This window comes from Bradyrhizobium sp. th-b2 (genome assembly GCF_000426785.1).
Classification (GTDB): Bacteria; Pseudomonadota; Alphaproteobacteria; order Rhizobiales; family Xanthobacteraceae; genus Bradyrhizobium; species Bradyrhizobium septentrionale.
In genome coordinates this window covers 57,378-103,683 of the sequence record NZ_KE384571.1, presented here as the reverse complement: position 1 = coordinate 103,683, position 46,306 = coordinate 57,378, and the positions used below count along the sequence as shown (strand labels likewise).

Genomic DNA, 46,306 nt, shown 5'->3' with positions numbered 1-46,306 from the left:
CAGCCGGGAGGATTCCTCCCCTGCCTTGGTCGCGAGCGCGGTCTTGCTCTCGATATCGCGTCGCGCCGCCGCCAAATCCTGCTCCAGCCGAGCAGACCGCTCTTGCTCCTTTTGGAGGTCCGTGGCGGCGCCCTTCCCTGCCGCTTGCAGCCGGGACGCTTCCTCCCCTGCCTTGGTCACCAGCACGGTCTTGCTCTCGATATCGCGTCGCGCCGTCGCCAGATCCTGCTCCAGCCGCGCGGACCGCTCACGCTCCTTTTGCAGGTCCGCAGCGGCGCTCTTCCCCGCCGCTTGCAGGCGTGAGGTTTCTTCTCCTGCTTGCGTGACCAGCGCAGTCTTGGTCTCGACGTCGCGTCGCGCCGCCGCCAGGTCCTGTTCCAGCCGCGCTAATCGTCCAGAGTCGTCGGGGGTGGATTTGCGGGGCGAAGCCGTGGCCTTTTCAGCCGCCTGCCTGAGGTCCGTCGCTTCTTCCGTAGCTTTGCGGGCCTGCGCCTCATAGGCGAAGATCGAACTGCGCGCCCGGGAGAGGTCCTGTGCGAGCATGTCCGCTTTCTCGCGCGATTGCTTCAGCTCCGCGGCCCCGGCTTCTACCACCCGCTTCTGGCGCAGGACATCCTCGCCCGCCTTTGCCGCCGCCGCCGTCTGGGCCTCGACATCACGCCGCGCCGCCGCGAGACCCTGTTCCAGCCGCGCGGACCGCTCACGTTCCTTTTGCAGGTCCGGCGCGCCACGCTCGCCTGTTTGCTTCAGCCGGGAAACCTCCTCGCCTGCCTGTGTCGCGCGCGCAGTCTGGGTCTCGACATCACGCCGCGCTGTCGCAAGATCCTGTTCCAGCTTTCCTGCCCGCTCGCGCGCCTGTTGCAGGGCGTCCTGCAACTCCGCGCCGCCCTGCGCGGTCTGCTTGGTCGGGGCAGCGCCTTCGGCCGCTTTCGCCGCCAGCGCAGCCTGGATTTCGCGTCGAGCCGCGGCGAGGTCCCGCTCCAGCCCTTCCGCCCGCCCGTGCTCGTACTCGATACGCTGCATCAGGCTGATATCAAGCCTTGCACTGGAGAGTTCGCAGGACAGCTTCTCCGCCGACTGGGGCTTCTGTTCCGGAGGCTGCGCAGTCTCAGCGGTCGCTCCCTGCGCAACCTGCACCGGTTTGCCGGTGTCCCCCGCGCCCTGCGGCACGACTTCGGATGCCGAGGGGCGCGCCGGATCGGGCGACGCCCGTGTCTCCGGCGCCCACGCCATCGCCAGCACGACCGCGGTCGTCCACAACAGCGCGGGTCGTCCGAGCTTGAGCGCGTGTCGACGCTGCGAGCCCGCGATGTTGCAGAGAGTACCTACTTCATCGTTGAGAAGAACCGTGCGACCCATCCGCAATCACCCGTCGCAAGGCGACACGATCTGTTGAGGTGCGGCATTATGCGCCCCAACTCCGCGCGAAGCCATCCACCCCTTTCGGGTTAGGCGGCGGTCACGGCTTCACGTAGGACCAGCCCTTCTCCTGCAGTTCCATCACGCGCACGACGCCCGACTTCACCACCTCCGCCTGACGAATGATCGGGATGTCCTTTTTCTCCGCATTGTGCATTTTTTCCTGCGTGTTGCCGCAGGCCTTGAACGTGATCTCGGGTGTGCTCAGCGCTAACTCCTCGATACGGGACTTCACCGGCGACGTGTCATCGCGCAGCATGTGCAGGCCGGGCCCGAACGTGACCACCTCGATTTTTACCTTCTCGCCGAGATCCTTGTAGTATTGCGCGACGTTGGTCGCATTGTTGAGCGCGAGATTCATCGCGGCGGGATCATTGGTGTTCACCTGCAGGATCAATCGGTGCGGCTTGCTGTCGGGCTGCAGCCGGGCGTTGGCGGAAAGCGGCGACCGCTCCCTCTTCTGTTTGGCCGCCCTGTGCTTGAGCGTTTTGCTTTCTGCAATCTGCTTGCTGTCGACAGCGGGATTTGTCGTGCCCGGTGTCCAGTACCGTCCGCCACTTTGCTGCGCCGCTGCAAACGACGTGGCGAGCAAGACCGTTACGGCTCCGATGATGGCTACTCTCGCAGTATGTTGAAACACGCGCATAATGCCTCTCCTGTCGAACACACGTTGCTACTTGTTACCCATTGGGCTTGGCGACTGGCTGCGGCCACTTGCACGCGGCGGCGATCTTCACGCGCACCGCGTCCAACCCGCCGAGCGGGAACACTGCATCCAGGGCTGGCCCTTTCCGGGATGTGAGATGAATATTGAGGCCTCCGTTGCCCGGAAGGGACTGCAGCAGGCGAACGACATCGCCGCCGAACGCAACGCCGGTCCCCGACGCCGGCACGGCTGCCGCGACCTGCAGCGTCTGGTCGTCGTTGACGCGATAGGAGATTGCATAATCGTCGCCGCGACCGGACACACCAGGCCCGGCGACGATCAGTTCGTTCCGTCCGCCGTGGCAGCGAATCGAAAGCGTCATCCCGGACCCGCCGGCGCCATCGCGCGACGATGTCGTGGCGGTGGCGACCGGTGAATAGTCGACCGGCGACGTCGTCAGGCTGACGATCCAGTTGCCCGTCGAGTTCGCCGGGCGAGGCGCTGATGTGCGCGGCGACTTCTCGGGGCACTCCATCCCTTCGGGACATGCGCGAAGCTGCGCGATCCGACGATCGTCTGCCGCCTGCGCCCAGGACATCCCGCCCAGAAGCATGATTCCAGCCACCACGCGGGTCGCCGCGCCTCTCATTGCGATCGATTTGCCGCGGCGCGCGGCTCGCGATCGAGCCACGCCTGCGCCGCGGGGAAGCGCGCCAGGCCGGGAACGGTCGCCGCGAGATTGATCGCCTTCCACTTCGGGTCGAAGCCCGGCTGTTGCAGCTTGTCGATGCGCGAGAACAGATACTCTACAAAGCGCGCAATGCGCTCATAGCGGTTCGACTTGGCCGGGAAGTTGAAGGCCACCAGAGCGGTCGGCACCGCAATTGTCGTGACGCGCTCACCCGGCTTGATGAGGTTGGGATACTCCGATGCCTCGAGCGAGGCGGGAAGATAGAAGTCCTCGAACTTCTTGTCATAAGGCACGGGCAGGAACTTGAACCCCGGCTCCCAGCGGCCGCGCACGAAGGCATCAATCGGCTTCGAGGTGATGAAGACGACCGCGGCCATCTCGCCCTTGCGCATCTGCTCAAGCGCGACCTGATGCGGAATGAAGGTTTTTTCCACATCGAGGCCGAGGCGGCTGAAGATCAGGGGCCCCGAATAGGCCGCGGCGGTCCCCAGATTGTTGAAGTTGACCTTCTTGCCGGTGAGATCGCTCAGGCTCTGAATCTCGGGACGAACGAAGATATGCAGTTCGGACGGAAACAGGTTCAGCACGTAAGCCAGCCGTTGCTGGATATCCGGCACCTGGCTCTTGTACTCCTCGAGCGCGTCGGAGTTGATGATGGCGGCATCGATGCCACGCAAATAGAGCAGTGAATTCACATTCTCCGTCGGCCCGCGCGTCACGACCGGCAAAACGTGCAGCTTGTCGCCATCGTCCACGACGCGGGCGATTTCGGACGCGAAGCGAATGGGCGCGCCCTCGAGCAGGCCTCCGGCGAGGCCGACCGTCCAGGCATTCATCGTCACCTGCGGCTTTTCCGGCGGTGGATCGCGCCGCACTTGACGAGGTGCAGCACGTTGCGCCTGCGCATCCGTGCTGGACGGCGGAATGGTCGTGAGCAGCGGAACCAGCGCCGCCAGCACGAGCAACTGGAGCACTTTCCGCTTTGCGGTCAGCGCCCCACCTGAAATCACCTGTCTCATGGGGGGCTCCACCCTCGCCGATCCGATATTTTGCTGTAGTCTCATGCAGTTCGGCTGCGCGCGCCACTTCCCGCATGGAGAGCCCACCTACTCCTTCCGGATTATGCGCGTGCCTCCCCCAACGCCGCAGCAGCGAGGGATCGATCGGTATCGGTCGAGGCCCCGGTTGCGCGGGCGGCGCGCGATCCGGCCCGGCATCTCGGGACGCCAGCGCCGATCACCGACTGCTCGGAGAACGAACTTTCTTTATCCGCGCGGCCGACAAAACGACCGTTCTGCAAGATCGCCTCAGTCCGATCCATCGATTGCAAACTTGCGACACTGGTTGGCGTCTGCGCTCAGGCGGAGCAAGGACGTGCTATCGTGCAGTCAAACGACACTTAGGTGGAGGTTCTATGCATCCGGCGTCTTCTTGGCTCCACGCGCTTGGTCGTGTGGCCCGGCGGGTGCGGCGGTGGCGCAGGAGGCTTGCGCGCGCCGCAAATCCCGACGGACAGCGCGACTCCCGTGAGATCTTCCTGTTCGGGCCGCACGGCTAGTCGAGCCCGTGCGCACAAGATGCCTACATCTTTGGCTGACCCGCGACACCTACGGCTGACATTCCAGGCTTCGGCCTACACCCAGCGGCTATGGCGCGAATTCCTTGCTGCCCTGCTCTCCCGTGCCGAAGAGACAGGGCAGCTCCCGCTCCGCCGTGAACCGACAAGCACTAGCTGCTGAAGCCGGCGGGAATGAACGCCGGCAGCTTGTCCTCTATGAATTTCTTCACCTCAGGCGAGTTGAAGACCTGGATAAAGGCCTTGAGGCGCGGATCGTCCTTCTTGTCCGGCCGCGCCGTGAAGCGCAACACCAATCCGTCGTCCACGGTACGATCGATCAGCAGCGCCGATTTCGGATCGCCGCCCGCGGGGATCAGATAGGTGATGTTGACGAGCGCGAGCGTGACGTCGTCGAGCGAACGATAGGTCTGGGCCGGATCGAGCTCGACGATCTTCAGGTTCTTGGCGTTCTCGATGATGTCGAACCGGCTCACCGAGAAGCCCTTGCCCGGCGCCAGCTTGATCAGGCCGGCCCGTTCGAGCAGGATCAATCCCCGCGCACCGTTAAGCGGCTCGTTCGGAATAGCGACGCTGTCACCGGGCTTGATCTCGTCGAGCGACTTGATCTTCTTCGAGAACAGCCCGACCGGGGCGATCACGCCGACCTTGTCCACCTGGACCAGATTTAAGCCGCGCTGCTTGTTCTGGATCGCGAGATAGGTGGCGTGCTGGAACAGGTTCGCGTCGACGTCGCCGCTGTTGACCACCTCGTTCAAGGCGACCCAATCGGACAGCTCGACGATCTTGACGTCCTGTCCCTTGTCCTTGGCGAGCTTGGCGGCGAACGCCGCCAGCTGGCCGACCGGACCGGCGCTCGTCGCGATCTTGAGGGGCTCGTCGGCGACGGCGTTGGCCGTCAAGGCAAGGAGGACGCCTGCCGCTTGCGCCAGGCGCAACAATGTCTTCATCATCTCAATCCTGTTCCAATGCTGTCGAGTGCGATCACGCTGCCTTGCGGGCGCTGCCACCGGCCTCGGCCTGCGCCAGGGCCTGAACGAGGTCTGCGATGATGTCGTCGGGGTGCTCGATCCCGACCGAGAGCCGCACGTAGCCAGGCGTGACGCCGGCCGCGAGCTGCTCCTCACCGGTGAGCTGCTGGTGGGTGGTCGAGGCCGGATGGATCGCCAGCGACCGCGCATCGCCGATATTGGCGACGTGATAGAACAGCCTCAGCGCGTCGATGAAGCGGCGGCCGGCCTCGACGCCGCCTTGCAGCTCGAAGCCGACGAGCGCGCCATAGCCCCCCTTCAGATAGGTGTCGGCGCGGCGCCGGTTCTCCCCCTGCTGCAATCCCGGGAAGATCACATGCGAGACGGCGGGGTGCCTGGCCAGGAAATCCGCCACCTTGATCGCATTCTCGCTGTGCTGGCGCAGCCGCAACGGCAGCGTCTCGAGCCCCTGGATGAACTGGAAGGCGTTCTGTGGCGCGATCGCGGCGCCGAGATCGCGCAACAACTTCACGCGCGCGCGCAGGATGTAAGCGATCGGCCCGAGCGGCTTGGCCGCCTCCGTCCAGATCGCGCCGTGATAGGCGGCGTCCGGCTGGGTCAGCAACGGAAAGCGCTCGGCATGCGCCGCCCAGTCGAAATTGCCGCCATCGACGATCGCGCCGCCGATCGACGTGCCGTGACCGCCGATATATTTCGTCGTCGAATAGACCACGATCGCAGCGCCATGATCGAACGGGCGCGCGACCAGCGGCACCGCCGTGTTGTCGAGAATGAGCGGCACACCGAGCGAGCGCCCGATGTCAGCGACTTCCCTGATCGGGAACACGTTGAGCTTGGGATTGGGCAGGGTCTCGGCAAAGTAGGCGCGGGTCTTCGCGTCGGTTGCGCGACGGAAATTCTCGGGGGCGGCCGGATCGACGAACCGCACCTCGATGCCGAACTGCTTCAGGGTTTGCGACAGCAGCGTCCAGGTGCCGCCATAGAGATCGGTGGAGGAGACGATGTTGTCGCCGGCCTGGGCAATGTTGAAGATCGCAAAGGCCGATGCGGTCTGGCCCGACGCCACCGCGAGCGCGCCGACGCCGCCTTCCAGCGCAGCGAGCCGCTCCTCGAAGGCATCGGCCGTCGGGTTCTTGATCCTCGTGTAGATCTGCCCGATCGATTCCAGCGCGAACAGCCGCGACGCATGGTCGGTGCTCTCGAACTGGAACGAGGTCGTCTGATAGATCGGAACTGCTACTGCGCCGGTCGCAGGATCCGACCGGTAGGACCCGCCATGCAGGGCGAGCGTCTCGAGATTCTTCGTTTCGACCGGCATTTCGAAATCTCCTGGGATCGGTGAACCAAGCGTTGCAAGTCGCGAAATGATGCGCAGCGACTTTGCGGCTGTCGAGATGTCCAGGAAAATAGCGATGGACGTACTGGCGTCTCACGGAACGGCATCGTGAATTTTTCAGATGGCACATCCGTCGCGACGCATTTGTTTCGTGCGCGACCGCCATTGCCGGCGCGCGATATCGCGCGTCACACAGCGCGGATCGAGCAGTTGATCGCCCGCGCTCGCGGATTCCCGCAGACTTCCGACCGGACCGGAGGCGCCAATGAGCGTGACCCTGCTACCCGGGATTTCCGATATAGCAGGATTTTCACGCTTCCTCGCCGAATACAAAACAAAGTCGCGCAGGCAAGCTGTTACGTTGTTCCGACGCGATCCCTATCGGAACAGGTCGATGGCCAAATCAAAAGAGCTTCGCTTCAACGCGTTCAACATGATGGCGCCAAGCCACAACTGGGCCGGCCTGTGGTCGCATCCGCGCGACACCTCGCTCAACTACAACTCGCTCGACTATTGGGTCGAATATGCCAGGACAGCCGAGCGCGGACTGCTCGACGGCATCTTCCTGGCCGACGTGTTCGGCATTTATGACGTCTACGGCAACACCCCGGACGCGGCGCTCAGTCAGGCCGTTCAATTGCCGAACGCCGAACCGACCCTGCTGGTCTCGGCCATGGCGCTGGTCACCAGGCATCTCGGCTTCGGCATCACGTCCAACCTCACCTACGAACATCCCTACCAGTTTGCCCGTCGCTTCTCGACGCTCGATCATCTGACCAACGGGCGGATCGGCTGGAACATCGTCACCGGCTATCTCGACAGCGGCGCCCGCGGCATGGGGCTCGAGGCGAACCGCGCGCATGATGAGCGCTACGAGGCGGCCGAGGAATTCCTCGCCGCGAGCTACAAATTATGGGAGGGCAGTTGGGAGGACGGCGCAGTGCGCCGGGACCGTGCGGCGCGCATCTTCACCGATCCGGCGAAAATCCATCCCGTCCGTCATCAAGGGCAGCACTACAAGGTCGACGGCATCCACCTCGCGGAGCCGTCGCCGCAGCGCACGCCGCTATTGTATCAGGCGGGCACTTCGAAACGCGGCCGGGCCTTTGCGGCGCGGCACGCGGAGGCGATCTTTCTCAACGGCCAGACCCGGCCAATTCTCGCCCGCGCCGTCCGCGACATCAGGAGCGCGGCAAAGGAGTTTGGCCGCGATCCCTACGATATCCACCTGTTTGCCGGTGCGACCGTGATCGTCGCGCCGACCCGTGCAGAGGCCGAGGATCTGCTCGCGGACTATGCCGCGCATGTCGACCAGACCGGTCAGCTGGCTCTGCTCTCGGGCTGGACTGGAATCGATTTCTCGACTTATCGCCCCGACCAGGCGGTGCAATATGTCGAGAGCAACGCGATCCAGTCGATGGTCGAGAACTTCACCTTGCGCAGCGACCGCCCGGTCAAGGTCGGCGATCTCGCGACGCTGAGCCGCGTCGGCGCGCGCTCGCCCTTCGTGGTCGGCTCGCCGCAGGATGTCGCGGACGAATTGATCGCCTGGGCGGATGAAACCGATGTCGACGGCTTCAACCTCTTCCGCCTGGTCGCACCGGAATCGCTTGATGCCTTCGTCGACCTCGTGGTGCCGGAGTTGCAGTCACGCGGGGTCTACAAGACGGCCTATCGCGAGGGCACGCTGCGGGAAAAGCTGTTCCCCGGGCGCGGGCCGCGGCTTCACGCCACGCATCCCGGCGCAAGCTACCGGCTCGCGCCTTCGAATGCAGTCCGTCCCGACGCTGCCGAATAGGATGGCGTACCGGCAACGGATACCCATCACCAGGTTGCGGCTACCAGCTCGGCAGCACGGCGCCCTTGAACTTGGTCAGGACAAACTCCTTGACCTCGGGCGTGTGATAGCTGTCCACGAGGACCTTAACCCACGGCTTGTCCTTATCCGCGGCGCGAACCGCGATCAGGTTGACGTAGGGCCCCTTCGGATCCTCGCGCAGGATCGGATCCTTGACCGGATCGAGGCCGGCCTGGGTCGCATAGTTGGTGTTGATGACGGCCGCGTCGACATCGTCGAGCGCACGGGGCGCCTGCGCCGCATCGACCTCGACGAATTTGAACTTCTTGGGATTGTCCGCGACATCGAGGACCGTTGGCTTGAAGCCAACGCCGTCCTTCAGCTTGATCGCACCCTTGTCGCGCAAGAGCAGCAACGCCCGGCCGCCATTGGTGGGATCGTTCGGGATCGAGATCTTGCCGCCGTCCGGAATGTCGGCCCAGCTCTTGTGCTTCTTGGAATAGACGCCGATCGGAAAGTTGACCGTCAGGCCGACCGGCTCGATCTTGTAGCCGCGATCGGTCTTCTGATTGTCGAGATAGGGCTGGTTCTGAAACGAATTGGCCTGGATGTCGCCGGCATCAAGCGCCGCATTCGGCACCACATAATCGGAGAACTCGACAAGCTGGATATCGAGCCCGTTCTTGGCCGCGATCGGCTTCACCGCCTCGAGGATTTGCGCATGCGGCCCGGGCGTCACGCCGATCTTGATCGTTTCCGCCGAGGCGGCGGCCGACCAGATCGCCAGCACGCCGGCAAGCACAATAATGGGACGAAAGGACATTTTGGTCTCCGTAGGAACTTAGCAATGACAAACAGCCCCGAAGGGATCGTGACGGATTCCCGTCTCAGCGGTGGCGCAAGCGGCGGTTGACGCGGCGGGCGAGATAGTCGCCGGCGGTCTGCACCGTCTGCACCAGCGCGATCAGGACGACGACCACCGCCAGCATCATTTCCGGCATGAAGCGCTGGTAGCCGTAGCGGATGCCGAGGTCTCCGAGCCCGCCGCCGCCGACCGCTCCCACCATCGCCGAATAGCCGAGCAGGCTGACCACCGCGAGCGTCAGCGCGAGCACCAGGCCGGGCAGCGCCTCGGGGATGAGCACCTTCAGCACGATCTGCAGCGGACTGGCGCCGAACGACGATGCGGTCTCGATCAGTCCGGCATCGACCTCGCGGATCGCGGCCTCGACCAGTCGCGCGATGAACGGCGTTGCCGCGATGGTCAGCGGGACGATCGCTGCGCCCGAGCCGATCGAGGTGCCCGCGATCAGCCGCGTGAACGGGATGATGGCTACCACCAGGATGATGAACGGTGTCGAGCGCGTCGCGTTCACGATGATGCCGAGCACGCTGTTGACCGCCGGCGCCGCGAACAACTCCCCTTTGCGGCTGGTGGCCAGGAAGACGCCGATCGGAAGCCCGAACGCGGTGGCGATCAATGCAGCGATCGACACCATGAACAGGCTCTCGCCGGTGGCCTGAACGATCAGGTTGATGAGTTCACGCGACATAGCCGAGGCGCTCCACCGAAAGGTTGTGCTGGGAGAGATAGGACGCTGCCTTGTCGGCCACGGGCTCGCCGCCGGGAATGCCCAACGTCAGTGAGCCGACATGCTGGCCTCCGATCTCGTCGATCCGGGCCGACAGGAGCGCCACGTCGATCGACAGCTCGCGCGCCAGCCGGGCGACGATGGTGTCGCCGGCATCGGCACCACGAACCTGCACGCGAATGACGGCCCGGCCGCCCGCGACCGGTTGCCGCTGCAAGCGGCTTGCCAGCGACACCGGAACGCTGTCGCCGACCACCTCCGACAGAAAGGCCTGCGTGACCGGATGGCCGGGATGCGTGAAGATATCCGCGACATGGCCGCGTTCGACGATGTGGCCGCCGTCGATCACCACGACTTCCTTGGCGAGCTGACGGACCACCGACATTTCGTGGGTGATCAGGATGATAGTGACGCCAAGCTCCCGGTTGATGTTGGCCAACAGATCGAGGATCGAGCGGGTGGTTTGCGGATCGAGCGCCGAGGTCGCCTCGTCCGACAGCAGCACGTTCGGCCGCGTCGCCAGCGCGCGGGCGATGCCGATGCGCTGCTTCTGGCCGCCCGACAGCTCGGACGGGTAGCGATCGTATTTGTCGGCGATGCCGACGAGCTCGAGCAGCTCCGCGACGCGAACCGCGATATCAGCTCGCGACCAACCCGCGATCTCGAGCGGCAGGGCGATATTGTCGGCGGCGGTGCGCGACGACAGCAGGTTGAAATGCTGGAAGATCATGCCGATCGAGCGCTGCGCCAGCCGCAGCTCGCGGCCCGCAAGCCCGGAGATGTCGCGCCCATCGACAATGACGCGGCCGCTCGATGGCTTCTCCAGCCCGTTGATCAGCCGCACCAGGCTGGATTTGCCGGCGCCGGAACGGCCGATCACGCCGGTGATCGAGCCGCGCGGAATTGCGAAATCGATATCCTGCAGCGCCTGCACGCTCGGCTTGTCGCGGTAGGCCGGATAGGCCTTCGAGACCTGCTCGAACCGGACCATCGCGTCCGCCACGCTCGGCGGATGCGCGGCGGGCAGCAGAGGCTCGACGGGCCGAACCGCCGTCAGGGATTGATGCACGTTCATTCAGTCAGTCCATTCGGTCGCTTTGGTCGCCGCCATCGCGGCCGGGCTTCAATGACCAAAGAGCAGATAGCTGCGGTCGATGCCGCGGCGATCGCTGGTGTCGTCGGTCCAGCCCACCGCCCGGCGGTAGCTGCCCATCCTGTCCGTTTGCCTGAGCGCAACGAGGTCGATCGGTTGCGCCTGATCCGCAAAGGGCGAGACATAGAGCGCATCCTCGGGACAATAGAGCTCGCAGAGGAAACAGGTCTGGCAATCGCTTTGCCGGGCGATTACCGGAATTCCATCGGTCTTGTCAAATACGTTGGTCGGGCAAACGTTGACACAGATGTCACAGGACGTGCAGCGCTCGGCATCGATAATTTCGATCACTCCGCAGCCTCCGCATAGCTGGCCTCGGCATGGGGCCGGGCCGCAGTCCAGATCTCGTCGAGACCGCCGGTCGTCACATAATGCCGCTGCCGATCGTCCTGGTTGGGGAAGTCGTCGCGGCGATGCATGCCGCGGCTTTCCTGACGGGCGAGCGCGCTGCGGTACATCCATCGTGCGGTCGCCAGCATCGCCGCGGCCTCGCGCGCCCGCAATATCTCGGACTTGCCGGCGGCGTCGGCGTCCGACACATCTCGCCACGCCTCGTCGAGACGTTCGAGCGCTCCCTGCAGTCGCGACGCTTCCCGGAAATAGTTCAGCTCATAAGGGAAGACCTCGTCCTGAACCGTCTTCGCCAGCGCGGCCGGCTCGAACGCACGGCGCTGCCGGCTCCGAAAGCCGACGGCTCCGGCGGACGATAATCTGCGCCTGGCGGTCGGCCCAACCTGCCTGGCGTAGTCGGCTGCGCCCTGCCCCGCCCAGGATCCCGACGACATTGCCCAGGCGGCGTTGTGGCTGCCGCCGCCGGTGAAGCCACCGCAGATCAATTCACGCGTCGCCGCGTCGCCCGCCGCATAGAGGCCGGGCACGCTGGTGGCGCAGCTGTCGTCGACGATACGAAGGCCGCCGGTGCCGCGAACCGTGCCCTCCAGCCGCAATGTCACCGGAAAGCGGTCCTTGAACGGATCGATCCCGGTGCGATCGAACGGCAGGAAGAAATTCGGCTGCGATGCGCGCATGTGACGCTGCACGTCGTCATCGGCCTTATCGAGCCGGGCAAAGACCGGCCCCTGGAGCAGTGCGCGCGCGATCGCCGATCGTCCGCCCTTCGACGCCGCGCCGGGCACCACGCTGCCGTCGTCATAGCTGAAGGTGGCCCAGCCATAGAACAGTGTCTTGGTCACCGAGCCGAATGCCGGCGAGATCGCATAGGGGTTGGAGAACTCCATGCTGCTGAATTCGGCGCCGACCTCCGCGGCCATCAGATAGCCGTCGCCGGTCAGCACGTTCGATCCGAGCGTCTTGCTGAGGAAGGCGCAGCCCCCGGTCGCGATCACGACCGCCTTTGCACGCACCGTCCAACGGTCGTGCTTTTGCCGGCGTACGCCGCTGGCGCCGGCGACGGCCCCGTCGTCGTCAACGAGCAGTTCGAGCGCCGGACTGTGATCGAGAATGGTGACGCCGGCCTGCTTGGTGCGCTTGCGCATCAGCCGCATATACTCAGGCCCTTGCAACGAATTGCGCTGCGACGTGCCACGATCGTCCTCCGGATAGGGATAACCCCAGTCGGCCAGCCAGCTGCTCTGCTGATAGGTCCGGTCGAGCACGCGCGCCATCCAGCGGCGGTCCTGCAGATAGCCACCCATCTTCTCGCGGTTGGCCATCGCGGTCTCGCGCAGGGCCGGATCGGGATCGATGTACCAGACACCGGTTCCGGCCGCCGCGGTCGCCCCCGAGGTGCCGCAAAATCCCTTGTCGGCGAGCACCACCCGCGCACCGCGCTCGGCCGCGCTGACCGCAGCCCAGGTCCCCGCGGGCCCGCCGCCGATCACCAGAACGTCGGCCTCAAACGCCACCGAGCCTTCGGGCCCGGACACGCGCTCGGCGCGATGAGTTTGGTTCGACATGATTCACGGCTCCAGGCAGGATCGATCGCGATGATGCGGCGCGTCGCGATATCGTTGCCCGCGCGGACCCACTCTGGCAATTTCAGATATTCGCGGAGAGTTGGACGAAGCTTTCACCCGCATCATCGCACGAAGAAGATTCATGTTGCGGCGTGCCGGATGTTGCGTCATCGGCAGGCAGCACGACATGGACTTGCGCACAGGATCGCTGCGGGGGAACGGATATTTCTTTTTGCCTGCACCCGCCCACGACGCATTCTCGCGCACGCATCAGGCCGATATCTAGCGTCAAGCATCATCGCAGATACGGCAGCCATGTCTCATCGTCAGCTTCATCTCAACGTCAATCTTCTGCATTCCGGCGTCTATGCGTCCGCCTGGCGACTGCCGGACAGCGACCCGCGTGCCTGCTTCGACGTCGGCCATTACGTGCGCGTCGCAGAGATCGCGGAGCGTGGCAAGCTCGACGCGATCTTTCTCGCCGATACGCCTGCCATCACCGACCGCATCGACTACCGCTCGTTCATGTCGCTCGAGCCGACCATCGTGCTGGCGACCGTCGCCGCCGCGACCACCCATATCGGGCTGATCGCGACGGCCTCGACGACCTACAACGAGCCCTACAACATCGCTCGCCGCTTCGCGACGCTGGACCTGGCGAGCGGTGGCCGCGCCGGCTGGAATGCCGTGACCACGGCCGACGCGACGGCCGGCCGCAATTTCGGTCTCCCCAACGTGCTCGAACACAAGGCGCGCTATGATCGTGCCAAGGAGTTCGCCGAGGTCGTGCATGCGCTGTGGGACAGCTGGGAAGACGATGCCTTCGTCGGCGACAAGACGAGCGCGCGGTTCGTCGATACGTCAAAAGTTCACTCGATCGGACATCGCGGCACCCACTACAGCGTGGCCGGACCGCTCAACGTCCCGCGCTCGCCGCAGGGACGTCCCGTCACCGTTCAGGCCGGCGGATCGAGCGACGGCCGCGACCTCGCCGCCGCGCAGGCCGAAGCGGTGTTCACGCTTGCGCAGACGATCGATGACGGCGTCGCCTATGCGCGCGATCTGCGGGCGCGTGCCGTAGCCTGCGGCCGCGCAGGAGGGTCCATCGTGATCCTGCCGGGGCTGGCCACCGTCATCGGCAGCACGGAAGCCGAAGCCAAACGGCGCCAGGACGAGCTTTGGGAGTTGGTCCCGATCGAATACAGCCTTGCGCGGCTTGCCGGCACATTGCAGGTCGATCCTGATAGTCTCGATCTCGACAAGCCCCTGCCCGATCCGTTGCCGCTGCCGGCCAACGCCAACCACACCATGTTCCAGGGAACGGTGAACATCGCGCGACGCGGCAACCTTACCGTCCGTGAGTTGCTGCGCGCCCTCGGCGGCGGCGTCGGCCACAGGATCATCGTCGGTACGCCCGAACAGATCGCCGACGACATCGAGGCCTGGTTCAAGGCGGGTGCGGCCGATGGCTTCAACCTGATGCCGGATGTGCTGCCCACCGGATTGGAGGTCTTCGTCGACACGGTGGTGCCGATCCTGCAGCGCCGCGGCCTGTTCCGCACCGACTATGCCGGCACCACGCTGCGCGAGCACTTCGGATTGCCACGACCGGTCAGCCGGTTTGCGCAAGCGCCGGCGGCCGCGACAAGCGCCTGATCCGGTCACCGCGAGCCGGCCAGAAGGCCCGGCTTGCCATCGGCCGTGACTGGAGCCCGACGCACGCGCGGGATGATCTCCTTCGCAAAGCGCTCCATCTCGGCTTCGAACGGCTGGAACTGCAGCATGAACAGTTCAATGCCGGCGGCATGAAATGCCCGGACACGCGCAGCCACCTCGTCATAGCTTCCGACCAGCCCGGCGGCCGTTCCGCCATTGCTGCCGACCCGCGCCGATTTCTGCATCGTCTGCATCATCACGACCTTGGGATCGGTGTTCTGCCTCTGGATCGCCTTGATCGGCGCATCCTTCCTCGCGAGTTCCAGCAGCCGCTCATAGGTTGCCTCGGCCTCGGCCTGCGTTGGGCGCGCGATCACAAAGGCGGACAGCCCGAAGCGGAGCGGAGCCGTTGCTCTCGGCCGTACCGCGACATCGGCGATCAGGCCCGCGACGTCGTCGAGCGGCTGCCCATTGATGAACCAGACGTCGCCATGCTCGGCGACCAAGGCACGCGCCGGTTCGGATTCGCCGCCGACATAGATCAGCGGTCGTGGCCGGTAGAGGCTCGCGGGCCGCAGAACATAGTCCCTGATATCGAAATGCTCGCCCTTGTAGGCCAGCCGCTCGCCCTGCATCAGGCGCGACATCACGGCGATCCACTCGCGGCCGTAGGCATAGCGGGCATCATGCTCCGCAAAGCCGATGCCTGCCTTGTCGAGCTCGGGCCGGTTCCAGGCATTGACCAGATTGATCGCAAAACGGCCGCGGCTGATGTTCTCGATCCCGAGCGCAAGCTTCGCGAGCACGACCGGATGATAGAGATAGGGCTTGATGGCGGCGATGATCTCGATCCGGCTGGTCAGCGCGGCCAGTGCGGCCGCCGCGCTCCAGGCCTCGGGCTGATCGAGATCCTCCTGATGCGGATTGATCGTGTGCTGCGCAATCAGCGTGGAGTCGTAGCCCAGCGCCTCTGCCGCGAGCACGAGATCGCGGTTGCGCTCCCATGACGCATCATAGGGCTCTTCGGGATCCTGATAGGCCGCGCGCGAACCGTGCACCAGCGCCCAGATGCCGAAGCGATGCGGTCGTGTCGTCATTGGCGATCTCCGAGTTGCGTTTGCCGCTCCGCTTGTGTGGAAATCGCGGCGCGAGATCAAGCAACGGCGCATCAAAAGATTTTCCTTGCTGCTCGGCGCGCGCGGACAAATCAGAAAACTCCGAATCCCGCGACAATTGAAAAACCGCTCTATTTCTGTCCGCGAAAAATCGTGGGACAGTTTGCAACATGTGCACGATGCCGGCACTCGACCTCCGGTCGAACTAGAAACCGAGCAAGATCACCAACCATCGCCATCCCAGGTCGACATCCATGAACAAGCCCGTGCCCGCCACCTCACTGCGACCGTCCGACCGCCTGGATAGCCATCCCCCCGACATCGACGCGCTGCTGAGCCGCATCGCCGAGGGTGCGAGCAAGCGCGAGCGCGAGCGTGTCCTGCCATTCACTGAAATTGATCTCATCCGCAAGGCACGTCTCGGCGCGCTACGGCTTCCGGTCGAGGCCGGCGGCGCGGGGGCGTCGATCCGCGCCCTGTTCGAGATCGTCATCCAGCTCGGCGCGTCCGACGCCAATGTCGCGCATATCCTGCGCAACCATTTCAGCGTGGTCGAGCGGCTGGTGCGCCGGCCGAAGGACGAGCAGCATCGGCAATGGCAAAAGGCCGTCGCCGATGGAGGGATCATCGGGCTCGCGGCCACCGAACTCGATACGCCGAAGGTCGGCAATGTCACGCCGAACACGACGCTGACAGCCGACGGCGACGACTATCTGCTCAACGGCACAAAATACTACAGCACCGGCACGCTCTATTCCGACTATGTTCTGGTACGCACCGCCGACACGACAGGCGCCAATGCGGCCGTGCTCATCCCGGTTGCCCGTGAAGGCATCGAACTGATCGACGATTGGGACGGGCTCGGACAGCGCCTGACCGCGACCGGCACCACGCATTTCCGCAACGTGCGCGTCAAGCGTCAGGAGACGGTGTTCGATGCACCCGATACCGGATACGGCATTCCCTACTCCAACACATTCGCGCAATTGTTCCTGACCGCCATCAACGCCGGCATCGCGCGCGCCGTGTTGCAGGACGCCACCGAGCTGGTGCGATCGCGCAAGCGGACCTTCTACTATGCGCCGAGCGAAATTCCGGCTGATGACCCGTTGCTGCAACAGACCATCGGTCAGATCGCAAGCGGGGCGTTTGCGGCCGAGACCGTCGTGCTCGCGGCGGCGGAGGCGCTCGATGCCGCCACCGACGCGTTCGATGCCGGCGACGCCGGCGCTGTCGATGCCGCCCACAAGGCGGCACTGCTCTCGGCAAAGGCAAAGCTCGTCGCTGACGAGTTTGCGATCCGCAGCGGCAGCCTGCTGTTTGACGTAGGCGGCGCGTCCGCCATCAAGAAGGCGACCAACTTCGACCGTCACTGGCGCAATGCGCGGACCCTGGCGTCGCACAATCCAAACACCTTCAAGGCTCGCTCGATCGGGCAATTTGAGATCAGCGGCACGCTGCTACCTGCCAAGGGCTTCTTCTGATCGGAAACGATCCGGCGAGGCGAAGAGAGGGGAGAGACTCGATGAGCAAGCCGGACCTCCATTTGGTCGATGCCGACCATGAGATCGAGCAGCAGTTTCGGCTCGTGATGCGCCGCCTCGCCGGCGGCGTTTCGATCATCACCGCGGGACAAGGCGACGACATCACCGGGATGACCGTCACCTCGCTGACATCGCTCAGCGCCGCTCCGCCGCGGCTGCTGGTCAGCATCAACCGGCAGGCCTCATGCTTTGCCCCGATCGCACGCCATCGCCTGTTTGGCGTCAATATCCTCGGCTCCGACCAGCAGGCGCTGGCGGAGCGTTTCAGCAACCGCCGCCTGAACGGCCAGCAACGCTTCGAGGGAACGGCCTGGACATATGGCCCTTCCGGCGTCCCGCTGCTGCAACACTCGCTGGCCATGGTCGAATGCCAGGTCGAGGAGATCATCGAGCGGCATTCGCACGGCATCATCGTGGGCCGTCTCTCCAGCATGGAACTATCGCATCGCCCAACCGGCCTCACCTACTGGAATGGGCAATATGTGCAGATCGATCACGAAGCCGATCTCGATCTCCTGGCCGAGGTCAGCATTCCCCTGGCGCATGTCCGTTAGGACAGTGAAAGGCAAAGCATGAAACGCGAAATGCCGCCACCGTCGGCTCCGGCATCGGCCGGCGCGGTCAGCAGAGCACCGGGCCGCTGGCAGCTGGACCGGATCGTGGCCGAGTTGCGGACGTCCCGCGAGGAGACCCATAGCATCCGGCGGGACGGCGAGGCTCATCGTGCCCCCTCTCGCGACGCGCTGGAGGCGATCCTCGACGGCCTTACCGAAGCGCTGTTCCCGCGACACTACGGCCAATCTGACCTCGACGGCGAGAACATCGACTATTTCGTCGGCAACACGCTAAGCACCGCACTCGATTCCCTCAGCGCGCAGATTCATCGCGGCGCATTGTTCGTTGGCGACGAGCTGGAGCCGGGCTTTGTGCACGAAGAGGCGATCGAGCTGACGAGGGCGTTCGCTACGCAGCTGCCGTCGGTCCGCGGACTTCTGATCAACGATCTGCGGGCGGCATTTGTTGGAGACCCGGCGGCGCGGAATTTTCCCGAGATCCTGATTGGCTATCCCGGGATGACCGCCATCATTCACCATCGCCTTGCCCATCTCCTCTACCAGGTCGGCGCACGGCTGGTGGCCCGCCTGATGTCGGAGATCGCACATACCCGGACCGGCATCGACATTCATCCCGGCGCCCAGATCGGCTCGGGCTTCTTCATCGATCACGGCACCGGCGTCGTGATCGGGGAGACTGCGATCATCGGTAACAACGTCCGTGTCTATCAGGCGGTCACGCTCGGGGCGCGGCATTTCCCGACCGACGACGAGGGACATGTAATCAAGGGCGACGCACGCCATCCAATCGTCGAAGACGATGTCGTGATCTACGCCGGCGCGACGATCCTTGGCCGGATCACGATCGGCCGCGGCTCCACCATCGGCGGCAATGTCTGGCTGACCAGGGATGTTCCGCCGAACAGCGTGGTGACCCAGGCCACGGCGCGCAATACGCCGGCGTCTGGCTAGAGCGTTTTCGAGCGAAGTGGACACCGGTTCGCGTGAAGAAAACGCGTCAAAACAAGAATCTAGAGCTTCGGTTCTGATTCAATCAGAACCGAAAATGCTCTAGACGTTCCTTATCTCAGCCTGCCACCGGCGCCTTCCAGCGCATGAAGTGCCGTTCGATCGCCTCGAGGACGGCATTGAACGCCAGGCCGATCACGGTGATTCCGAGAATGCCGAAATACATCTGCGGGATCAGGAAGCTGTACTGGCTGTTGATGATGAGATAGCCGAGACCGGCCTTGGCCCCGACCATTTCGGAAGCCACCAGCACCAGCATGGCCGACGCGCTGGCCAGACGAATGCCGACGAAGATCGTGGGCAGTGCGGCAGGCAGGATCACCTTACGGAACAGTTGCTGCGGGGTCGCTCCCATGGTCCGCGCCGATTTGATCAGCAAGGGGTCAACCTGCTTCACCGCGGCGATCGTGTTGAGCAACAACGGCCAGGCGCAGCTGTAGATCACCATCGTGACCTTCGACAGCTCACCGATCCCGAGCAGCAGGATGAACACCGGCAGCAGCGCCAGCGGCGCGGTGTTGCGGCAGATCTCGATGAACTGGTTCAGGAGATCGCCGAGCCGGGCGTACCAGCCGACGGCAAGGCCCAGCGGCACGATCAAGGCAACCGAGATCAGAAATCCGCTCAAGGCGCGCAGCAGGCTGGCAGAAACATCGTCATAGAGTTCGCCGGTTTGCGCGAGCTGCCAGCCGGCCGCGATCACCTCCGAGAACGGCGGCAGGAACACCGGATCGATCAGCCCAAGCCGCGGCGCGGCCTCCCAGGCGGCGAGCAGGACAATCAGTAACAACGAACGTCGCCCGCGTGCCGCCAGACCGCGGATGCCTGCGCGCAACCGATCTGTGATCGGCGGCAGGCGGCCTTCCACCGCCTGCTCGCGCCGCCCATGCGCCAGTTCCAGCAATGTCAGCATTTCGAGACTAGACATGAGCAACCTCCGCAGCTTCAGGGCCCGCACGGCGTGCGCCGGTACCGTCCGCCAACTGGCCCTGCTGGGCCTTCCGCACTTCCTCGCGAAGCAGGCTCCAGACCTCATGCCTCACGCGACCGAACTCCGGCAGCGACCGCACATCCTCGGATTCGCTGCGCAAGCGCTCGGGGATATCGACCACCTGTTTGATCCGCCCCGGGCGCGACGTCATCACCGCCACCCTTTGGCCGAGCACGACGGCCTCGTCGATGCCATGGGTAATGAAGACGATGGTCTTGCCGGTGGCGCGCCAGATCCGCAGCAATTCACCCTGCAGCGTCTCGCGCGTCTGCGCGTCGAGCGCGGCGAACGGCTCGTCCATCAGCAGCACCTCCGGGTCATAGGCGAGGCTTCGCGCAATTGCGACACGCTGCTTCATGCCGCCGGAAAGCTCGTGCGGATAGCGGTCGGCAAAGCCGGACAAGCCGACCAGATCGAGGAAATGCTGCGCAATCTCGCGCCGCTGCCTGGCCTTGAGGCCTGCGATGTCGAGCCCGAACTCGACGTTCTGCGCCGCAGTTCGCCACGGAAACAGCGCGTATTGCTGGAACACGATGCCGCGATCGCGTGCAGGTCCGGCGATCGGCCGGCCATCGAGCAGGATACGGCCGCTGGTCGGCGCGGTGAGCCCGCCCAGAAGGTCGAGCAATGTGGATTTGCCACAGCCGCTCGGACCCACCAGCGCGAGGAATTCACCCGCACGAACATCCAGCGTGATGTCCTCCAGCGCGGTGAAGCGACCGGACGGCCGGCCGCCGTCGCCTCGCGTCACAAACTCCTTGCGGACCTGCTCGAAGCGGATCTTGACCGTGCTCATCGCGCCTCCGCGGTCTTGCCGGGACGGAAATAGTTGAACTCGTTGGTGTAGGTGTCGGACGCCTTGACCTGCCCCGGCTTGAACAGCCCGTCCTTGACCAGCCAGTCGATCCACACCTGGATCTCACCGTCCGATATCACGCCGCCCTTGGATGCAACCCCGGTGCTCTTCCAGTACTTGATCGAGGATGCATCCTCATTGCGCTTGCGCTCCGCGATGATCTTCTCGAACCGGGCCCGCACTTGTTCCGGCGGCGTCGTCTGCGCCCACTGGATCGCCCGCGAAATCCCTTCCACCAGCTTGCGGGCCGTGTTGGGATTGTCCTTGATGAACTTGTCGCGCAGGACATAGGCGCCGCCGGTGAACTGGCCGAACAGGTCGGTATCGGCGAACAGCGAGCGGATGCCGCCACGCTCCAATGCCTTGTCGCGCAGCACGCCGCTGAGCACGCTGACTTCGACCTGACCTTGCCGCAAGGCCTGCTCGCTGCTGACCGGCGGGATCGCCACCAGCGTCACCTGCTTGGCGTCGCCGGCGCTGAGGCCGTTACGGGCCAGATATTCGCGCAGCACAAATTCCAGATGCGCGCCCAGCGTGTTGACCGCAACCTTCTTGCCGATCAGGTCGCGCGCCGTCTTGATCGGGCTGTCCTCCTTCACGAAGTAGCCCTGATAGGTGTTGGCATCGGAGCCGTAGTAACCGACCACGGCCTTGATCGGCGCCCGCGCCGCGATCAGCTTGAGAATCGCGCCATAGAACGCACCCCCGATGTCAATGTCACCGGTGACGACGGTCTGGATGTCCTGCGGCCCGCTGATCGTATTGCCGACCCATTTGAGCTTCAGCGGCGCGAGATAGCCGAGGTCTTCGGCCAGCTCCGTGAACGTCACCTGGCCGGCCCAACCCTGGTAGCGGATCTCGGTCTTTTCGAGCGGCGGCTCGGCGAAAGCCGAAGCCGCCAGCCCCAGTGCCACGGCACCGGCAAGGATGAGCCGCGCGGCCGCGCGCGCGGCGAAACGCCGGGCGCGAAGAATTCGGATCAATGCATTCATGTTCGCAACTCCCACAATCAAACGAGATCAAGCCGCCTTCGCGGCCTGCTGCTTCGGTGCCTTGATGCGCGTCACACTCCGGCGGCCGTCGATTGACACCGGCACTTCGCCGTCGATCGTGGCACGGCGCACCACGCGGTGCTGATCGCCGTAATCATTGACCGCATAGTGCTGGGTGGCGCGGTTGTCCCAGATCGCGACGTCGCCGGCCTGCCAGCTCCAGCGCACGGTGTTCTCGGGCGCGGTGATGTGCGACTGGAACAGGTCGAACAGCTTCTGGCCGTCGTATTTCGGCAGGCCGACGAAACGCTGCACGAAATTTCCGAGCACCAACGTCCGCTCGCCGGTCTCGGGGTGAACGCGCACCACGGGGTGCTCGGTCTCGTAGACGGTGCCGGTGAACACTTCGTCGAAATGCTTGCGGTCGGCTTCGCTTGCGCGGGCCTTGACGGCATAGTCATAGGCGTTGCTGTGAACCGCCCACAGCTCGTCGGCGAGCCGTTGCAGCGGCACCGGCAGGTCGAGATAGGCGGCCGCCGTACTCGACCACACGGTGTCGCCGCCATAGGGCGGAACCACCACCCCACGCAGCACCGAGATTTTCGGATAGGCGTCGACGAAGGTCACGTCGGTGTGCCATTGGTCGGCGCGGCCGCCGCCGCGGCCCGAATCCAACTCGAGGATCGACGACGTCCCCTTGGTCGCACCGACCGTCGGATGCGGCACGAGCTTGCCGAGCCGCACCGCAAAGCGCTCCTGCTCGGCATCGTCGAGATGCCCCTGGCCGCGGAAGAAGATCACCTTGTGCTCGAGCAGCACCTGGTTGACGGCGCGGATGACCTCGTCGGACAGATCGCCCGACAGCCTGACGTTCCTGATCTCCGCTCCAAGCCTCGCCGCGCGCTTGACGATGTCCGCGCGGGGAATGACGTTGTCAATGGTCGTCGCATTGCTCATGATCGTGCTCTCACCACCGCGATCTCCCAGACAAGGCTCCGCCATGCGCCGGTCGCGGGAGCGACGGCGGAGACAAACAAATTCAGTACAGTGCTGCTATGCCCTACTCGGCCGCCACGTACTCCGGTGGCCGCCACACCGCCGGCGCATAAAGCTCGGCGCCGAAATCGTCGGCGATCGATCCGTTGATGCGCGCTTCGTGCGCCGGCAGATCGTCCAGAAACAGATCACGGCTGATCCGTGCCACAACGGCAGGAATGTCGCGCCTGAAGCTTGGGACATCGCCGACCGGCAAGCCAAAACTGACGAAGGCCGCCGGGTTGAAGACGTGAATATTTTTCAGGAAGGGCGCGCGGCCGGGCTCCCTCTCCAGATATTCATGCCCCGATCCGAAATAGGGATACGCCGCCAGCGTCTCGTCGCGCTCATCGTCACGCGGCGTGAACCGGTCGCGCCACAGCAGGATCTCGTCCGCGAAGTCGCGGAGCTCGGTCTGCGCGCCGAGGTCCACCGAATATCCGCTGCCGCCGATGGCAAAGTCGAACGCAAATTCACCCTGCGGCGTTACTGCGACGGCCCGCCCGCCCTCCTGCCTCACCGCTTGCCACGGTGCGCCCAGGTGAACGTGGAAATTGGGAAACGCGACGGCGCGCGAGATCGCGTCCGGCGGCGGCGTCGAGCCGGCGCGGCGGAAGCAGATCGCCTGTTGCCAGCGGACGGCATCGGGCAACGCTCCGTAATTGTCGTAGGCACCCGGATAGCCCCGGATCCGGATCACCGGGAGCGACGCCAGGGTTTCGCGCCGCGCATAGAGGTGGACGTCGCGCGCGCCGGCTTCGAGCGCGACGGCGGCGGCGTCGAATGCTGACGCGGCGCTTCCGACCACAGCGACCGATCGCCCTCGCAGGGCCCTGAAGTCGATCTTTTCCGAGGTATGCGCATGAAATTGCTTCGGCAGGTTGCGCAGTGCTTCCGGAATATGGGCGCCACCACTGCCGGCAAAGCCGGTCGCGAGCACAAGCTTTCGCGTGGTTTCGACTGTCGTGCGACCGCCCTGCTCCAGATGCAGCCGCAGATGATCTCCCGCGGGTTCGATGCGAACCAGCCGCGTCCCATAACGAACGGCAACGCCTGTGACCCTGCGATACCAGTCGAGATAGGCCGCCCAGTCGAGCCGCAGAATGCGATCGAGCGCATCGTATGCGGCGGCGCCGTAACGCGCCTCGTACCAGGCCTGGAATCCGAGACCAGGCAGGCCGAGCTCGGGGCCCGGCAAGCTCTTGGGCGTGCGCAGCTTGTGCATCCGCGCACTCGTCAGCCAGACGCCTGACGTACTGCCGTCGGCCGCGGCATCGATCACGGAGACCTTGCCGATCCCGGCCCGCCGCAGCGCAAATGCAAATGCCGAGCCGGATTGTCCACCGCCGACGACGACCGCATTGTGATCGATCCCGCCGCGATCAGGCACCCAGTTTTGCGGATCGGGTCCGATCAGGCGCAGGGCTTCGCGGGCAACGCTGTCGGGATCGGATTGCGGCATGTTGATCGGCCTCGCTTTGACGCTGTAAATCGTAAAAGCCAGAGATCGCCAGTCAATGAAACGAAACCAGCTTTGTTTTCGACGGCGCGCAACGATCGCTTCGCGGTCGACGCAGCCGTTGAAATATTTGCGGCGATCGTCGCCTTGCTCGCTCCGGCTGCGCGCAAGAACCGCAAGACAGCCCCGTCTCACGCGCGCGATCAGCGCAAAGCGCCTGCTGATTTCATCATGACGGCTGCACTCGTCTAACATCGCCGATCAACTCACAAGGTTCATGCTTGCTTCCCGCGCAACAATGCAAGTTCATTTCATCGACAGGCTTGCGATCACCGACGTAGAGTCAAAGTCCAGCTCGCACGCCGAAGCGCGCACAGCGCCGCAATCATGGATCATCGGACATGCCGCAAACGAGTGGCGCCATCAGCCTCGAACACGATACTCCGGAGCTGGCTCGCTCCTACGATGAAGCCGGGCTGGTCCAGTTCCGTCACGGCAAGTTCCTGATCGGACCGTTGGCGATCAAATCCGGCGAGCATGTCCTCGACATCGGGACCGGCACCGGCCGCCTCGCCGAATTCGTGGCAGATCTCGTCGGACCGAACGGTCAGGTGATCGGCATCGATCCGCTCGCCGGCCGCATCGAGATCGCGCGGCTTCGCCAGTCGGACAATCTGCAATTCCACACCGGCCGGGCCGAGGACCTCTCGCGCTTCGATGACCGCCAGTTCGATGCGGTCTATCTCAACAGCGTGTTCCATTGGATCGCCGACAAGGGCGGCGCCTTGCGGGAGATCCACCGGGTGCTGAAGCCGGGGGGCCGGCTTGGGCTGAACGTGCAGGACCCGTCGCGTCCGCATCAGTCCCGCGCACTGCTGCGCCAGGCCATCGCCGAGGCAGGGCTCGCCGATCATCGCGAGGATTCCAACCCGGTGCTTGGCCTGACCGATGACGAGCTCAGGCCGCTGTTTGTCGCCGGCGGCTTCGCCGATTACCGCAGCGAGTTGCGCGCGCTGACCGACGTCCATGCAGATGCAAATTCGCTGCTCCGCTGGTCGGAAGCCAGCGCCTTCGGCAACTTTCTGGAGGCATTCTCACCGACCGAACGTGAACAGGTCCGCAGCGCCTTTGCCCGCCTGGTCGAAACCAAACGAACGCCGGAGGGGCTGATCCTGGAGCGTTATTTGCGTTTCGCGTTTGCGCGCAAGGCGCCGGCTGGCAACTGACACCACCAACATTCCCGAGTTTCAGGCATGAGCGATCGACGGCTCTCTCTCAATCTCTTCATCTATCCGGGCGGCCATCACGAGGCGGCGTGGCGCTACAAGGGCTCCGCCGCGAACCGCATCCTCGACGTCACCTTTTATCAGGAGCTGGCGCAGAAGGCCGAAGCGCACAAATTCGACGCGATCTTCTTTGCCGACGGACCGGCCCTGGCCGACAATGTCCGCTACGCGCAGCGCTTCCGCTTCGAGCCGATCACCTGGCTCGCCGCAATCGCGGTCGCCACCAAGCGGATCGGCCTGATCGCGACCGCGTCAACGACTTATAGCGAGCCTTACAACCTTGCCCGCCTGTTCGCCTCGCTCGATCATCTCAGCGGCGGCCGCGCCGGCTGGAACATCGTGACGACAAGCACGGCGCAGGCGGCGCAGAATTTCGGCCTGCCGGAGCATCCGCCGCATCACGAACGCTATGAGCGGGCGCGGGAATATCTCGACGTCGTCACCCATCTCTGGGACAGCTGGGAAGACGACGCGCTGATCAACGATCCCGTCTCCGGGGTGTTTGCCGATACCGGCAAGATCCACGCGATCGACCATTTCGGGAAGCATTTTCGGGTTCGCGGGCCGCTCAACATCTCGCGGACGCCGCAGGGACGGCCGGTCTACGTCCAGGCGGGCTCGTCGGACGACGGCCGCGCCTTTGCCGCGCGCTTTGCGGAAGCGATCTTCACCGCGCATCAGACGCTGGCGAGCGCCCAGGAATTCTACGCCGACATCAAGCGTCAGGCGCGCGTCTTCGACCGCAGCCCCGATCAGGTCAAGGTCCTGCCGGGCATCAGCCCGTTCATCGCCAGCACGCAGGCCGAGGCAGATCGGCTGCAGGACGAGTTCAATGAACTGATCCAGCCGGAATATTCGCTGACCCAGCTGCGCCAGATGATCGGGCTCGACCTCTCCGGTTTCGATCTCGACGGTCCGTTCCCGCGCCATCTGATCGACACCGACGGTGCGCGCGGCGTGGCCAGCCGTTTCAAGCTCGTGGTCGATATCGTCGATCGCGAGAAGCCGACGATCCGCCAGCTGGTCCAGCGCCTCGCCGGTGCCCGCGGCCATTGGGTGATTGCCGGTCCGCCGGAGAAGATCGCCGACAATATCCAGACCTGGTTCGAGAACGGCGCCGCCGACGGCTTCAACGTCATGCCGCCCTGGCTGCCCGGTGGATTCGACGTGTTTGCCGAGCAGGTCGTTCCGATCCTGCGCAAGCGCGGCCTGTTCCGCGACGACTACGCCGGCACGACCTTGCGCGATCATTACGGTCTGAACCGGCCGCCGAGCGCCTTTTCCGGCTCGATTCAGGCGATCGCCTGATCGCCTCACATTCCCCAGATCGTTCGGCCTTCCGCGGCAAATGCCGCCGCGCGGCTCTCATCAAGGATGTAATAACGACCATGCAGACTGCGCGTTTCTCCTGGCTTTCCGCTTTCCTGCTTCTTGGCGCCGTTGTCGGCGCCACTGTGCGCGCAGAGACGCCTGCCAAGCCCGAATTGAAAGTCGGTTTCGTCCCGGGCCCCTATATCGACGAGTTCAAGGTCGGCGTGGCGCCGGAGCTGCAGAACAAGGGCTATCGCGTCAAATATGTCGAGTTCTCGACCGGACTCGAGGCCAACAACGCGGTGTTCAAGGGCGAGATCGATGCCAACGTGATGCAGCACACGATCTTCCTGAACTCCTATAACGAGCGGCAGAGCACCGATCTCGTCGGAATCGTCCACGTGCCGACGCCCCCGATGGGGCTCTATTCCAAGAAGCACCCGCCGGGCACGCCGATCAGGCCGGGCTCGACGATCGCGGTGCCCAACGACCCCGTCAATCTGCAGCGCGCATTGTGGATCCTGCGCGACCTCGGACTCGTCGAGATCCGCGACTCAAAGCCGGTCGACGTCAGCGAGCTCGACGTCATCAAGAACCCCGGCGGCATCAAGATCGTGCCGCTGGAAGCAGCCCAGGCGCCGCGCGCGCTCGACGACGTCGACTTCGCCGCGATCCAGGGCAATTTCGCGATCTACAGCGGATTGAAGCTGACCAATGCGTTCGCGCTGGAAAAGATGACGACGCCCTACGTCAATGTGGTTGCCGTCAAGAAGGCCAATGCCGATGCCGCGTGGGCACAGGACATCGTTGCCGGCTATAAATCGCAGACCTTCAAGACCGCTATCCTTTCCGACCGCTTCTATGACGGGTTTGCCTTGCCGGACTATCTGAAGTGATGGCCGAACCGCCCGGAGCGCCGCAAATCATCCAACGCGTCGCTCGGACGGCCCGCCATAGCTGTCAGTTCGCTTTCGCCTTCACGTATCGGCCCGGCGCGGATTCCCCTGGAGGATAGAGATTGCTGCCGAGTTGCGGGCGGGCGGGCACCTGGTCTTCAGCCCACGGCTTGAGCCAGGCGATCCAGTCGTTCCACCAACTGCCCGGCTTTTCGGCCGCGCCCGCCAGCCAAGCCGCCGGGTCGTCGCATCGCTCGTCCGACAGCCAATAGCTTCGCTTGTTCTTCGAGGCGGGGTTGATCACGCCGGCAATATGCCCGCTCGCGCCCAGCACAAAGCGGGTGTTGCCGCTGAACAGGCCCGTGGTGCGATAGGCCGATCGCCATGGCACGATGTGATCCTCAACGGTCGCCAGGACATAGGCAGGCAGGTCGACCCGCCCGAGATCGATTGGCGTATCGCACATCGTCAGGCGGTTCGGCTCCCGAAGGTTGTTCTCCAGGTACATGTTGCGGATGTACCAGCAATACATCGGCCCCGGCAGGTTGGTCACGTCGGCGTTCCAGAACAGAAGATCGAAACGCTCAGGCGATTTTCCCTTCAGATAGTTGTTGATCACGTTCGGCCAGATCAGCTCCTTCGACCGCAGGGTCTGGAACACAAACCCGAGCTCTGAGCCGCGGTAGATGCCGCCGTTGCCGATGGTCTGCTCCCGCTGTCGCGTACTCTCCTCGTCCACGAACACGCCGAGGTCCCCCGGCTCGCGGAAGTCGAGCATCGTCGTCAGCAACGTTACGCAGGCGACAGACTCATCACCCCGCGTCCGCAGGATCGCCAGCGCGGATGACACGATGGTTCCCCCGACGCACCAGCCGACGACGTTGACCTTGTCGGCACCGGAGATCGAGCGAGTGACCTCGATCGCGCGCATGGCGCCCTGTTCGACATAATCGTCCCAGGCAAAGTGCCCGCATGAGGCATCCGGATTGCGCCAGGAGACCATGAAAACGGTCAGGCCATGCTCGACCGCAAAGCGGACGAAGGAATTGGCCGGCTGCAGGTCGAGAATGTAGAACTTGTTGATGCAGGGCGGCACGATTAGCAGCGGCCGTGCCGTCACCTGCTCGGTCGCCGGTTCATATTGAATAAGCTGAAAAAGCTCGTTCTCGAAGACGACCGCGCCCCTTGACGTGGCGACGTCCTTTCCGACCTCGAAAGCCTCCTCGTCGGTAATCGTCAGGCTGCCTCTGCCCAGATCGGTCATCAGGTTCTCGAGGCCGGCCTTGAGGCTCTGACCTTCGCTATCCGTCGCAAGCTTGATGACGTCAGGATTGGTGGCGATGAAATTGGTCGGGCTCATCGCCTCGACAAGCTGGCGCGTGAAGAAGCGCAGGCGATGCTTCTCCTTCTCATCGAGCTCGAGCGCTTCAACGAAGTCGACGCAATAGCGCGCGTTCAGCAAATAGCATTGCTTCAAAACGCTATAGGCCGCGTTGTCCCGCCATTCCTCGGCGTTGAACCTCCGATCGCCCCGCGCAGGCTCGATGCCCCCTTCGCTCGGCACCCCGGATGCCGATCTGATGATGTGCTCGGTGAGCTGGTACAGGCGCTTGAGGTGATCCGCCTGCAATTCGGCGAAGCGTTCCGACGAATTCAGGGTTGAGCCGAGGTTCGCCCCCTCGCGATCGACGTTCGTCGCCCACCCGAGCGACCGCCACAGGCTTTCCCCCGCTTTCATGAAACCCTCGACAAATTCGTCGGGCATGTTGAATGGCCGATTCATGACGTCCCTCGCTAGGCAAGATTGACTGGTTCGCTTCCGATTTCGGGCAGCTTCTAGCTGGCGCCCTTTGCCCTCGGATGCACCGAGAGCCTATTATGTTTCCGGGCGCTTGCGCGTGACCGATTTCAGCCGGTCCCGCCGCGCCGCAGTCTCAGGACCCGGAGCGGACAGCGCCCTCCCTGATCCCGTCGACGCTGACGGAGAGGCGCTTGATCTTGTCGTACAGTGTCTGCTTCGGGATGCTCAGAAGCGCGGCGGTCGCCTGGACGTCGCCTTGCTTGCGGCGCAGCGCGTCCTCGATCATCGATCGCTCGATGTTCTCCAGTTGCCGCGGCAATGACATATCCGACGTCCCGAAGCCCGCCTTATTGATCGTCTTGCGGTCGAGCACACCAAGCACGAAACGATCGGCGACGTTGCGAAGCTCCCGCACATTGCCCGGCCATGAATAGGCCAGCAAATGCGACATGGTCTGCTCGTCCAGGATCGGCGCATCGCGCTCGAACCGCCGCGCCGCGTCTAGGGTGAAATGCTCGAACAGCAGCGGGATATCCTCGCGCCGCTCGCGTAGCGGCGGCAGCTCGATGAATGCGACGCCGAGGCGATAGTAGAGATCGGCACGAAACAGCCGCTTTTCGCTCAGTTCGAACAAATTCGCCTTGCTCGCGGCCACGACCCGGCAATCCACAGAGATCGGCTTGTTGGTTCCGACGCGCTCGATGGATCTGTCCTGCAGCGACCTTAGCAACTTGACCTGGACACTCAGCGGCATGCTCTCGATTTCGTCGAGGAACAGCGTCCCGCCATTGGCATATTCGATCTTTCCGATCCGTTGCCGGGTGGCACCGGTGAACGCGCCCACCTCGTGGCCGAACAGCTCGCTCTCGACCAGCGATTCCGGAAGGCCACCGCAATTCACCGCGACATAGTTGCCGCCGCGGCGGCCGCTGTGATTGTGCAGGCAGCGCGCGACCACGTCCTTGCCGGTTCCGGTTTCACCATAGATCGTGACGTCGACATTGGTCGTAGCCAGGGTGGAGACGAGCCGGCGCACTTCCTGGATCTGCGGCGATCGGCCCTGCAGGCTCGCCTCGATTCCCTGGCGATCCGCCAGGGCCGATCGCAGCGAACGAACCTCCAGGGTCAGCCGCCGCTTTTCCGCCGCCCGGCGCACCACCGAGATCAGCAGCTCCGAGGAGCACGGCTTCTCGATGAAGTCGTAGGCGCCGGTCCGCATCGCCTGCACGGCCATTGAGATATCGCCGTGACCGGTGATCAGGATCACCGGCAGATCCTGGTCCAGTCGGCGCAGATCGGACAGCCATTCCAGGCCGCTCCGCCCGCGCAGGCGTACATCGCAGACCACGACGAAGGGCATGTCGGCACGAACGGATCCGTTGGCGGTCTCGACCGAGGCAAATCCGGAAACGGAAAATCCTGCGAGCTCGAGCGCCTGGACGCCACCGATCCGTACGTCGTCGTCGTCCTCGACATAGATCACGCCGATCGATTGGTCATCGCCCATGCGAAGCCGCCTCTGCTATCTCAGCCAATGGAAGGATCACGACAAACTCGGCACCATCAGGCATCAGGTTTCGCGCACGCAGTTCGCCGCCGAAAGAGCGCGCGATGTGGTTGGAGAGCATCAGGCCGAGGCCCAGTCCCTTGCCGGCGGGCTTGGTCGTCACGAATGGTTCGAACATGCGCTGCAGGACGTCGGACGCGATCGCGGGCCCGCTGTTGCTGATCGCGATGCGGCAGCGCGCGGTCTGCGCCTCCTCCCTGCTCGCCCGGATCAGGATCGACTTCTGTTCGACGTTCTCCACCGCATCCAGCGCATTGGCCACGATGTTGCACAACAGCTGCTCCAATCGCGTTTGATCGGCGACGACGGCCAGCTTCGCGTCGATATCGGTCGCGACGGCGACCCCGCCGTCCTTGACTCGCCCGGCGAGTATCTTGAGCGCCTCGGCGACGGCCTGTTCGACGGAGACCGCACCAAGCGGGCTGCTCGACTTGTATGCGAAAACCCGCAATTGGCTGGTCAGACGTCCGAGCCGGCGTACCAGTTCGCCAATTCGGGTGAGATTTCCGCGAGCATCGCCGATCGAACCACGGTCGACCAGCAGGACCGCATTGTCGGCAGCAGTCTGCAGCGCAGCCAGCGGCTGGTTCAGTTCGTGCACGATGCCGGCCGACATCTGGCCGAGCGCGGCCAGCTTGCCGGCGTGAACGAGTTCATCTTGCGCTGCCCGCAATTCGGCGGTGCGCTCCTGCACCCTCGTTTCGAGCATGTCGTTGGCCGTCTGCAACGCGGCCTGGCTGGCCAACCGGTGCTTGATCTCTCTCCGGCGTTGCTCGACAAGGCCGAGCGCCAGCAGCGCAACGACCGCGACGAGACCCGATATGCCCCCGATGATGAGTGCGATCCGCCGTGTGGGCGCCTCGTCATCGAGAAGGACCAGGTTCCACAAGCCGCGGTTGATCGGAAGCTCGCTGACCGTGTAGGCGGTTCCGTTCTGCGTGGTGATCTGTGCGGCATCGTTCTCGGACTGGGCGGCGAAGGTCCATCCGAGCGGCGCCAGGTCGTGGTTTCCGTAGGGTTTGGACCGTGCAATGTCATCGCGGGTCTGAACCGACAGCGGTGCCATCGGGCGGTAGCGCCACTCGTCGCGCGAGGCAAGGATCGTCACTTTGCGCTCGTCGACCAGAAGGATGTCGTTTTCGGTGTTGCGCCACGCACGCTCGAACGAGTCCAGATTGACCTTGACGGTGGCGACCCCTTTCGTCGTGCCGCCCTGCTTCAGCGCATAGGACAGATAGTAGCCGGCGCGCGCCGTGGTGATACCGATACCGAAGAATGCCCCGCGGCCGCTCGCGAGTGCTTCGCTCACATAAGGGCGATACGACAGGTTTTCGCCGAAGGGTGTCCCGGGCTGGTCGAAATCGGCCGCGGCCAGCGTCGCACCGGAGACGCCCAGGACATAGAGGTTGTCGGCTCCTGCAAGCAGGTTGATCGACTTCAGATAAAGGCTGACGGTCTGTTGCAGTGCGGGATCGTTGGGGGCCTCGAGCAGCCGGAATACACTGGGTGACGTCTCCAGCAGGGACGGCAGGTATTCGAATCTCGAAAGATAACCGTCGAGCCTGGCGGCCTCGACCGCCAACCGCTGTTGCGCCGCGGCGTGCAAATGGTCGAGCCCGCGGCGAAACGTGATCGCATATCCGAGCCACGATGCCGCGGCGACCAGCGCAAGAGCAAGCGCGCCGCGAACCAGCCACCGCGTGGAAATGGGGATCACCAAACCGACTTTGGGAGGCCCCTTGATGTTCACCAGGGATGGAAGCTCCGTCATCTTGTGAACCAGCACAAAGCGGGGAGCGCCGGCCACTGCGGACGACCACTCACGCATGGGCCAACTCTATGGTCTTGCCCCGGAATACGCGACAGGAAAATCCGGTGTTGACCGGCAAGGTCACGCACATCCCGATCAGGATGACCTTGAGCGTGGCAGGACCGCCGGCGGTCTGCAAAACGGTGAGCTGGTCGATCACGACATCGATCTCCTCCGCGACCCCAATCAATGCAGCTTGACGTGCGGCTCGGTCCGCCGGGTGATCAGGCGGGCCAGCGTGTCGAGCGCGACCTTCGCCGGACCGTGCAGGGCGTATTCGTGCATCTTGTACAGCGACAGGTACATCATCCGGGCGAACATCCCCTCGAAGACAAGGCTGCCACCCACCAGCGCGCCCATCATCGAGCCGACCGTGCTGAATTCGCCGAGCGACACCAGCGACCCGAAGTCCCGGTAACGATAATCCTTGAGCGCCTCGCCCTGCAGAAGCCGCGGGATCTGGGAATAGAGGTGCGAGGCCTGCTGATGCGCCGCCTGAGCGCGCGGTGGCACATTGCCCCGTTCGCCCCATGAGCAGGCCGAACAGTCGCCGATCGCGAAGATGTTGTCGTCGCGCGTGCTCTGCAGGGTCGGCCGCACCACCAGCTGATTGATGCGGTTGGTTTCGAGGCCGGCAATATCCTTCAGGAAATCCGGCGCCTTGACTCCGGCAGCCCACACGATCAGCTCGGCAGGAATCGTCCGCCCGTCGGTCAGGCTGACATGGTCGCAACCGACCTCGGAGACCTTGGCGCCGACCAAGAGATCGACGCCAAGCCTGACGAGCAGTTTCTCCGTCTCTTGCGAAACCCGTTCCGGCAGCGCGGGAAGCACCCGGTCCGCGGCTTCAATCAGCGTGATCCTGATGTCCTTGTGCGGATCGACCTGATCGAGGCCATAGGCCACCACCTCCCGCGTCGTCCGGTGCAGCTCCGCCGCAAGCTCGACTCCGGTCGCGCCTGCGCCGATGATTGCGACCTTCAACTGGTGCTCCCCGAGAGGCGACGATTGGGCGTGGGCGCGGATGCACGCATTGACCATGCGTTCGTGGAAGCGCTTCGCATCGACCTGCGATTCGAGCTTGATCGCGTGATCCACGACACCAGGCGTGCCAAAGTCATTGTTCTGGCTGCCGACGGCGATGACGAGGACGTCATAGTCGAAGCTCCGCTTCGGCGTCACCTCGCGACCTTCGGCATCGAGATACGGCGCCACCTGCACCTGGCGCCGCTCCCGGTCGATCCCGATCATCTCGCCGATCCGGTAGCGAAAGCCGTGCCAGTAGGATTGCGCGAGATAGTCGACCTCATGGGCGGCGATATCCATGCTGCCGGCCGCGATCTCGTGCAGCTTCGGCTTCCAGACATGGGTGCGGTTGCGCTCGATCAGCGTAACGTCGAGCTTTCCCTTGCGGCCGTATTTGTCGCCGAGCCGGGTCGCGAGTTCCAGTCCGCCCGCGCCGCCGCCGACGATCACGACCCGCCGCTTTCCCGATTGCACCTCACTCATGATGGCCTCGACCGATCGCGTTCACAGTCCGCCCATCCCGTCTTTCCGGTCAGGTTCGCTCGGAAACCGCATCCGCGACGGCGACTGCAGCCATGTTCACGATGCGGCGGACAGTGGATGATGGCGTGAGAATATGCGCCGGCTTTGCCGCGCCGAGCAAAATCCCGCCGACCGTCAGCCCCTGCCCCGCGGCCATCCGCAACAGATTGTAGGAGATGTTGGCGGCGTCCAGATTGGGCATCACCAGCACGTTGGCCGGACCGACGAAGCCGGAATCGAGAAATTCATGATCGAGCACAGACTGCGAAAGCGCCGCATCGCCGCGCATCTCGCCCTCCACGGCCAGATCGGGCGATCGCTCGCGAAAGATCGCACGCGCCTCCCGCATCTTGTGCGCTTCCGGCACCGCCGAGCTCCCGAAACTCGAATGCGACAGCAGCGCCACCCTCGGCGTGATGCCGAAGCGCTTGACCTCCTTCGCCGCCAGCAAGGCGATGTCGGCAACCTGCTCGGCGGTCGGGTTGAGATTGCAGTGGGTATCGCAAATGAAAAGCTGATGCTGCGGGAGAATGAGCATCTGCATCACTGCAAGTGTCCGCACGTTCTCCCGCGTTCCGATCACGTTGCGGATGGCAGCCAGATGATCCGCGGTCCGTCCGATCACACCGCACAGCATCGCATCGCCGATGCCACGTTCGAGCAGGATCGACGCGAGCACGGTCGCGTTGCTCCGCGTCTCCGAAAGCGCCAGCGCGGCCGACACGCCATCGCGCTTTCTGCGCGTATGGTAGACATCCGCGCATTTGGAATAGACCCCGGCATCGTGCGGATCGATGATCTCGCAGTCGGTGCCGGGCTTGAGCCGGAGCCCGAACGCCGCGATCCGATCGTCGATCGTCGCCGGCCGGCCAAGCAGGAGCGGCCTGGCTATCCCCTCGTCGACGATGACCTGCGCCGCGCGCAGCACGCGCTCATCCTCGCCCTCGGCCAGAACGAGGGATTTCCCGGCTCCCTTGGCCACGGAAAAGACCGGCTGCATCGCGTTGCCGGATTGATAGACGAACCGGCCCAGCTGCTGGCGATAGGCATCCATATCGGCAATCGGACGTCGGGCGACGCCGCTGTCAGCCGCGGCCCTCGCCACCGCCGGCGCGATCATCTCGATCAGGCGCGGGTCGAACGGCTTGGGAATGAGGTAATCGCGGCCGAAGCGAAGGCCCTCGCCCTTGTAGGCGGCGGCAACGACTTCCGGAACCTCCGTCATGGCGAGGTCCGCGAGCGCGCGGACAGTCGCAAGCTTCATTTCCTCATTGATGGTGGTCGCGCCGCAGTCGAGCGCGCCGCGGAAGATGAACGGGAAGCAAAGCACATTGTTGATCTGGTTGGGGTAGTCCGAACGCCCGGTGCCGATGATCGCATCGGGACGAACCGCCAGCGCGTCCTCCGGCATGATCTCGGGAATCGGATTGGCCATCGCGAAGATCAAGGGATCGCGGGCCATCTTCTCAACCATGTCAGGCGTCAGCACCTTGCCGGCCGACAGGCCGAGGAAGATGTCCGCGTCCGCGATGATGTCGTCCAACTTGCGCGCGTCCGTTTTCACGGCATAGCGCGCCTTGTTGTCGTCCATGCTTTCCACGCGGCCGGCATACACGACACCCTTGGCATCGGTCACGATGATCCGCTCGCGGCGCAATCCGAGGCTCACGATCAGATCGAGGCAGGCAAGCGCCGCGGCGCCGGCGCCGGAGCAGACCAGCTTGACGTCCGCGATGTCCTTCTTGACCAGCTTCAGTCCATTGAGGATCGCCGCGGCAGCGATGATCGCGGTGCCGTGCTGATCGTCGTGGAACACCGGGATCTTCATCCGCTCGCGGAGTTTCTTCTCGATGTAGAAGCATTCCGGCGCCTTGATGTCCTCCAGGTTGATGCCGCCGAAGGTCGGCTCCATCCTGGCGATCGTCTCGATCAGCGCGTCGGGGTCTTCCTCGGCGAGCTCAATATCGAAGACATCGATTCCGGCGAACTTCTTGAACAGGCACGCCTTGCCTTCCATGACCGGTTTGCCGGCCAGCGCGCCGATATTGCCGAGGCCGAGCACCGCGGTGCCGTTGGTGATGACGGCGACGAGATTGCTGCGTGCCGTCAGCACATCGGCCTGTAGCGGGTCCTTGGCGATGACTAGGCAAGGCTCCGCCACACCGGGTGAATACGCCAGCGCCAGATCGCGCTGGGTGGCCATCGCCTTGGTCGGCACCACGGAAATCTTTCCCGGCGTCGGCAGGCGATGATATTCGAGGGCGGCTTCCTTCAGATCCTGGTCCATCGTATTCCTCGGCTTGATGTCTTGGTTCGAGGGGCCGCCATGGGCTTGTCCCTCGCTGTCATTTTCGCCCTCGGCCGACCCGAGGCAGGCGCGCCTTGAACGCACGTGCCGCCACCGCCGCGGACCGTTGCCGGAACAGTTCAGACCACGTGCTGACCGCCATTCGCCGAGATCGTCGAGCCCGTGATGAAGCCGGCATCGTCGGACGCCAGGAACAGCACCGCGCGCGCGATCTCGTGCGGTTCACCCAAGCGGCCGACCGGAATCTGAGGCAGGATATTCTTGGCCACGATCTCCGGGTTGATCGCCTTGACCATCTCGGTGGCGATATAGCCGGGACAGATCGCGTTGACCGTGATGCCGGCGCGCGCGCCTTCCTGGGCCAGCGCCTTCACGAATCCGATGTCACCCGCCTTGGCGGCGGAGTAGTTGACCTGGCCCATCTGGCCCTTCTGGCCGTTGATCGAGGAGATGCAGATCACCCGGCCGAACTTCCGCTCGCGCATGCCGTCCCACACCGGCCGCGTCATGTTGAACAGCGAGTTCAAATTGGTGTTGATGACCGCGTACCATTGCTCCGCCGTCATCTTGTGGAACATGCCATCCTTGGTGATGCCGGCATTGTTAACCAGCACCTCCACCGGCCCGAGATCGGCCTCGACCTGCTTCAGGCCGGCGACGCACGCCTCGTAGTTCGAGACATCCCATTTGTAGACGGCGATGCCGGTCTCGCTCTTGAACTTCGCGGCCGCTTCGTCATTGCCGGCATAGCTCGCCGCCACCTTGTATCCGGCCGCCTTGAGGGCGATCGAGATCGCCTCGCCGATACCGCGCGTTCCACCGGTTACCACTGCAACTCTGGACATGATTGCCTCCCGATCTTGATTGATTTGCACCCGCCCGGCCCTTGTTGGGGTGAGCCCGGCCTCGCTCAGCGCTCGACCGTCAGGGCGACGCCCATGCCGCCGCCGATGCACAGCGTGGCGAGACCCTTTTTCGCGCCACGCTTTTGCATCTCGAACAGCAGCGTCGTCAGCACGCGCGCGCCGGACGCGCCGATCGGGTGGCCGATGGCGATGGCACCACCGTTCACGTTCACGATCGACGGATCCCAGCCCATGTCCTTGTTGACCGCGATGGCCTGCGCTGCAAAGGCTTCGTTGGCTTCGACAAGATCGAGGTCCTTGACCTTCCAGCCGGCCTTTTCCAGCGCCTTGCGCGATGCCGGAATTGGCCCCGAGCCCATCACCGCCGGATCGACGCCGGCAGTGGCCCACGAGACGATCTTCGCGAGCGGCGTCAGGCCGCGCTTCGTCGCTTCATCGGCGCTCATCAACACCAGCGCGGCCGCGCCGTCGTTGAGACCAGAAGCGTTGCCGGCGGTCACCGTGCCTTCCTTGTTGAAGGCGGGCTTCAGCTTTGCAAGCGCGTCCAGCGTCGTGCCCGCGCGGATATATTCGTCCTGGTCGACGACGACGTCGCCCTTCCGGGTCTTGACCGTGACCGGAACGATCTCGTCCTTGAACCGGCCACCCTTCTGCGCATCCTCGGCCTTGTTCTGCGAGCCGGTCGCGAACGCATCCTGCTCCTCGCGGGTGATCTGCCATCTGGCGGCGATGTTCTCCGCCGTGACTCCCATGTGGTAGCCGTGGAAGGCATCGAGCAGGCCATCCTTCAACATGGAGTCGACGAACTTGACGTCGCCCATCTTGGTGCCGCCGCGCATATGCGACAGATGCGGCGCCATCGACATCGACTCCATGCCGCCGGCAACGATGATCCTGGCGTCGCCATTGGCGATCTGCTGCAGGCCAAGCGCCACCGACCGCAGGCCCGAGCCGCAGAGCTGGTTCATGCCCCACGCCGTCTTCTCCTGCGGAATGCCGGCTGCCATCGCGGCCTGCCGCGCCGGATTCTGGCCCTCACCGCCGGACAGCACCTGGCCCAGGATGACCTCGTCGACGTCTTCAGACGACACCTTGGCACGTTCGAGGGCGCCCTTGATCGCGATCGCCCCGAGTTCGTGAGCAGGTATCGTCCCGAACGCTCCATTGAATGAGCCTACCGGTGTCCGCGCCGCGGAAACAACAACCACGTCCGTCATGACCAACTCCCCTGATATACTTCTGATGAACTGGCGGTGATCGTCGGCGACCACCTTCCGTATTCGCTAGCCTGTCGTTACGGCGACTTCGATGTCGCGCGGATCGATGTCGCGATCGAGCCCGGCACGCAGCTTCTCGCGGTCGAGTTCGCCTTCCCACCACGCCACGACGACGCAAGCGACACCGTTGCCGCACAGGTTGGTCAGTGCCCGGCATTCGCTCATGAACTTGTCGATGCCGAGCACGATCGCCATGCCGGGAAGCAGCTCGGGCCTGACAGCCGCGAGCGTTCCGGCGAGCGTGATGAAGCCGGCGCCGGTGATTCCGGAGGCGCCCTTCGACGTCAGCATGGCAACGATGAGGATCGTGATCTGCTCGCCGAAGCTGAGATCGACATTCATCGCCTGGGCAATGAACAGCGTCGCCAGGGTCATGTAGATGTTGGTGCCGTCGAGGTTGAAAGAGTAGCCGGTTGGCACGACGAGACCGACGACAGATTTGGAGCAACCGAGACGCTCCAGCTTTTCCATCAGCTGCGGAAGCGCGCTCTCCGAGGATGACGTGCCGAGCACGATCAGCAGCTCGTCCTTGATGTATTTGAGGAACTTGAAGATCGAGAAGCCGGCGATGCGGGCGATGATGCCGAGCCCGACGACCACGAACAGCAGCGCGGTGAGATAGAAGGTCGCGATCAGGCCGGCGAGATTGCCGAGCGCCTGCGGCCCGTAGCGGCCGATCGTGTAGGCCATGGCGCCAAAGGCGCCGATCGGCGCGACCTTGACGACGATCGAGATCACGCCGAACATCGCGTGCGCGACGTCATCGATCATCGAGCGGACCGTGTGGGCTCGTTCGCCGAGCCCCATCAGCGCGAAGCCGAACAGGATGGCGAACAGCAGCACCTGCAGGATCTCGCCCTGGGCGAACGCTCCGACCACGGTGTCCGGAATGATGTGCAGGACGAAGTCCACTGACTTCATCTCGCTCGCCTGCTTGGCATAGCCGGCGACCGCCGCGGCGTTCGACTGGCCCTGGAAGCCCGCTCCCGGCCGCAGCACGTTGGCGACGATCAGGCCCAGCGCCAGCGCAAAGGTCGAGACGACCTCGAAATAGACCAGCGACTTGATCGCGACGCGGCCCACTTTCTTCACTTCGGAAATGTGGGCGATGCCGGAGACGACCGTGCAGAAGATGATCGGCGCAATGGCCATCTTGATTAGTTTGACGAAGCCGTCGCCCATCGCCTTGATCCAGTCGTTCTTGGCGAGATCAGGCCAGAGCCAGCCGACAATGACGCCGAGCACGATCGCCGCGAGCACCTGAACGTACAGAATCCGGTAAAACGGCTTCTTCAGCGTGACAGGCAACGTTCCGGACGTCGCAGTGGTCGCTGCAGACATTGTGTCTTCTCCCTGATCTCTCTGTGCCTGCGTATCGGCAGGCAAACGTCATTTCTTCTTCTGTGGCGGCAGATCGGTGCAGTGGCCTTCGAAGACCTCCGCCGCCATGCCTATGGACTCGCCGAGCGTCGGGTGCGGATGAATGGTCTTGCCGATATCCGCAGGCTCGCACCCCATCTCGATCGCAAGGCAGACCTCGCTGATGAGATCGCCCGCATGGGTGCCGACGATCCCGCCGCCGATGACGCGATGGGTCGCCGTGTCGAACAGCAGCTTGGTGAAGCCCTCATCGCGTCCGTTGGCGATAGCCCGGCCGGACGCCGCCCAGGGAAACACCGCCTTGCCGAACTTGATGCCCTCGGCCTTGCATTGCTCCTCGGTCTTGCCGGCCCAGGCCACTTCGGGATCGGTGTAGGCAACGGACGGAATCTGTCGCGCATCGAAATACGACTTCTCGCCGTGGGCGACCTCTGCCGCCACATGGCCTTCGTGCACAGCCTTGTGCGCCAGCATCGGCTGCCCGACGACGTCGCCGATCGCAAAAATGTGCGCCACGTTGGTGCGCATCTGCCGGTCGACGTCGATGAAGCCGCGGTCCGTGACCGCGACACCGGCCTTCGCGGCGCCGATCTTCTTGCCGTTCGGGCTGCGGCCGACCGACACCAGAACAAGATCATAGAGCTGCGGCCCGGCGGGTGCTTGCTCGCCTTCGAAGCTGACCTCGATCCCGGCTTCGGTCGCCTTCCCGCCGACCGTCTTGGTCTTCAGCATCACCTTGTCGAAGCGATGCGTGTTCATCTTGTCCCAGACCTTCACCAGGTCACGGTCGGCGCCCTGCATCAGTCCGTCGAGCATCTCGACGACGTCGATGCGTACCCCGAGGGTCGAATAGACTGTCGCCATTTCGAGCCCGATGATGCCGCCGCCGATCACCAGCATGCGCTTCGGGATCGACTTAAGCTCCAGCGCGCCGGTCGAATCGACGATGCGCGGATCCTCGGGCAGGAACGGCAGCTTCACGGCCTGGCTGCCGGCGGCGATGATCGCCTTGGCGAACCTGATGGTCTTCTTGCCGCCCGCCACGGCGACCTCGAGATGATGCGAGTCGAGGAACACGCCGACGCCGGTCACCACCTCGACCTTGCGGGCCTTGGCCATCCCGGCGAGCCCGCCCGTCAGCTTCTTGATCACGCCGTCCTTGAAGGCACGCAGCTTGCCCAGGTCGATCTGCGGCGCGCCAAAGGAAATCCCGTGGTCCGGGAGATGCTTCACCTCGTCGACGACGGACGCCGTATGCAGCAGCGCCTTGCTCGGGATACAGCCGACATTGAGACACACGCCGCCGAGCGTGTCGTAACGCTCGACCAGCACGGTATTCATGCCGAGATCAGCGGCGCGGAAGGCGGCCGAGTAACCGCCGGGACCGGCGCCCAGCACCAGCATGTCGCATTCGATCTCCGCCTTGCCGGAATAGGACGCGGCGGCGGGCGCAACCGGCGGCGGAGCGGCCGCCGGCTGCGATGTGGGCGCAGGTGCCGGCGCGGCCGCGGCGCCTGCGGTCTCCAGCACGAGGATTGTCGACCCTTCGCTCACCTTGTCGTCGACCTTGACCCTGACTTCCTTGACGACGCCGGCGTGCGAGGACGGGATCTCCATCGACGCCTTGTCGGACTCGACCATGATCAGGCTGGTATCAACTGCGACGGTCTCACCGGCCTTCACCAGGACCTCGATGACGGCCACGTCCTTGAAGTCGCCGATATCGGGCACCTTCACTTCGATCTGCTGAGCCATGCTGCTCTCCCCCGATCTCAGAACAACACGCGCCGCAGATCGGCGAGCACATTGGCGAAGTAGACGTTGAAGCGTGCGGCGGCCGCGCCGTCGATGACGCGGTGATCCCAGGACAGCGACAGCGGCAGAGTGAGGCGCGAGGTCCAGGTCTTGCCGTCAGGCGAATGCTGCTTCCAGTATCCCTTGCACACGCCCATGATCGCGACTTCCGGCGCGTTGATGATCGGCGTGAAGTAGATGCCGCCGATGCCGCCGAGCGACGAGATCGAGAAGGTGCCGCCCTGCATCTGGTCCGGCTTGATCTTGCCCTCGCGCGCCAGCTTGGCGAGTGCGTTCATCTCGTTGGCAATTTCCGGCACCGACTTCTTGTCGGCATCGCGGATCACCGGCACCATCAGGCCGTTCGGCGTGTCCGCGGCAAATCCGATGTGCCAGTAGTTCTTGTAGACCAGCGTGTCGCCGTCGAGACTGGCATTGAACTCCGGGAATTTGTGCAGCGTCGCGACCGCCGCCTTCACCATGAAGGGCAGGAGCGAGAGCTTCACGCCGCTCTTCTCCAGCTCCTTGTTCATCTTCACCCGGAATTGCTCGAGATCGGTGATATCGGCCTCGTCATGGGTCGTGACGTGCGGAATGACGACCCAGTTGCGGTGCAGGTTAGCGGCCGAAATCTTCTTGATACGCCCGAGCTCCTTGCGCTCGACCGGCCCGAATTTCGCGAAATCGACCTTGGGCCAGGGCAGCAGGTCGATGCCGCCGACGCCGCCTCCGCTCGCTGCCGCAGCCTGCGGCTTGGCGGCGGGCGCTCCGCCCTTGGCAAAGGCCTCGACATCCTCGCGCAGGATGCGACCATGATTGCCCGAGCCCTTGACCTTGCCGAGATCGACGCCCATTTCGCGCGCCAGCTTGCGCACGGCGGGGCCGGCATAGGCGAGCGCAAAGGCCTTCTCGTCGACCCCGCCGGCCTGCGCCACGGCAGCGGCGGCGGGTGCCGACGTTGCCGCTGCCGGCGCAGCCGCTGCAGGGCTGGCCGCAGCCGATGCATCGCTGGTCGCAAGCACGAGAATGATCGCGCCTTCGCTGACCTTGTCACCGGTCTTCACCTTGATCTCGCGCACGGTGCCCGAGAGCGGCGCCGGCACTTCCATTGTCGCCTTGTCCGACTCGAGCGCGATCAGCGGGTCCTCGGCTTTGACGCTGTCGCCGGGCTTGACGAAAATCTCGATGACCGGAACGTCCTTGAAGTCGCCGATGTCGGGGACACGGACCTCGGCGATACCCGCCGGCGCGCTGACCGGCGAGGGCGGCGCGCTGACGACGGGGCGCGTTTCGGCCTGCTCGGCGCCCGCGCCTTCGAACTGCACGATCACCACGCCTTCGCTGACCTTGTCGCCAACCTTGACGACCACTGCCTTCACCACGCCATCGCGCGGCGACGGCACCTCCATGGTCGCCTTGTCGGACTCCAGCGCGACCAGCGGATCCTCGGCCTTCACCTTGTCGCCCGGCTTGACGAAGACCTCGATGACCGGGACTTCCTTGAAGTCACCGATATCGGGAACCTTGATGTCGATCAGACCACTCATCGCTCTGCCCTCGGCTCCCCTGCCTCACACGGTCCACGGCGCGGCGCGCCCGGCATCGATCTGATATTTGGCGATGGCCTCGGCGACGATTGCGGGCTTGATCGTTCCCTCATCGGCGAGCGCCTTGAGTGCCGCGACGGCGACATAGTGGCGGTCGACCTCGAAGAATTTCCGGAGTTTTACGCGATAGTCGCTGCGGCCGAACCCGTCGGTGCCGAGCACGACGTAGCGGCGGCCGGCCGCCTGCACGTACTCCCGGATCTGGTCGGGGTAGTTGCGCATGTAGTCGGTCGACGCCACGACCGGCCCCGGATGCCCCTCGAGCTGCGCTTCCACCCAGCTCTTGCGGCGCGGCTCGGTCGGATGCAGCAGGTTCCAGCGTTCCGCCGCCATGCCATCACGACGCAGTTCGTTGAAGCTGGTTGCACTCCAGACGTCCGCGGTCACGCCGAAGTCCGCCTTGAGCAGATCGGCCGCCGCAATCACCTCGCGCAGGATCGTGCCCGAGCCGACGAGTTGCACGCGAAGTCCCTTCTTCGCGGTCTCGCCGCCGTTCTTCAGGAGATAGAGGCCTTTGAGAATTCCCTCCTCCACGCCCTCGCCTGCGTCAGCCAGCGCCGGGTGCTGATAATTCTCGTTCATCAGGGTGATGTAATAGTAGACGTCCTCCTGCGCCTCATACATGCGGCGCATGCCCTCGCGAACGATGGTCACGACCTCATAGGCAAAGGTCGGATCGTATGAGATGCAGTTCGGGATGGTGGCGGCGAGCACGTGGCTGTGGCCGTCCTCATGCTGCAGGCCTTCGCCGTTCAGCGTGGTGCGGCCGGCCGTTCCGCCGAGCAGGAAGCCGCGCGCGCGCATGTCGCCCGCGAGCCAGGCGAGGTCGCCGACCCGCTGCAAGCCGAACATCGAGTAGTAGATGTAGAACGGGATCATCGGCACGTTGTTGGTCGAGTAGGACGTCGCCGCGACGATCCAGCTCGACATCGCGCCGCCTTCGTTGATGCCTTCCTGGAAGACCTGCCCGCTCTTGTCCTCGCGGTAATACATCAGCTGGTCGGCATCCTGCGGCCTGTAGAGCTGGCCGACCGACGAATAGATGCCGAGTTGCCGGAACATACCCTCCATGCCGAAGGTGCGGGATTCGTCCGGCACGATCGGCACGATGTGCTTGCCGATCGCCTTGTCGCGCACGAGGGCGCCGAGCAACTGCACGAACGCCATCGTGGTCGATATCTCGCGGTCTCCCGTGTTTTCGAGCAGCCGCTGGAACGTCGAGAGCGGCGGAATTTGCAAGGACGCTGATTTGCGCCGGCGTTGCGGCAGGTAGCCGCCGAGCTTTTCGCGCTGCGCCCGGAAATACTTCATTTCCGGGCTATCTTCCGGCAGCCGGAGGAAAGGCACCTTGGCCAAATCGGCGTCGGAGACCGGCACCTGGAAGCGGTCACGAAAACCGCGTAGCGCGTCCTGCGTCATCTTCTTCGCCTGGTGGGCGATCATCTGGCCTTCGCCGGACTCGCCCATGCCGTAGCCTTTAACGGTTTTCGGCAGAATGACCGTGGGCTGACCCTTGTGGTTCACGGCCGCGGTGTAAGCGGCAAAGACCTTCTCGGGATCATGGCCGCCGCGCGCGAGCTGCCAGATATCGTCGTCGCTCATGTCGGCGACGAGCTGTTTCGTTTCCTCGTACTTGCCGAAGAAGTGCTCGCGAATGTAGGCGCCGCTCTTGCTCTTGAAGTCCTGGTATTCGCCGTCGACACATTCTTCCATGAGCCTGAGCAGCAGCCCGCTCTTGTCCTTTTGCAGCAGGCGGTCCCACCCCGAGCCCCACAGCACCTTGATGACGTTCCAGCCCGCACCGCGGAAGATGCTTTCGAGCTCCTGCACGATCTTGCCGTTGCCACGGACGGGTCCATCGAGCCGCTGAAGGTTGCAGTTGATGACGAAGATCAGATTGTCGAGGTTCTCGCGGCCGGCGAGCGAGATCGCGCCGAGCGATTCCGGCTCGTCGGTTTCGCCGTCGCCCATGAACGCCCAGACCTTGCGGTTGGACGTATCGGCCAGCTTACGGTTCTCGAGATACTTCAGGAAGCGCGCCTGATAGATCGCCATCAAGGGCCCGAGCCCCATCGACACCGTCGGGAACTGCCAGAAGTCCGGCATCAACCAGGGATGCGGATAGCTCGACAGCCCCTTGCCGCTGGTCTCCTGCCTGAAGCTGAGCAGCTGCTCCTCGCTCAACCGCCCTTCAAGGAAGGCGCGCGCATAGATGCCGGGCGAGCAGTGCCCCTGGACGAAAATCAGGTCGCCGCCATGGGCATCGGTCGGCGCGTGCCAGAAATGACCAAAGCCGATGTCATAGAGTGTGGCAGCCGACTGGAAGCTCGCGATATGGCCGCCGAGCTCCGAGCTTTCCTTGTTGGCGCGCAGAATGATCGCAAGGGCGTTCCAGCGGATGATGGAGCGAAGCTTGTGCTCGATCGCGCGATCGCCCGGCAGCGCCGGCTGCTGGTCCAGCGGGATTGTGTTGCAATAGGGCGTCGTCAGCGACTGCTCGATCTG

General features: G+C 64.3%; 37 protein-coding genes and 1 pseudogene (1 of these 38 running past the window's edge). 9 read left to right on the top strand and 29 right to left on the bottom strand.

Annotated features, from left to right (window positions below; genetic code table 11):
* The 6 genes and pseudogenes from K359_RS64005 to K359_RS0150260 form a co-directional block, all read right to left on the bottom strand.
* Positions 1-1,359 (bottom strand): annotated as a pseudogene (locus K359_RS64005) (hypothetical protein); the annotation flags it as partial.
* A 100-nt stretch (positions 1,360-1,459) separates the two neighbouring features.
* Positions 1,460-2,065 (bottom strand): DsrE family protein, encoded by a 606-nt coding sequence (locus K359_RS0150280; RefSeq protein ID WP_029085635.1) that lies wholly within the window; start codon positions 2,063-2,065, stop codon positions 1,460-1,462.
* Between the two features lie 34 nt (positions 2,066-2,099).
* The gene (locus tag K359_RS0150275) at positions 2,100-2,678 is read right to left on the bottom strand and encodes a hypothetical protein (protein ID WP_245284989.1); all 579 of its coding nucleotides are present in this window, start codon (positions 2,676-2,678) and stop codon (positions 2,100-2,102) included.
* Between the two features lie 32 nt (positions 2,679-2,710).
* A complete protein-coding gene (locus tag K359_RS0150270) occupies positions 2,711-3,775 on the bottom strand; it encodes a TAXI family TRAP transporter solute-binding subunit (protein WP_156929187.1) in 1,065 nt (354 codons plus the stop codon).
* A gap of 709 nt (positions 3,776-4,484) precedes the next feature.
* Positions 4,485-5,282, bottom strand: coding sequence for a MetQ/NlpA family ABC transporter substrate-binding protein (locus tag K359_RS0150265; RefSeq protein ID WP_035978718.1), 798 nt, complete (start codon positions 5,280-5,282; stop codon positions 4,485-4,487).
* 34 nt (positions 5,283-5,316) lie between these two features.
* On the bottom strand, positions 5,317-6,642 hold the full coding sequence (locus K359_RS0150260; protein WP_029085631.1) for an O-acetylhomoserine aminocarboxypropyltransferase/cysteine synthase family protein: 1,326 nt from the start codon (positions 6,640-6,642) through the stop codon (positions 5,317-5,319).
* Positions 6,643-7,054: 412 nt separating this feature from the next.
* On the opposite strand from K359_RS0150260, the gene K359_RS0150255 reads away from it, so the two are divergent.
* Positions 7,055-8,458, top strand: a complete 1,404-nt coding sequence (locus K359_RS0150255) for an LLM class flavin-dependent oxidoreductase (RefSeq protein WP_029085630.1) — start codon at positions 7,055-7,057, stop codon at positions 8,456-8,458.
* A gap of 40 nt (positions 8,459-8,498) precedes the next feature.
* Here the strand turns inward: K359_RS0150255 and K359_RS0150250 are convergent, their stop codons facing one another.
* The 5 genes from K359_RS0150250 to K359_RS0150230 form a co-directional block, all read right to left on the bottom strand.
* Positions 8,499-9,281, bottom strand: coding sequence for a MetQ/NlpA family ABC transporter substrate-binding protein (locus K359_RS0150250; protein WP_029085629.1), 783 nt, complete (start codon positions 9,279-9,281; stop codon positions 8,499-8,501).
* A 64-nt stretch (positions 9,282-9,345) separates the two neighbouring features.
* Entirely contained in the window at positions 9,346-10,011 is a 666-nt protein-coding gene (locus tag K359_RS0150245; protein WP_029085628.1) for a methionine ABC transporter permease, read from the bottom strand.
* Positions 10,001-11,125: a methionine ABC transporter ATP-binding protein gene (locus tag K359_RS0150240; RefSeq protein ID WP_029085627.1), complete on the bottom strand. Its 1,125-nt coding sequence runs from the start codon at positions 11,123-11,125 to the stop codon at positions 10,001-10,003. Before K359_RS0150240 ends, K359_RS0150245 begins: the two co-directional genes overlap by 11 nt.
* A 48-nt stretch (positions 11,126-11,173) precedes the next feature.
* Positions 11,174-11,494 (bottom strand): ferredoxin family protein, encoded by a 321-nt coding sequence (locus tag K359_RS0150235; RefSeq protein WP_029085626.1) that lies wholly within the window; start codon positions 11,492-11,494, stop codon positions 11,174-11,176.
* Entirely contained in the window at positions 11,491-13,119 is a 1,629-nt protein-coding gene (locus tag K359_RS0150230; RefSeq protein WP_029085625.1) for an FAD-dependent oxidoreductase, read from the bottom strand. The genes K359_RS0150235 and K359_RS0150230 overlap by 4 nt, the downstream gene beginning before the upstream one ends.
* 315 nt (positions 13,120-13,434) lie before the next feature.
* On the opposite strand from K359_RS0150230, the gene K359_RS0150225 reads away from it, so the two are divergent.
* A complete protein-coding gene (locus K359_RS0150225; protein WP_029085624.1) occupies positions 13,435-14,775 on the top strand; it encodes an LLM class flavin-dependent oxidoreductase in 1,341 nt (446 codons plus the stop codon).
* A 5-nt stretch (positions 14,776-14,780) separates the two neighbouring features.
* On the opposite strand, the gene K359_RS0150220 is transcribed toward K359_RS0150225, so the two are convergent.
* Positions 14,781-15,872, bottom strand: coding sequence for an LLM class flavin-dependent oxidoreductase (locus tag K359_RS0150220; protein ID WP_029085623.1), 1,092 nt, complete (start codon positions 15,870-15,872; stop codon positions 14,781-14,783).
* Positions 15,873-16,144: 272 nt separating this feature from the next.
* On the opposite strand from K359_RS0150220, the gene K359_RS0150215 reads away from it, so the two are divergent.
* Genes K359_RS0150215 through epsC form a run of 3 tightly spaced genes read left to right on the top strand, consistent with a single transcriptional unit; the run spans position 16,145 to position 18,960 of the window.
* A complete protein-coding gene (locus tag K359_RS0150215) occupies positions 16,145-17,374 on the top strand; it encodes an acyl-CoA dehydrogenase family protein (protein WP_029085622.1) in 1,230 nt (409 codons plus the stop codon).
* 41 nt (positions 17,375-17,415) lie between these two features.
* On the top strand, positions 17,416-17,988 hold the full coding sequence (locus K359_RS0150210) for a flavin reductase family protein (RefSeq protein WP_051346892.1): 573 nt from the start codon (positions 17,416-17,418) through the stop codon (positions 17,986-17,988).
* A gap of 18 nt (positions 17,989-18,006) precedes the next feature.
* The gene (gene epsC / locus K359_RS0150205) at positions 18,007-18,960 is read left to right on the top strand and encodes a serine O-acetyltransferase EpsC (protein ID WP_084518895.1); all 954 of its coding nucleotides are present in this window, start codon (positions 18,007-18,009) and stop codon (positions 18,958-18,960) included.
* Between the two features lie 115 nt (positions 18,961-19,075).
* Here the strand turns inward: epsC and K359_RS0150200 are convergent, their stop codons facing one another.
* The 5 genes from K359_RS0150200 to K359_RS0150180 form a co-directional block, all read right to left on the bottom strand.
* Complete coding sequence (locus tag K359_RS0150200; RefSeq protein ID WP_198031310.1) at positions 19,076-19,945, bottom strand: ABC transporter permease; 870 nt, start codon at positions 19,943-19,945, stop codon at positions 19,076-19,078.
* Entirely contained in the window at positions 19,938-20,804 is an 867-nt protein-coding gene (locus tag K359_RS0150195; RefSeq protein ID WP_029085618.1) for an ABC transporter ATP-binding protein, read from the bottom strand. The genes K359_RS0150200 and K359_RS0150195 overlap by 8 nt, the downstream gene beginning before the upstream one ends.
* Entirely contained in the window at positions 20,801-21,856 is a 1,056-nt protein-coding gene (locus K359_RS0150190) for an ABC transporter substrate-binding protein (RefSeq protein WP_029085617.1), read from the bottom strand. The genes K359_RS0150195 and K359_RS0150190 overlap by 4 nt, the downstream gene beginning before the upstream one ends.
* A gap of 27 nt (positions 21,857-21,883) precedes the next feature.
* Positions 21,884-22,813, bottom strand: a complete 930-nt coding sequence (locus tag K359_RS0150185; protein WP_029085616.1) for a TauD/TfdA family dioxygenase — start codon at positions 22,811-22,813, stop codon at positions 21,884-21,886.
* Between the two features lie 103 nt (positions 22,814-22,916).
* On the bottom strand, positions 22,917-24,353 hold the full coding sequence (locus K359_RS0150180; RefSeq protein WP_029085615.1) for an NAD(P)/FAD-dependent oxidoreductase: 1,437 nt from the start codon (positions 24,351-24,353) through the stop codon (positions 22,917-22,919).
* Here K359_RS0150180 and K359_RS63030 point away from each other — a divergent pair.
* From K359_RS63030 to K359_RS0150160, 4 genes are all read left to right on the top strand, one after another.
* Positions 24,345-24,602 carry a hypothetical protein gene (locus K359_RS63030; RefSeq protein WP_156929186.1) on the top strand — a complete coding sequence of 86 codons (258 nt, stop codon included), beginning with the start codon at positions 24,345-24,347 and terminating at the stop codon, positions 24,600-24,602. The two genes, K359_RS0150180 and K359_RS63030, sit on opposite strands and share 9 nt — an antisense overlap.
* A gap of 149 nt (positions 24,603-24,751) precedes the next feature.
* Positions 24,752-25,576 carry a class I SAM-dependent methyltransferase gene (locus K359_RS0150170; RefSeq protein ID WP_029085614.1) on the top strand — a complete coding sequence of 275 codons (825 nt, stop codon included), beginning with the start codon at positions 24,752-24,754 and terminating at the stop codon, positions 25,574-25,576.
* Between the two features lie 27 nt (positions 25,577-25,603).
* The gene (locus K359_RS0150165; RefSeq protein ID WP_029085613.1) at positions 25,604-26,944 is read left to right on the top strand and encodes an LLM class flavin-dependent oxidoreductase; all 1,341 of its coding nucleotides are present in this window, start codon (positions 25,604-25,606) and stop codon (positions 26,942-26,944) included.
* An 80-nt stretch (positions 26,945-27,024) separates the two neighbouring features.
* Positions 27,025-27,843 (top strand): MetQ/NlpA family ABC transporter substrate-binding protein, encoded by an 819-nt coding sequence (locus K359_RS0150160; RefSeq protein WP_029085612.1) that lies wholly within the window; start codon positions 27,025-27,027, stop codon positions 27,841-27,843.
* Positions 27,844-27,907: 64 nt separating this feature from the next.
* Here the strand turns inward: K359_RS0150160 and K359_RS0150155 are convergent, their stop codons facing one another.
* The 12 genes from K359_RS0150155 to aceE form a co-directional block, all read right to left on the bottom strand.
* Positions 27,908-29,626: an alpha/beta hydrolase gene (locus tag K359_RS0150155; RefSeq protein ID WP_029085611.1), complete on the bottom strand. Its 1,719-nt coding sequence runs from the start codon at positions 29,624-29,626 to the stop codon at positions 27,908-27,910.
* Between the two features lie 151 nt (positions 29,627-29,777).
* Complete coding sequence (locus tag K359_RS0150150; RefSeq protein ID WP_029085610.1) at positions 29,778-31,151, bottom strand: sigma-54 dependent transcriptional regulator; 1,374 nt, start codon at positions 31,149-31,151, stop codon at positions 29,778-29,780.
* Entirely contained in the window at positions 31,141-33,039 is a 1,899-nt protein-coding gene (locus K359_RS0150145; RefSeq protein WP_029085609.1) for an ATP-binding protein, read from the bottom strand. The genes K359_RS0150150 and K359_RS0150145 overlap by 11 nt, the downstream gene beginning before the upstream one ends.
* The gene (locus K359_RS0150140; protein WP_156929185.1) at positions 33,032-33,181 is read right to left on the bottom strand and encodes a hypothetical protein; all 150 of its coding nucleotides are present in this window, start codon (positions 33,179-33,181) and stop codon (positions 33,032-33,034) included. The genes K359_RS0150145 and K359_RS0150140 overlap by 8 nt, the downstream gene beginning before the upstream one ends.
* A 26-nt stretch (positions 33,182-33,207) precedes the next feature.
* Positions 33,208-34,530 carry an NAD(P)/FAD-dependent oxidoreductase gene (locus K359_RS0150135; RefSeq protein WP_029085607.1) on the bottom strand — a complete coding sequence of 441 codons (1,323 nt, stop codon included), beginning with the start codon at positions 34,528-34,530 and terminating at the stop codon, positions 33,208-33,210.
* A 49-nt stretch (positions 34,531-34,579) separates the two neighbouring features.
* Positions 34,580-36,856 (bottom strand): NADP-dependent malic enzyme, encoded by a 2,277-nt coding sequence (locus K359_RS0150130; protein WP_029085606.1) that lies wholly within the window; start codon positions 36,854-36,856, stop codon positions 34,580-34,582.
* A 140-nt stretch (positions 36,857-36,996) separates the two neighbouring features.
* Entirely contained in the window at positions 36,997-37,722 is a 726-nt protein-coding gene (phbB, locus tag K359_RS0150125) for an acetoacetyl-CoA reductase (protein ID WP_029085605.1), read from the bottom strand.
* A 65-nt stretch (positions 37,723-37,787) separates the two neighbouring features.
* Entirely contained in the window at positions 37,788-38,960 is a 1,173-nt protein-coding gene (locus K359_RS0150120) for an acetyl-CoA C-acetyltransferase (protein WP_029085604.1), read from the bottom strand.
* A 66-nt stretch (positions 38,961-39,026) separates the two neighbouring features.
* The gene (locus K359_RS0150115; protein ID WP_029085603.1) at positions 39,027-40,361 is read right to left on the bottom strand and encodes a dicarboxylate/amino acid:cation symporter; all 1,335 of its coding nucleotides are present in this window, start codon (positions 40,359-40,361) and stop codon (positions 39,027-39,029) included.
* A 48-nt stretch (positions 40,362-40,409) separates the two neighbouring features.
* Positions 40,410-42,155, bottom strand: coding sequence for a dihydrolipoyl dehydrogenase (gene lpdA / locus K359_RS0150110; protein ID WP_029085602.1), 1,746 nt, complete (start codon positions 42,153-42,155; stop codon positions 40,410-40,412).
* A 17-nt stretch (positions 42,156-42,172) separates the two neighbouring features.
* On the bottom strand, positions 42,173-43,741 hold the full coding sequence (gene aceF / locus K359_RS0150105; RefSeq protein ID WP_029085601.1) for a dihydrolipoyllysine-residue acetyltransferase: 1,569 nt from the start codon (positions 43,739-43,741) through the stop codon (positions 42,173-42,175).
* A 24-nt stretch (positions 43,742-43,765) separates the two neighbouring features.
* Positions 43,766-46,306, bottom strand: partial view of a pyruvate dehydrogenase (acetyl-transferring), homodimeric type gene (gene aceE, locus K359_RS0150100; RefSeq protein ID WP_029085600.1) — the 3' portion only. The gene runs 141 nt beyond the window's last position; the window shows 2,541 of its 2,682 coding nt (coding positions 142-2,682); its start codon lies beyond the right edge, outside the window; the stop codon is at positions 43,766-43,768.

Bases quoted from the DNA above. Each gene is read 5' to 3' on its own strand.
- K359_RS0150280 (WP_029085635.1), bottom strand. From the start codon at position 2,065: ATGCGCGTGTTTCAACATACTGCGAGAGTAGCCATCATCGGAGCCGTA.
- K359_RS0150275 (WP_245284989.1), bottom strand. From the start codon at position 2,678: ATGCTTCTGGGCGGGATGTCCTGGGCGCAGGCGGCAGACGATCGTCGG.
- K359_RS0150270 (WP_156929187.1), bottom strand. From the start codon at position 3,775: ATGAGACAGGTGATTTCAGGTGGGGCGCTGACCGCAAAGCGGAAAGTG.
- K359_RS0150265 (WP_035978718.1), bottom strand. From the start codon at position 5,282: ATGAAGACATTGTTGCGCCTGGCGCAAGCGGCAGGCGTCCTCCTTGCC.
- K359_RS0150260 (WP_029085631.1), bottom strand. From the start codon at position 6,642: ATGCCGGTCGAAACGAAGAATCTCGAGACGCTCGCCCTGCATGGCGGG.
- K359_RS0150255 (WP_029085630.1), top strand. From the start codon at position 7,055: ATGGCCAAATCAAAAGAGCTTCGCTTCAACGCGTTCAACATGATGGCG.
- K359_RS0150250 (WP_029085629.1), bottom strand. From the start codon at position 9,281: ATGTCCTTTCGTCCCATTATTGTGCTTGCCGGCGTGCTGGCGATCTGG.
- K359_RS0150245 (WP_029085628.1), bottom strand. From the start codon at position 10,011: ATGTCGCGTGAACTCATCAACCTGATCGTTCAGGCCACCGGCGAGAGC.
- K359_RS0150240 (WP_029085627.1), bottom strand. From the start codon at position 11,125: ATGAACGTGCATCAATCCCTGACGGCGGTTCGGCCCGTCGAGCCTCTG.
- K359_RS0150230 (WP_029085625.1), bottom strand. From the start codon at position 13,119: ATGTCGAACCAAACTCATCGCGCCGAGCGCGTGTCCGGGCCCGAAGGC.
- K359_RS0150225 (WP_029085624.1), top strand. From the start codon at position 13,435: ATGTCTCATCGTCAGCTTCATCTCAACGTCAATCTTCTGCATTCCGGC.
- K359_RS0150220 (WP_029085623.1), bottom strand. From the start codon at position 15,872: ATGACGACACGACCGCATCGCTTCGGCATCTGGGCGCTGGTGCACGGT.
- K359_RS0150215 (WP_029085622.1), top strand. From the start codon at position 16,145: ATGAACAAGCCCGTGCCCGCCACCTCACTGCGACCGTCCGACCGCCTG.
- K359_RS0150210 (WP_051346892.1), top strand. From the start codon at position 17,416: ATGAGCAAGCCGGACCTCCATTTGGTCGATGCCGACCATGAGATCGAG.
- epsC (WP_084518895.1), top strand. From the start codon at position 18,007: ATGAAACGCGAAATGCCGCCACCGTCGGCTCCGGCATCGGCCGGCGCG.
- K359_RS0150200 (WP_198031310.1), bottom strand. From the start codon at position 19,945: ATGTCTAGTCTCGAAATGCTGACATTGCTGGAACTGGCGCATGGGCGG.
- K359_RS0150195 (WP_029085618.1), bottom strand. From the start codon at position 20,804: ATGAGCACGGTCAAGATCCGCTTCGAGCAGGTCCGCAAGGAGTTTGTG.
- K359_RS0150190 (WP_029085617.1), bottom strand. From the start codon at position 21,856: ATGAATGCATTGATCCGAATTCTTCGCGCCCGGCGTTTCGCCGCGCGC.
- K359_RS0150185 (WP_029085616.1), bottom strand. From the start codon at position 22,813: ATGAGCAATGCGACGACCATTGACAACGTCATTCCCCGCGCGGACATC.
- K359_RS0150180 (WP_029085615.1), bottom strand. From the start codon at position 24,353: ATGCCGCAATCCGATCCCGACAGCGTTGCCCGCGAAGCCCTGCGCCTG.
- K359_RS0150170 (WP_029085614.1), top strand. From the start codon at position 24,752: ATGCCGCAAACGAGTGGCGCCATCAGCCTCGAACACGATACTCCGGAG.
- K359_RS0150165 (WP_029085613.1), top strand. From the start codon at position 25,604: ATGAGCGATCGACGGCTCTCTCTCAATCTCTTCATCTATCCGGGCGGC.
- K359_RS0150160 (WP_029085612.1), top strand. From the start codon at position 27,025: ATGCAGACTGCGCGTTTCTCCTGGCTTTCCGCTTTCCTGCTTCTTGGC.
- K359_RS0150155 (WP_029085611.1), bottom strand. From the start codon at position 29,626: ATGAATCGGCCATTCAACATGCCCGACGAATTTGTCGAGGGTTTCATG.
- K359_RS0150150 (WP_029085610.1), bottom strand. From the start codon at position 31,151: ATGGGCGATGACCAATCGATCGGCGTGATCTATGTCGAGGACGACGAC.
- K359_RS0150145 (WP_029085609.1), bottom strand. From the start codon at position 33,039: ATGCGTGAGTGGTCGTCCGCAGTGGCCGGCGCTCCCCGCTTTGTGCTG.
- K359_RS0150135 (WP_029085607.1), bottom strand. From the start codon at position 34,530: ATGAGTGAGGTGCAATCGGGAAAGCGGCGGGTCGTGATCGTCGGCGGC.
- K359_RS0150130 (WP_029085606.1), bottom strand. From the start codon at position 36,856: ATGGACCAGGATCTGAAGGAAGCCGCCCTCGAATATCATCGCCTGCCG.
- phbB (WP_029085605.1), bottom strand. From the start codon at position 37,722: ATGTCCAGAGTTGCAGTGGTAACCGGTGGAACGCGCGGTATCGGCGAG.
- K359_RS0150120 (WP_029085604.1), bottom strand. From the start codon at position 38,960: ATGACGGACGTGGTTGTTGTTTCCGCGGCGCGGACACCGGTAGGCTCA.
- K359_RS0150115 (WP_029085603.1), bottom strand. From the start codon at position 40,361: ATGTCTGCAGCGACCACTGCGACGTCCGGAACGTTGCCTGTCACGCTG.
- lpdA (WP_029085602.1), bottom strand. From the start codon at position 42,155: ATGGCTCAGCAGATCGAAGTGAAGGTGCCCGATATCGGCGACTTCAAG.
- aceF (WP_029085601.1), bottom strand. From the start codon at position 43,741: ATGAGTGGTCTGATCGACATCAAGGTTCCCGATATCGGTGACTTCAAG.